We start from the raw sequence: 57,671 nt of genomic DNA on the forward strand, positions 1-57,671 counted from the left end.
TAATCTGGAGCTTATTTCACGGACAATTGTGTTAGCTACTTCCCTAATATCCTGATGAAAGGTTAGAGTGTTTAAAAAGTCTAATAGTTCTGGCAACTGCATTCTACTTAACTGATCTATATTTTTTCCACCAACGATAATCTGAAGTCTTTGAGTTTTTAGTCTAGCGCCGTGACATTCAGGACATATCTTTTCTATCATACAATCTTTTATAAAGGTTGGTTCAAAGGTTTCTGTTGTAGAGGTTTTCCTTATGTAATACCTGTACCAGCTTTCTAACTCATGTACGAACCCCTTGAAAGGCCTTGCTTTACCAATTAACCAATTCTTTTTCTGAGAAAATGGGGGTTGCAACATTTCTACAGTTTCTCCCTTTGTTCCATAAAACAGGAGTTCATGAATATGTTTTGGAAGATCCCTGAAGGGAGTATCAAGACTAAAGTCATATTTCTGAGATAGACTGTACATTATCACAGTCTTGTAGCTATCCTTTCCAGAAGGATTAAACACTGAATTTTTTAGTGCCCCCTTCATAATGCTTTTTTCTGGTGCCACAATTAAAAATCTCGGCTCTACAACATAGGACATCCCTACTCCTAAGCAAGTATGACAAGAACTTGCAGGCGAATTAAAAGAGAAATGAAAGGGTTGCATTTCACAAAGAAAGTAATGATGCTCCTTGCATCCAAAATTAGCATAAAAGGAAGGTTCTACGCCTCCTATAACTTCTACCTTTATCATAATATCTTCATCTAAGGAAACCATAGCTGCTTCAATAGATTTTGTAAGCTGAATATAGGTATCCTTCTTTAAAGTAAACTTGTCAATTATTAGTTCAATTTTATAATCCTTACTCTCATCTAGCTCTTCTTTTTCTGCTAAAGAGAAATGCTTTCCATCAACCAGTAAATTTTTATATCCTTTTTCTCTTAATATATGAAAGATGTATTCATAGTCTTCGCCAAACATCTTATATACTGGTGCACGTAGTTCTACGACTGCACCTTCAGGTAGTGTGGTAATTCTTTCAGCAATTTGAGCTGCAGACAATTGTTTAAGTGGTTCTCCACACTCTGGGCACCTTCCTATTCCTGCAGTTGAAAATAAAAGTCTCATATAATCATTGATGTCTGTAACAGTGCCTACAGTTGATCTAGGGTTGTTGTTCCCTTTCTTCTGTTCAATAGCTATAACAGGAGATAATCCTCTAACATAATCTACATTAGCTTTTTTTAGCTGACTAATCCTACTCTTAGCAAATGTTGATATGGAGTCAAGAAACCTTCTCTGCCCTTCTCCATAAATAACATCAAAGGCCAAGGAGGATTTTCCTGAACCAGATACACCAGTGATAACAGTAAGTTTATCCCTAGGAATCTCAACAGATATATTCTTCAGGTTATTTTGCTTAGCTCCTGAAATCTCAATATTTGTTCTAATAGACATATATTTCGCTCCCCTCTTCTTTAAATAATGAATAACCTCGCTTTGCTTAACAACATTAAACGGAAATTTGGACTTCTATCAATGAAATTTATCTAGGCTAATCACCTGGTAATCATAGAAGAACACTGACTTGAAGCTTTCAAAATGTTGTTAACACCTAAACATAGTAATTAAAATCTACTTATGGAATATATAAAAAACCTAGTTCTTCTACTGCCATCTTACCTTTAGGGGTTATTCGAATTGTTTGCGATACCTTTTCAATAACACCTTTATCAGCTAGATATTCAAATATAGAAATAACAAAATGTCCTTCCATATGAAAGTGCTTAGAAATAAGAGTACTAGTTTTTATTTGTTCATCTGCCATAAATTCAATTACAGGTTTTTTAATAATATCAAGACGATTTTCTAAATAACTATCAAGAGTCTCTATAGCCCTTGAAACTTCTTCTTCACTAAAGTGATGGGACATGGGCTCCTGGTAAAAAGGAGTAATCACCTCTGGATTTAACTTAAAAGCCTTTTGAATAGATTCACGAGAGATGGGTTCTTCATTTATGCAAAGCTCTATCCTTGCAATAACTTCTGCTGCCTTTAATAGATAATACTGTGCATATAAAAGGTCTTTCCTTGCATACAGCCACTTTTGGCACTTATCATATATACCTACAAGTTCACAGGCATTATAAAATACTGTTAAGGCAATGTCATCGCTGCCTATCTTTTTCATATCCTCAAAACATTCATATAAACTATCATCTGTGGTATAAACAATTTTGCCCTTGGCTAGGTATGACTGAGAAAAGGAACCTCCAATACTTTTTCCCATCCATCTTACAAAACCACTTCTTAATACAAGATCAACATTAATGGTTATGCCATCTTCCACAATACAATAAGAGGTATTATTAAGAGTTTGGTCTCGAAGAACCACCGTCATATCTATATCGCTTTTTTCCCATACAACATCATAGGCTACACTGCCACATACAATAACTGCTATAACATTAGGGTCCTTTTTAACTTTACTAACAAAGCTATTCACCGCTGCATTATAGCGCTCCTTTAACTCTTTCTGTAATAATTCTTCCATATTCTCAAATCCTTTCTTCTAGTTAATAAAGGAATAATTGTTCTCATTCTTTTGCTTATGGTATAATTATACTTGTATATTTTTATCAATACAGGACAAAAATTGCTGGAGTGTAGAAATATGGATAACTATTTATTAGAAATAATTAAAAACACAACTGAATATATAGAGCTAAACATTTTAGAACCTTTAAACCTTGATAACATATCAGAAAATGTAAACATATCAAAATTTCATTTACTTAGAATTTGGAAAGGTGCTACTTCTACAGGATTGATGGAGTATGTCCGAAGAAGAAGAATCGCATTATCTTTAAGTGATTTATTGCATTATCAAAATAGTATCGAATTCATCTCTTCAAAGTACTCTTTTGGCTGCGAAAGAACCTATAACAGAGTTTTCAAGGAAGAATTTAATATTACTCCTGCAAAATGGCGTAAAAACCCTTTCCCTTTGAATATTTTAGATAAATTTAACGCTGATTTTATGAACTGCTGTGGAGAGGGCCTTGTTTTTTTTCAGTCAATTGTAGTATCTCCTGGCTTTTCAATTGCAGGGCTTGAATATGAGGTAAGTGTTGAAGAAAACTTAAAGAATGAAATAGCTAATAAATACGGTTTAGATTTTTTCTATAATCATAGACTAAGGGTGTTCAACCCCTTAGAAAAAGATGTGTATATTGGTTTTACCACAATACAAAATAACATACTTACCCACACTCTCTACCAGCCTTCTATTCAAATAAGCGAAAATAGCATTATACCTGAAGATATGAGGGTCAAGAATGTAGTTCCACACAAATATGGTGTTTTTACTTACATGGGACTTCACCGTCCTGAAGAAATAAACTCAAACAAATTATCCCACATCTTTGCTTATGTGTTTAATACTTGGATGCCAACAATTCAGTTTGATTTAAGAGAGAAATTTAGATTTGAGTATATAAACTATGCAAAATGTAATAAACAATACTGTGAATGTGACTTGTATTTCCCAATATCTATTTTATCTTAGTAATAAACCCACCCATTTCTTTATTTACTCTATTTAATATAAAATACCCTACCGGGTAGACTTTTTTCAAGTGTCTATCCGATAGGGTGCATTTTAGATTTACCCATGGTTCTTTTAATACAAAAATCTATAATACTATTTACAATTATAATTAGTAAGGACATAATCCATTTGTTTGCATCCTAAGGAAGTTGCCACTGAAGAGCATTTAGCTCTAAGCAGATAAAATATATTTTTACCCTTAAAGTCACTCAAAGTTTCAAAATTTGCTTGTCCCTTACTTATAATAAGGTCTGCTTCATTAAATTCATTAATAAATTCACTTGAGCAATCTTTTAATATAGTTCCTTGAGCTGAATGTCCATTATCAATTACTTTTACCAAGTCTACAACACCAGTACTTATTGCATCTTTCATAGTTGCATCATTAACTATGGGGCCACCTTTCACTACATACGTAACCTTCTCCATTGGAAGCTTTTTTAATAAAAATTTATCAAATATAATCTCTCCTGAGTTATCAGCAATATACATAATCTTTTTTGACTTTTCTATAGCTTTTCTAAAAGCAGTTGTTCCTCTTCCAAAAATATCATGGTTAATGCTATCCTCAACAGATTTAAGTATATCTGATGGTTTAAGCTTTAACCCAACGGAGAAATCTATGATATTCCCAGCAATGGCTAGCCTACAAGCCATGTCAAAAGGATCCTCCGCATTCTCTAACCACTTTTCTTCATTAATTCTATCATAAATTTCTTTAGCAATTTCATTGTACTGTTCTTTCAGCCTTTCATAGGGATCATAAATACCAGTAATGTTTTTCGCATGTTGATGCATCCTAAAAGCTATTTCTGGCGCAGTTTCATTAAAGTCCATTTCGCCTAATTCTTTCAATGACCTTTTTATTATTTCTTCCTGAATTGCTAGATTGCTTGTAGCTTCTTCAGCTATTTCAACAGCTTGTCTAGCAAGGCAGTGAATACATTCTCTTGATACTTTCATATAACTCACTCCTTAAAAGTAATATGACAGTACTTAACTCACTTCTATATTAATAGATATAATTAATATTAATAATTCATAGCCAGTACCGCTCTTACCTGGTTTCTACCATTTTCTTTTGAAATGTATAGAGCCTCATCTGCTTTTTCAATTAGCTGCGATATATTCTCAAAGTTTTTATTATAACTTACAACACCAATGCTACTTGTAATTTTAACACAACACCCATTGCTTATCCTCACTTGCATACCTTCAACTTTTACTCTCAGTTTCTCTGCTAAGTCAAGAGCTTTTTCTAAATCGGTTTCTTTAAGTAAAATCAAGAACTCCTCACCTCCATATCTTCCAATTATGGAGTTTTCATTAAGTTCTTCTTTAATAGTTGAAACCAATTTCTTCAGAACCTTATCTCCAGCCAAGTGACCGTAAGTATCATTTATTTTCTTGAAATAATCTATATCTAGCATTATCAATGATAAAATCCTATTAGTACTGCCATGTTCCTCTATTGCAGCATCACACAATTTCATAAAGTGAGTTCGGCTATATGCACCAGTTAATCCGTCAATTGTGGCCATTTCCTCAATCTGATTAAATAATCTAGCATTTTGAATAGCTATACCTACTTGCCCAGTAAAATCATAAATCATTTGGTTTTCAATTCCATTTAAAGCCTCAGTTGTATTGCTATAAAGAACAATAACTCCTACATTTTCTTCATTATAGGTAATAGGAAACCCCATTAAGAATTGAAAACTTCTGTCCAATCCGTAAGCCTGCATTTTTGCATCCTTTAATATAACCAAATTGTCTTCATCTAAAATCCTTTTAAAATAAGCATCTTTATTTATATTAATAAGGGGTCTATTTATCAACTCTTCAGCTTTATATCCAAGCACAGCTTTTACTACATAACCCTGTTCTTCTTTCAGCACTATCATGCCGTTTTGAAATTTGGTTATTTTACATATACTTTTAAGTAAGAAGGTCAACATTATTCCTATATCCTTGGTAGATGTAATAGTTTTAGTTATACTATGTAAGCTTTCAAGAAGTACTCTTTGTTTTTCTGCTATAACCTTCTCTTGTCTAATTATATTAAACCTATCTCCTAGGGACAGTGATAAAAGCACTATATTCATCACAGCTCCTATTCTAGGAGAATATAAAGTAATGAAATTTAATGGTAGTATTTTATAAGCTGCCAAGATATTTAAAATTGAGCCTAAAAATAAGGCAATCCAGGAGATGACATAAAGATTAACAGCTCTATCCCTTGCCTTTACATATGCTATACTCATAAAACACATAATTGTACTTATAGTTATGAGAATAACAGATATTTTAGTAGCAACTGCTACTGGAATAAATAAAAAAACTATTATTGCTGCTATTTCTAAAAATAGCATACCTCTCATTAATTTATCAAACACTTTAGAACCATTCCCAACTCTTAAAAAGCTTCTTGTAAACAGAAGTGAAAATATACCAGATAAAGCTATAAAAATTGGGTTTGATTTTATATTCCATGACACAAAATTAGGCCAAAGATATTGAAAAGCTAATCCATCCCAAATTAGTTGCATAATTGAAAATGACAAAATAAAACAACAATAATAAATATATGAGTTATCTTTCAAAGAAAAGTATAGTATTAAGTTGTATGAGAACATTATAAACATTATTCCATAGTAAAAACCAAGTACCAAATTACTGTGCTCTTCTTTTTCCATAAACCTCTGGCCTGTGTACAACTTAATTGGTAATTGCAAATAACTTTTTGCTTCTACTCTAAATATTATTGTTTCACTTACTTTTGGAGGCATGTTCAAAGAGAATACAAAATTTCTATTTTTCATTTCTCTTTTAGAAAATATATAGTCACTTCCAGTTTCCACTTCATCAATTAGGTGGATTCCATCAAATCTATAAAACTTCACATTATTTAGTTGTGGCTTACTTATTTCCAAAATCATATTTACTGCTTGATCTTTTTCATTCTTAATTTCCACCTTACCCCAATATGCAGAATCTGAAATTTCCCCACTCAATTTACTATCTTTATAAGACTTAAATTTGTTAAGGGTTTCAGGATAAAATATTGAGTCAATAGTTAGCTCCTTCTTGTAATCTTGTAAAATTACAAGATTATTTGTTAAATCATATTCTTCTATGCCATTTTTAATAATAACAGAAGTTGATGTATTTTCAGAAGCTAAAGCTACTCTACTAATTGCTCCTCCAATTAAAAGTACAAATGCAAAATATGTAAATAAAATATATAATTTCTTTCTTTTCAATTTATGTTCCATAATGATTACACCTTCTATTAAAATCTGTCCTTTACCTGGTGCTAACTATAACAATTTTTTTAAGAAGATATCCTTTCAAAAGTTTTAATTAAAAAGCTACTAATGGTGCACTTTCTACTAAACAAAATCAAATCCTTAGCTTCCAAATATAATCTTGTTTTCATAGGTATATCACTACATTATTGTAACTCCTTAGCTATTCGACATATTGCAAGTTATTTCCTTCTACAGAAGCACAAAGTTAACAACCTTCTATAAAAAGATAGTCAAGTTCAAAGGTAGTTAAATGTTATTACTTTTTGATGCCTTTCTATTTTATATAAAAAACAGTATAATATTTTATGTATCATACAATATAAAAAAACATGGGGATGGTTTTATTATGAGAGACCTTGATTTTACTAGCAATGAAAGAATTGAATTTATCTATGACATAATTATCGGATTTTTTGCATTAGTGGCAACCTTTGTTGTTGTTCTACAGTTTAGTAAAAATATCACTGGCATACAGTTAAAATACTTAAACATAGCTGATAATATAATCTATTTTATTTTTGTCCTTGATTTTGTAGTGAGATTGTTTCTTTCAAGAAATAAACGTTCTTTGTTTAAAAATCATTATATAGATTTAATTGCTTTACTTCCTCTTCACTTTTTTACTAACTCTCCTTATGGAAGCTTATTGAAACTTATAAGAGTCTTAACCTATTTATTGCGCCTAATACATAACATTAAAGATGTTTTATATACTAATGGATTTATATATTCTTTAGGTTCTGCTAGTATAATAACCATACTAGGTTCCTTCGCTATTTATTTTTTAGAAAGGGATTCTAGTGCTACAATAAAGTCCTATGGTGATGCCTTTTGGTGGAGTATTGTAACTATTACCACAGTAGGGTATGGAGATATAAGTCCAACTACTTCAGGCGGGAGGGTTATAGCAGCTATCCTTATGCTATCAGGTATAGGATTTTTAAGTATGTTAACTAGTACAATTTCCACTTACTTTATAACAAAAACAGATGAAAAAAAGAGAGAAACACTTACTAGTAAAGAAATTGTTTCTCTAGATATTTCATCTCTTACAAAGGATCAAAGAAAGCAACTCATGGAATTTTATGAGTTTATAAAAAGTCGAGAAAATTAAATATAATACATCTTGCCATAAGTAACATAGTTTAGACTTTAATAATGTATTCCTAGTAATAACTCAACTTTTATGTTTTAAAGGAACACCTATATGGAATTTCTTTAACAACTTAATCCTAACTATTATGAATTTATTTTCACTTACAAACTTGTATTGAAATCAACTTTAAATATTCATTACTGTCCGCATTAGTAAGAGTACTAAGCAAATCAACTTCATATGCATTTCCACATATACTATAGCCTTGTTCCTTTATGCCATTTAACAATCTTTCATAAGAAAGGTACATGGTATCATAAGAACCTTTATGATAAGTTGATGCATAGATTCCATAGGACTTTTCGTACTTATTAGTTAACTCTCCCTCAAAATCTTCAGGTATTCTTATTCCAAAATAAGTCACTTTTTTATAAAGACCTAGTTCTAAAGCCTCCTTTGTAATTATATTGCAAATAGGATTTTCAAAATCTATCTGGAGCTCTTTTGACCTACTACAAATAGCAATAAAGCTTTGCATAAATGCCTTTTCATTCTCCTCCATACAAGGTTCTATCATATAGTACTCCTTGCTTTCTGTTGAAAATACCACCTTTTCAAAGTCACTAATGCCCAAGACCTGTTCTAGTAATCTTGATCTTCCCTCAATCTTTCTTCTAATTTTATCTAATTTTTGAATCTCTAAATCAACTTTTTCCTTTTGCTTCCTGAGCATCTCAATGCATCCTTCTGCATTTCTCACACTTAAATACTCCTTAAGAATATTAATAGGTACTCCTAAATTTCTAAAAGTCAGAATAGAGTCTAATTCATCTGCCTGCTCTAAAGTATAATATCTATAATCCTTTTCACCACGTTTTATTGGGGAAATTAATCCTATTTTATCGTAATAAATTACTGTCTGCTTTGTAACCCCAAGCATTTGTGCTAATTCTCCAGTTGATAAATATATTTTACTATTCATGCTTATCAATCCCCTTGACTATATAGTTGCTATACCCCTTATTATATCAAATGTAAAACAATAACAATATATGCACATATGAATAAGGAGATATTTATGGAAAGTATTGTGAAAAATATTACTGAAAGAAAAGGAATGATTACTAACATCTGGACTCTATCCTGGCCTTCTATAGTTGAACAAGCTCTGCAGACTGCAGTACAATATGTAGGTTCTGCAATGGTTGGACAACTAGGTGCTCAGGCCTCTGCTGCAGTTGGACTTACTATTACAGTGAACTGGCTTGTAAATAGTCCAGCCTTTGCCATGGGCATAGGTGTGCTATCCTGCATCTCCTTTTCCATAGGTGCTAAAAAATTTGAAGAAACAAAAATAGCCTCAATTCAATCTATTATAATAACCTTTATATTAGGAATAATTTTATCTGTCGCTACCCTAAGCGTCAGCCCATTTTTGCCTAAATGGTTAGGAGCCGCTCCAGAAATTCAAAAGGATGCATCCATTTACTTTGCCATCATATGTATGCCTATGCTATTCCGTGTTTCAACCATAGTTTTTGGTGCTGTCCTTCGCTCTACTGGGGATACAAAAACACCTATGAGGATTAATCTGATTATGAATCTAACTAATATTGTATTAAACTTTCTATTAATTTATGGAAGCCAAACTTTATCTATTGGAAGCTTAGAAATACCTACCTATGGAGCAGGTTTAGGTGTAATTGGTTCTGCCATAGCTACAGCCATATCTTACACCATAAGCGGTTTTTTAATGTTTTTTGCTCTTTATAAAAATAAGTTAGTATCACCTAAAGGTGAAAAGATAAAACTTCACCTTCCCATAATGAAAAGATGCATTAGTGTTGGTTTTCCTGTGACTGTTGAGCGTACCATAACTTGTCTAGGTCAAGTTGTTTTTTCTTCTCTTGTAACAAGCCTGGGTACTATAGCTTTTGCTGCGCATTCCATAGCTTTAACTGCCGAAGAAGCATTTTACATTCCTGGTTACGGCATGCAAGCCTCTACTTCAACCCTTGTTGGAAATGCTCTTGGTGAAAAAGATGAAAAAAAATTTCAGCAAACCTCTATAACAATAATGTGGCTTGCAGTTACAATAATGACTATAACAGGAGCAATATTGTTTTTCTTTCCTGAGACTATGATGTCTATTTTTATAAATGACCCTGAGGTTATCAAATATGGTTCTTCTGTACTTCGTATTGTAGCGGTTTCTGAACCTATGTTTGGCGCACTAATAATATTAGAAGGAATATTTAATGGCATAGGAGACACTAAAACTCCTGTATTCATATCAATATTATCTATGTGGGGAGTAAGAATTATTTCCACCTACTTATGCGTATCTGTTTTTCACCTGGGTCTAAACGCCGTATGGCTTTGTATGATAGCAGATAACGTAGTTCGTTTTGCCTTGCTTTTCATACGCTTTAAAAGTGGTGCTTGGAAAAGAAAATTCAAAATGGACTAAATTCAATTAATATTAAATATAAAAACCTCGCCTAAACTTGAGCTAACTCTTCCCTGTGGAAGTATGTACCTTTTGCTTATCTTAAACTTACCTTTGATATGACTTATCATAAAGTGCGAAAGGTAGACTTCTTATTAAAAAACATAAAAAAGAACTGCTCACTCTAAGCAGTTTTTTTTATGTCTTATTATTCATAAATTTTCTCATTTGAACTAATTGCAATTCTTACCCCTCTTTGACCATTGCCTTCAACGAATTCATTAAATAAATAGTATATTTTACCTCCAGCTACAGAGTACTTTCCCTTTTGAAGCTTCTTATCTCTTACATCATCCCATTCTACACCAATATAATTTGCAAATTTCTCTGGAAGGGTTTCAAAGTCCACAGGTGCCATTAGGTCCCCTGACCAAATATAGAGCTCATATATTAAATGAGTGTCAACATCCATCAGAGCATTTAAAACAATTTTATCAGAATAAAATTGTACATCCCACACTCGTACATTGTTATCTGGCTTATTCATGTCTGTATAATTCTTCAATGCATATCTACAATCTAATTGATTATTTAACTCTATCTTTGGAAATATACCACTTTCTTTCAATTTTTCTAATTGATTCAAGACTATAACTGGTGCGTCTTCTTCAGTAAGCTTTCCTCCAAGCTGCTGATTTTGATTTACCATTACAATATTTTTATCAATTCGGTTATACCCACTAATCAAAGCAATTTTGTCCACCACACTTATGTTGGCTGTATTCACAGATATCCTTTTGTCTACTGGTTGTATTTTCACCTTTCCTAATAGTCTATTATCTCTTGTTTGAGATATGTTTGAAGGGAGAAATACTGCTGCAATTAAGATACTTATAAACAAGATTAATATTCCAAAGGTTCTAATTCTTATCAAATTTTTCAGCTCCCTTCAGATAAATAACAACACATGTACCTTTTCTAAGAGCACTCTGAAACTTCATTTCTGCCCCATGTAACTTTATAATCTCTGAACTAATTGCAAGTCCTAAGCCTGCGCCCCCTCTTGCTCTTGATCTAGACTTATCCACCATATAAAATGCTTCCGTAATTTTGGATAGCTCTGATTCTTCCATTCCCTTACCTGTATCCTGTGTGGTAATAAGATAATTTTCCAAATCCCATTTTCCTGTGAATGTTATCTTTCCACCATCGTCTATTGCTTTTCTGGCATTATCTAATAAATTAATACATACTGTTTTCATAAGATCAGGCTCAATGTTTAAAATTGCATCCTCAACATTTACTATAAATTCTATATTTTCCTTTTCCAGTACTGGAAGCATAACGCCTTGTATTGCATTAAAGAAGGCTTGCGCATCAACAGGTTTCATTGTAAGGTCCTGTTTTTTCAATACAATCATATCCATTAATTTCATTGAAAGAGCTTCAAGCCGCTTACCCTCCTCAAAAATATAGTTTGAAGATATTATTATCTGCTCTGTTTCCATTTTTTTTGAACGCAGCATGTCAGCATAGCCAATCATTGAAGTTAATGGTGTCTTCAATTCATGTGCGAAACTACCCACAAAATCTTCCTGACGGTGTGATGCATCCTTCAATTCTTCTACCATTTGCTCCAATTTTATTGCCATTGTATTAAAATCTTCGGACAGTTTCCCAAATTCATCCTGAGTTTTAATAGTTATCCGTTGGTCAAAATTCCCATCAGCGATTTGCTTTGTTGCTTTTGACAAATTACTAAGTGGTTTTGTAAGCCAATGAGAAACCATAAACATTATAAGTCCACTTAAACCAATAATAGCTAATATTAGATAATAAAAAATTCTATATTGTTCAGCACGGCTTTTAAACAGAAAAGTAATATCATGAAAATTCTCTAAATACATTGTTTCATTTTGAACAGCAATGGGTCCCGCGGCATGTATATAATATTGAGAATCATATTGTATAATTTCATATCCTCTATTGTTTTCTGATATTTCTTTTAGAATATTATTGTTAATCCCAATTTTGCTACTAGTAAAAATAGTTTCATATAAATTGTTGTTCAACCTGAAGGGAATTGTTCCTTTCGAAGTATTTATTGTCACTGACTGAGCAACTTGCCAAATAAACTGCTTTCGCATTTCCTCACTATCTGTGACCAATTTAGGTGAATAGACAGAAGCTCTATTATCTTTTATTGTTTCTAACTCATGATTAATAGAATATCGAATAATATCATTTTCTTCATAGGCAGCAGTTACTTCACGGCTTAATGCGGAGCGAAACTGAAAATCAATAAGCAGAAAACTTCCACCACTAAATGTAACTGCTGCAATAAGTACTGTACTAAAAAAAATTTTCATAAAAAAGTTCATTGTTATACCTCTAATCTATAACCTATTTTATAAACAGCTACAAGCTTTTCTTCCCATTCGATTTTCTTACGCAATCGCTGTACATGAAGATCAATGGTTCTACTGTTTCCAATATAATCCTCACCCCATATTTTTTCATAAATACGGTCTCTAAATAAAACTATATTTTTGTTTTGAACAAATAAAAGTAACAACTCATATTCCTTTGGAGTTAAATTTATGATTTCTCCATTTTTCCTTACAATTCTTGAAAGAGTATCGATAGATAAATTATGTACTTTTAGAAATTTATCATTTTTATTATAACGTCGCAGAACTGTTTCTACTCTAGCTAAAAGTTCAATAATCTCAAATGGTTTTGTTAAATAATCCTCTGCTCCAAGTCTTAATCCCTTCACTTTATCTTGAACAGTAGACTTAGCTGTCAAAAATATTACTGGTATCTCAAGGAATTTAATATATTCCATTAGCTCATACCCATCAATCTTAGGTAACATTATATCAAGGAGAATTAAATCAAAACTTTCCTTTTCTAATATATCAGCGGCTTCAGCACCATCATAGGCACAAGTGCAAAAGTAGCCTGCATCAGAAAGATTAATCTTAATTAGATTAGAAATTGCTTTTTCATCTTCTACAATCAAAATTTTATTCATATATATAACTCCTTTATCCTCTTAACAATACATAAAAGATGCATCCAACTTGCATCATTAATTATATTATAAATTGTAGCTTACATCTAATCCAACACTTCCTATAATATTTACATGTAATATTTTTTCTTTGCATTTAAAATATTTTAGATAAATAAAAGATACCAAGCTATTATTATCTTAGTATCCTCATATTTGCTATTTTCAACTAAATTATTTTATAAAACATTTAATTTTTAAAATAATTTAAGAGAAGTCAAAATGGCTTCCCTTAAAAATTTATATGTAATCAATACCCTTTTTAAATATAACCTACTTAAAAACTAATGATTTCTTAGTGGTATACAAATCAAATCACTATTACTATTGTTTAATCCTCTTCTTCATCCTTATTAGATAAGGAACTAGGTGTGAAAACATCCAATGAATTGGTTTATTATATACCCTTTCAATTTCTCCTATAAATTCTGTGACACCCTTTCGCCTACAAAAACCTTCTTTAAATTTATAGAGTCCATTTTCTTTGCTAATTGCATAGACACCACCAAAATCATAAATTTCACATTTTTCTTCAAGACCCCACCGTATCATTTCCATCTGCATAGCATAGTTTGGCATAAAGTTTCTCTTTTCATTTGAGCTGGCTCCATAGAGATACCACATTTTCCTACCATAATTTATAGCTATTGCTCCTGATAATACTTGTCCCTTATATTCTGCTAAATATATTCTTAACTTATTATCATCAAATGCATCCATGATTTTTATGAAATAATCAAATGACCGCCCTAAAAATCCATCACGTTTGCAAGTAATTGTAAATAGGTCATAAAAAAGCTTTAAATCCTCTTTTGAAGTAGAATAGCGCACTGAAATACCATTTTTAGCTGCTACTCGTAAATTGTATCTGGTTTTAGGACTAAATTCCTTTAATAAAGCTTCTTCTGTTTTCTCTTTTATATCTAATATCATATTAAACCGTGGTTGTATTAAATCTTCTTTTGAAAAATTATCATTGCGAACAATAAAGCCTTTCTTTATAAAACTCTCTTCAAGTTCCTTAGTTCTCTCTACTTCAGGATCAAACCGAAAAGCAAATGCCTTATACTGTTTTGCAATAATATTTACACAGTCCAAAAGCTCCATAACAAGATCAATGTCTTTTATATCACATACAGGTCCACGAGGAGCATATATTAATGAGTATTTTCCTACAGGTCTTATTAGTAGTGACATAGCTGCTACTATTTCCCCCTTACGCTCCACGTATACTTGTTCATTTTTCCAATGATTTTTTACTTTTGTCCAAGATAAATCTTGAGTGACAATTGAGTATGGCGAACCTTTTACAAAACTATCATATCTTTCAACTTCTAATAAATTCTCTTTATCTAAAACAGGCATATTATCACTTCTTTTCTTATTAGTCCATTATTTTTAAGCATCTTTTTGCAATGGATATATCGGATTCATAGTACTTATATTCATTTCCTACCTTTTGATAAGCTACTTCTCCTTTAGCTGCCAAAATAATAATATCACCTTTTTTAGCAGTTGAGATAGCTTTTTCTATTGCTTCTGTACGATCTTCTATGATTTCGTAAGGAGCTTTGTATGGCTTTATATACTGAGCAATATCCATGCATATTGCTTTTACGTCCTCATATTGTGGATCTTCAGCAGTTAAATAAATATACTGAGCATATTTACCTGAAAGGCTTCCTATATCACGTCTTCTCAGGAAGGCTTTCCCCCCTGCACAACCCACAACTGTCACAATTCTTCGTCCTGGATAATCTAACTTAATAGTTTCATAAAGTTTAGAAAAACTTAAATGGTTATGGGCAAAATCAACTATTACAGTAATTTTATTGTTTTCAAATATATTCATTCTCCCCTTTACTGTTGTATTTTTAATCCCATTATAAATTGACTCCTCATCCACTCCTAAGGTTCTTGCAGCAATAATAGTAGCTAAAGCATTTTCTATATTAAACCTACCCACCATTAACATTGAGAATGTCTTTCTATAGTTCTTTGAATTAACGTCAAACAAAGTATATTTTCCTTGTTTCCGAATATTATTTACATAATAATCATGGCTCTTATCGGTACCATATATAATTACCCTCTCACAATGCTTCTTAGCTTCATTATACACACTGTCAAACTCTCTTGTGTTAGCATTTATAATGGCTGTGTCACAATTTTTCATAAGTTCCTTTTTACATGATAAGTAATCATCAAAATCAACATGTTCTGATGGCCCTATATGATCCTCATCAATATTAAGGAATATTCCTATATTAAAATTCACTCCAAACACTCGATTTAATTTGTATGCCTGTGATGACACCTCCATTGTAAGATTTTTTATGTTGTTTTCTCGTGCCTCTGAAAAATATCGTTGTAAATCAAGGGATTCTGGTGTGGTTAAATGTGATTCCTCCAAGGTTGTACCTGTATATACCTCAATACTTGATAAAATTGCACTTTTTGATTTATAATACTCATCAAATATATTTTTCATAAAATATGCGGTTGTAGTTTTACCTTTTGTTCCTGTGATACCTACTAAATTTATTTCCTTATTAGGGTAATCATAATATAACATTCCAATTACTGCCATAGCTTTTCGCACATCACTAACCTTAATATATGGTAGATTATTATGAATCTCTTGATAAACCTCTTCAGAAATATAGGCAGTTGCTCCTAATTTAGCTGCTTCTTTTAGATATTCAACTTTAAAGTTACCTCCTTTACATATAAAAAGAGTAGTGGCTTTAATATCCTTAGAATTGTAAGACACATAATCAAAGTTAAGTTCTGAGCAATCTATCCTTCTAGAGTAATCTCTAATTAAGTTAAATTTATTTAATGCCTGAAATACATCCTTTAATGTAATTTTATGTTGTTTCTTAATTTTTTCATTATGAACTTTCATAAATGTATTATCCCCTTTCAAAACTACTTTTTATTTCTACTCCAAAACTCTAAGGAAAAGTAATTACTATTACTAACACTAGAATTATTTCTTCATTCTATGTTTAAATTCAGCTTTGGTTATTCAATTGTTAACGGCTATGCTTTATAACATCCTTTTATTGCCATAAAGGGCTACCTTGTAATTCAATATTAAAAGGGGGCTGTATCAAACTTCAATCAAAATTGCATCAAAGTTGCATACTTTTCTTCAGCAGACTTTATTTCTAACTTATGTTTTAAGGAAAGTTCATATTTAATATAATAACTTCCATGCTCTCACTAAATATAAACAAAGAATCCTATACTACTGTGTTATTTATCTAAATTAAAAACTCTTATCCATTTGCAGGATAGGAGTTTTTTCAGTGTGTACTATGGTATATATTTTTTAAATTTTGCCCTTGTGAAACCTTTAGTCATATTTATTAAAATTATAATTGTGACTTTTGTCTTAGTTCTAGCACATGGTCAATTATGATCTTTGCAAAGCTAAAATTATAATCTGGTGTATGGGGTAAATCATCTAATGAATACCAATCAGCTGCTTCTATTTCATAATTATCTATTTTTATTTCTCCGGAAGAATGCTCAGCAATGAAACCAAACATAAGTGAATTAGAAAAAGGCCATGGATGGCTACCAAAATATTTAATGTTCTTTATTTCAATTCCAACTTCTTCCCTAACTTCTCTTCTAACAGTGGTCTCAATGAATTCTCCTGGTTCAGCAAATCCAGCTATAAGACTAAATAAATTAGGTGGAAAGTGAGGCGAACGTGCTAAAAGAATTTTATCCTCCTTCAAAACTGCAACTAGTATACAAGGATTTATAAAGGGATGCATTTGATGTCCACAATGTAAGCATTCCATATAAGATTTTTTACTCTCCAATTGCACTTTTTCACCACAACAACTACAATATTTAGTTTTCTTCAACCAATTTACAAAGTGTAAACCACGTAAGGCAAGGAAAAATAAAATTTCATTAACCTCTCCATATATTTGTCCTATATCTTTTAGGTAATACTCATCAATATTATCACTAAAAGGCAAATTTGCAGCATAATATTCATTACCTTCTTCGGTACCTACATATATGATTTCCGAGTTGCCAATTCCAAGCTTTTCAACTTCAGTTAGAGATAGAAACTTAGGCTCTCCTTCATACTCTTTAAGAAGAATTTCTCTTTTGTAAAATACAAAACAGTATGAGCTTTCATTATAATCTTTAATGCTCTCATTATTCATTTAAGTTACCCCTATCCATTTTAAATTCAGAAGTTACACAACCAGTATATTAGTACCAACCTCTAAGCTTCATAGTTGTTGCTACTCGTTTTATTGAGTGCATATAAGCAGCATTTCTCATAGAAACCATATATTCTTCTTTTATCTTCCATATATCATTGAAGGCACTTATCATTGCTTTTTCTTCTTTATCCTCAACTTCTTCTTCACTCCAATAATATCCATAGAGATTTTGAACCCATTCAAAGTAGGAAACGGTTACACCACCAGCATTGGCTAAAATATCTGGTATTACTAATATATCTTTACCATTTAGTATTTTATCAGCATCTGGAGTAATAGGTCCATTGGCAGCTTCAGCTATTATTTTTGCCTTTATTGTATCTACATTATCTAAAGTGATTTGGTTTTCTCTTGCTGCTGGCACTAAAACATCCACATCTAAAGACCAAAACTCATCTGCAGTTATCTCCTTGGAATTTGGAAAACCAAGTAGTGTATGATTCTTTTCATAATATACAGCTAATTCCTTAGTAGCTAATCCATTTTCATTATAAATTCCATAGGTTCTCTTTTCTACTCTGTCATATTCTAATATTGATACTACTTTTGCTCCCATTTTTTCAATAATTGTAGCAGTATGACTTCCAACATTTCCAAATGCCTGAATAGCAACCGTAGCACTATTTATATTAATATTTAACTTGTTTAATGCTTCTCTTATTGTAACCGCTACTCCGAATCCAGTAGCTGCTGTTCTTCCCTTTGAACCTCCAAACTCTACGGGCTTTCCTGTTAATGTTCCAAGGGCACTATGACCTACAAGTTTATTATATTCATCGACCATCCAAGCCATTATTTGTCCATTTGTATTTACATCTGGAGCTGGAACATCTACCTTCTCACCAATTAGCTTATATATTCCATCAATATATCCTCTGCTCAATCTTTCAAGTTCTCCTTTAGAAAGTGTTGAAGGATCAACAATAATGCCTCCCTTTCCACCTCCATAAGGTATTCCTGTTACACCACACTTAAAAGTCATCCAAAGTGATAAAGCTTTTACTTCATCTCTTGTAACGTCCTTGTCAAATCTAATTCCACCCTTTGTTGGACCAACTGCATCATTATGCTGTGAACGGAACCCTTTAAATACTTTAATAGTTCCATCATCCATTTTTACTGGAATTGACACTTCAATTACCCTTAAAGGTTCACTTAAGATTTCATAAACTGCTGGTTCAGTACCTAGTTTGTTACAAGCCTCCTTAAGCATTTTTTGAGCATTTTCAAATGGATTTAAATTTTCTTTCATAATACTGTTACCCCCTATAATTTGTTAAAAATTTTTTTGGTATAATTCTTGCTATGTGATACCCAAGTCATAATTAGCATAGAATTATTAAAATAGGTTGAAGTTGATTATGTCATATTTTACCACTGGTGATACTTTTATTATATAATATATTATGCAAGATATCAATCATGTAACACCCACAATGAATGATAATTTTCAATTTGTTAACTTTTATGATTATTCACATAATACCATTTCGGTTTTTGTTAAACCAACCTAATACTTAATTCATAAATAAAAATGTGCCGCCTAATACATATTTAGGTAGCACATTTTCCATTCTCATATCTTTTTTTAAAGTAAACGTATTTACATATTATAGCACACCATTACGGACTTCTCTTCAAAACCTTCGCTTAGATATAACTTTGCTGCATTAGTATTCTCAGCATTTACTGATAGCGAAGAATTTTCATAGCCATTATCTCTTCCAAATTGCACCGCTGCTCTGATTAAATTTCTTCCAAGGTTTCTTCCTCTATACCCTGGAATTATGGCAACACCACCAATAAATGCAAACATATTTCCATCAGATTCCTCTGCACTTACACATAAAGTTCCTATTGCTTTATCACCATCCCATAATATCATCATTCCATCTTTAATTAGTTCCTCATCCCTTAACATTTCTATAACCTTATCTTGGGTACAATGTACATGTCCAGCCAAATTAGCAAAACATTCATTTATAATATCACACCATACTTCTTCATCTACACCTTCCCTAACTGGCCTTAATTGAATATCCTTAGGGAAGTTCGGCTTTACCGATTCCTTGCCGCATCTTTCCATATAATAAGAATATCTTGTAATGTGGAAGCCTAGTTCTATAAATATTTCTCCAGTATTAGATTTTTCTTTTGGTAAAAATAAATACACAGTTTCTATACCCTTAACATGATTTCTAACAGCATCTAATAGTAGTTTATATGCTTCAATATCATTAGCTATTGAATGAAATATTCTAAATCTAGCTTTACTAGAAACTCGGAATTGTGGTGTCATAATTAAAGATACTGCACCAACTATTTTTTCATCATGATTTAATAATATATAAGTTGGATTATCTTCATTTATAACAAATTTATCATCTGGCAAATAGCTTTCATCATGTTCTCTGCCATATTTCCCACAGTATTCTAAGAACTCACTAAGTTCTTCATTACTTAGTTCTTGCACCTTCATATAACTTACTCCCCCTCACAATGGATAAGAGGATCCATTGAATTCATATTCCCCTTTAAATTCTATAACCTGAATTTAATCATTCAGTTTTTTAATTGTTTCTTCCACTGAAATACATTTTGCATATCTACCATTCCACATAAATTCATTGTGATATCTATAGCTTTGTTCAGCTGACATAAACTTATTATTTACTGTTGTATTCGCATATGCTGGAACTAAAATATGCAGTCCATGTTCAAATCCACATTTTATAGTAGCATCAATACAATAGTCTGTTTGTAACCCAACAATAATTACCTCTTTTTCATCGCTATTTGATAGATACTCTAATAATCCAGTTCCTTTAAATGCACTATTAACATTTTTATCAAATATTTTTTCTCCATCCATTGGCTTAAACTCTTCATATATTTCGAAACCATCAGTTCCTTTTGTTAATTCGCTACCATGTCCATCATCATGACGTACATATATTACTTCAATATTATTCTCTCTAGCCTTATTTATTAGTTTTTTAACATTAAATACAAAAGTATCAAATTCATATAATTTCTCATTTGTTATTAACTTTTGAGTATCAACTACTAGTAAAACCATTGTAACCTCCCTTTATAACTCACTATATTAAGCTTTATTAATAAACATTTTATTCATTTAATTATATCTTACTTCAATTGTTTGATAAATCATATAGTAAAAATTACTCACCCTCATTAAAGTTTATGATGGAAGAATTATATATTCTACATATTATCGCAAATATTCAACTACTGAACTTCAGTAGAAAAGTTATTATTTATTTATTTATTTATTTATGGTTCATCACCTCATAAATAGGAATATTTCTTATACCCTTCTTCTCTAGTAATGTCCTATTACTGGTTTATCCTTTTTCTTATGTTTACGGTCAGGCTCATATTCTTGCCAATATACTCTTTTTTCGTTCAGTCTACTTCTTGCTTCCTTTTCCTCTGCTGGGTATCCAATTAATACAACACCAAGAGGGGTAACATGTTCAGGCATATTTAATAATGATTTTACTGCACTAATATTGCTTTCCACAGGATAAACCCCTATCCATACTGAACCAAGGCCAATGCTTGTAGCTGCGATTAAAATATTTTCTATGGCTGCACTGCAATCTTGTACCCACATTTCCTTTCCTGGTCCCTTAAAAGCTAATTTCATATTTCCACACACCACAATAGCAACTGGTGCATTGTATCTTGCAAAAACCAATTTATCTTTTAACTGAGAAAGTTTGTCCCCTTCATCAATAACCACAAACTCCCAAGGTTGACAATTAGCTGCTGTTGGTGCTGCAGTGGCTGCCTTTAATAAGGTCATAATAATATTTCTTTCCACTTTCTTATCTAAGTAATTTCTTATACTTCTTCTTTGGTAAATGGCTTCAATTACCTCCATGTTAAGTCCTCCTTTATTAACTCAATACACCAGTTGGATATATACAAAATTATTTCAAAATTTAAACTTTACCTTTTTATAACATTTAAAATATGGATAGGCCTATGTAGACAACATATACCTGTTAAATTAGCTTAAAACTTATATCTCAAATGATTTAACTTTGTAAGTTTTTTATATTTTACTTATTTTTAATGTAACATTCCCATAAAAGTAATAATACATTAAATTTTAACTATTTACAATTATATGAATATAATGTAAAATATAGGTATTGTTAAATATAAAGGAGGAAGTAAGTTATGACACCAGCTAATTGCTAACATTAATTTTATTTTAAATTAATAGATATCTTTAAAGAGTATGGTCTTTGCCTATTTTAGGTTAGGATTATTTGTTTCGCTCTTTAAATGAAATTAGCAATTTAGAAGATAACTTACTTTACTGAAATATATTTAATTATTTAAGCAGAGTTCTTATATAAATTTACTCTTTAGCCAAGATATTTTAAATAATATCTTTATTAAGGCTAGTTGTATTTATATACCTTTGATTTTATAAATTAAAGCTATTTTTAGACCGTAAGAATATTCTTTCTTAGGGTCTTTTTATTTTTCATAGATTGTTTATTAAGCCTTTTTAGGCTTCTTGGATACCCCTTAGAATGTAGTAAGTTATCTAATAATTGCCTTAAGTATTTGGATTATTATTTTATGAGATGAGGGATTATAGATGATTGAATTTACAATGTATCGTATTATGAAAAGATTTGGAGATAATTTAGTATTAAATAATATAACTTTTACTGTATATGATAAAGAAAGAGTTGCCCTTGTAGGTAGGAATGGTTGCGGAAAAAGCACTATTTTAAAACTACTAGCTGGCATAGAACCAATGGATAGAGATGATAGATTAGATTCACGTGATGGCAGGCTAAAAGGCTGGATTAAAATTCCTAAGGGAGTTACTGTTGGATATCTTAATCAACTTCCAGAGTATGCTGGAAACTTAAAGGTTATTCATATTTTAAAATCTGCCTTTGAAGAAGTTTATACCATTGAAAAAAATCTTAGAGAGCTAGAAAATACTATGTCTACTCTAGAAGGAGAAGAGCTCGAGAGAGTATTAAAACGGTATAGTGACCTCCAAGAGGTGTATATCACTAAAGGCGGCTATGATATAGATGAGAAATTAAGTAAGATATGCAAGGGGTTAAAATTTGATGATGCTTTCTTAAACAAGGACTTTAATATTTTAAGTGGTGGAGAAAAAACCACAGTAAGTCTTGGAAAAATACTTTTAGAAAACCCTGATATTTTACTTCTTGATGAACCTACAAATCATTTGGATATGGATTCTATAGAATGGCTTGAAGGATATCTTAGAAATTACAATGGCATTGTTATGGTGGTTTCCCACGATAGGTACTTCTTAGATAATGTGGTGACCAAGGTTATTGAAATTGAAAATAAACAAAATACACAGTATGATGGAAATTATTCTGACTATGTTAGACAAAAAGAAGATAATATGCTGGAGCAATTTAAGGATTACAAAGATCAGCAAAGCAAAATAAGAGCTATGGAAAGTGCCGTTAAAAGACTTAGGTCTTGGGAACATTATACTAGGGCTGCAAGTATTCAAAAAAAGTTAGATAAACTTGATAAGATTGATAAACCAGTATTTAAAAAACAAAACATTAAATTTGATTTTAAGGATACAGAAAGGTCAGGCTCTAATGTGATAAAAGGTTCTGAAATCTGTAAGAGCTTTAATGATAAAGTTATATTAAGTAAAGCTCAGTTAAACATTTACTACGGTGAAAGAGTAGCTCTCATAGGTCCTAATGGTAGTGGCAAAACTACATTTTTAAAAATGCTTTTAGGTAACATGAATATGGATAGTGGAATTTTAGAAATAGGAGCTAATGTAAAACATGCTTATTTACCACAGGAAATTACTTTTAGTAATGAAGATTGTACAGTTATTGAATGCTTTAGAGAAGATAGAAATATTCTGGAGGGAAAAGCTAGGGAATATCTTTCTAAGTTTATGTTCTTTGGAAAAACTGTTTATCAAAAGGTAAAACACTTATCTGGTGGTGAGAAGGTTAGGCTTAAGCTAAGCATGCTTCTATATGATGAGATAAATCTACTCATACTTGATGAACCAACTAACCATCTTGATATTGAGTCAATTGAAACCTTAGAAACTGCACTAGAGGATTTTAATGGCACTATATTTTTTATATCCCATGATAGGTATTTTATAAATAAAGTCTGTGATAGAATAATTGCCCTGGAGGACAATAAACTGGTAAATTACTCTGGTAACTATGATTTTTATAAAAACAGCAAACTCCAATTATTACTATCCAAGTCAGTTGACAGTGACATAACTAAGAAAGTTACATCAAAAAAGCCAACTATGAAGCCAGATAATAATTCTAAAAAATCAAACTTCCATATGGAAAAACTGGATCATAGCATTAAATTCTTAGAGGAAGAGCTTCGTGAAATTCATAATCTTATGGATAACTGCGCCTATAATTATGAAGAGCTTGCCAAGCTTTATGCTAAAAAAGAAGAATTAAGTGAACAGTTGGAAGATTTACTTTCTGAATGGATAAACTTTAATAGTGAAGCTAATTAAAAATTGAAACAGAGTTACTCAAAATAATAATTTGAGTAACTCTGTTTTTCCTTTACGCTCAATCTAATTTACATAAGTGTAAATTGTTTCTTATTATATTTTATTAAGATTCAGGTCTAAGAATAACTTTTAGTGATTCCTCATAAACAAGTAATTGATCTTTAAATCTTCTTTTTTCTACACCAATAAATTAGAGCCTTACAAAACTTCTTACTAAATCATAGTACGAAGATAAAAATATATAGTTAAGCACACAATTGCTAAAACAATCATTATCACTTTATTTTTCTTTCCTATTATCATATCTATAAATAGCACCAAAGCAAATAAAAGCCATATGTTTTCAATAAAAAATAGTGCTAACAGCGTAATAATAGAAATTTTAAATATAGGAATCAGCAAAGCTAAAATTAGGGATACTACAAAAACTGTTACTAGAAAAGTGAGCCTTGCTTTAAGTGAAAACTGTTTAATGTATGAAAAAGCTAAAAAGCAAACTATGATACATAAGAATATCCATTGGATAATCATTTTAACTCCTCCCTTAAGTTAATGAAAAAATGAGAAAACTCATGAGTGAATCTGTGAATGTTCTCATTTTTATAAAACATTTTATTTTTTCCAGTGTGTTGGCACCAAAAGAGCCTCTGGTAATTTTGTAGTTAAATCACCTTTTGCACTATTAATTTGTCCTTGAGTTAAAAATATACAATTAGTTAGGTTTGCTCCTCGTAAATCTGCGTCTCTTAGATCTGCACCTATAAGGTCAGCACCTGTTAAATCTGTTGCTCTTAGGTTTGCAGCAATTAAAAAGGCTCCACTTAAATCTTGACCTCTTAAGTCCTTTTTTCTAAGATCTGCTCCCATAAGATTTAATCCTCCACCAAAAGCCTTTTTACGCCCAAGAGTACTATTATTGCTTCCTCCAGCTTTTTTTCTCACCATTTGGCTGGTTTCCTTTAGCAGTGAATTAACTGCCATTCGATGTTGAACCATATCTAAAGCTAAAAGCTTTTCTGCACTAAGATTAGTTAATTCTTCTGTTTTACTTATAATATCCCTAAGTTTCTCTTGAATCACATGATTTTCCTGAAATTTAAGTCCATCCATTAGATACCAAAGCATTTCATGAAGCTGTCTTTGTATTAGGAATACCTGAAACATCTCATCTGCAGACTTTGGACTTTTTCTCCAATGTTCTCCCTTATAGGTTACTTGAGCAACTTTTTGACCTGCTCCAAAGCAATCATAGGCTGTGCAACCCTTTAATCCCTTCTGTGTTAGCTCTTTATGAACCTTACATTGAAAGTTCTGTTGTAGATTTATACATGGTTTTCCAGCATCTTTATTTTCAGGAAAGCCTTCAGAAGATGAAAAATATAAAGCTACGCAACAAAGTCCAAAGCACTTTTCACAATCTACTCTTAAACTATCACGATTAAAATCAAAAGAAACTCTTTGCATATTACTATTTATATTATTATCTAAAGATTTCATAGTTTTTACACCTCATTTTTTAACAGTTCATTAGCACCTGAAAATAAATAATAAGTCAAAGATGTTAAGGATATTTTGAGTTATACTTATTTATATCTTGAAGATGCCTTAGCTTTTTAATCTAATATTATCATTTGAATTAGACTAGTTCAACTTCATACTTGTTATTTAATCATTTATATTCTTTTGTTAAGATTAACTTTCCTATGTTTAAACTGTTACCTTACATGCACTTGTTTAAGTAAAAAAATTTAAATTTGCTGTATAATAAATAAGATGGACCATTTAAAATAGTCCACCTACATTATAAATATAACTCAACTAATCAATAAGATTTTCATCTTTCATTCTCTTTAGTGATTCATTCATCGACTTTTCTAATTCCTCCTCAGCTGAGTAGTACACTGCTATTTGCATTAAAGCCACCATCGCTTGTCTTATCTCTCCAGCTAAAGCAGCCTTACTTGGTTCACCGTGCTTTAATCTTTTTACACCACTAGCTTCAAAGTGATTAACTTCACTTGCAACCTCACCACACTCTTCTAATAGTCTTGTAACCATCTGAAAAGGCTCTACTCCTTCAGGAAAACGCTTGAAGCTTCCCTCCACCATTTTATAAAATCTCTTCATTTCCTCTCCCCCGAATCTTTATTAGTATTTTACTAAATATAAAGTAAATCCCCATTTATATTCTTTTCTTTACCAACAATTATAAATTACCTTTTTCAATAGCACACCGACTAACAAGCTTCTTTTGTTTTCACTTCAAAGGTCTCATCCTAGAATGTTGCATAATCAGTAATACTTAATCTACATAAGTTTCTTTAAACCAGCCTTTATGCTTACAATTAGGGCACTTAAGGTATTTTCCATTTTTACCGCCATTTAGTGAAAACATATCCCTCCAAAAGCTAATTGAAAACTTACTTTCACATTTTGGACAAACATAAGAATTAACCTTACTATGATAATAAATTAAACCAAATAATAGTACTATTGTTATTACTATCATAATAACTGGAGTAATCCCACCAATTGATATTGCTGCTGGAAATCCAGTAAAAAGTAAGAGTAAATAACATGCTAAAAATATATAGGTCATTACATCAGTTTTTTTGTGGAGATTTTTCTTTGATACTAATGTATCCATTTCTTTTATGCTCCTAACTTTTACTTTTCCTGTTTCCCTAAATTCTTCTGAAATCACACTTAGTTGTTTTCTTGTTTTTTCTAATGACAAAATTTCCTTATCAATCTTAGTTAGTTGATTTGTAATTATTTCATCTAAAAGACTATAACTATTTTCTGAATTCATAACCTCTTTTATTTCTCCTAAGGAAAAGCCTAGTGCTTTATAAAGGCAAATACATCGAAACTTTCTTAGGTCTTCTTCAGAATATATTCTTCTTCCACCTTCGCTTAGCTCAGAAGGACTTAGTATTCCTTCCTTATCATAATACTGCACAGTTCTAACACTAACATTGCATAATTTTGCAATGTCCCCTGTTGAAAATGTTTCCTTCATATCTATCACCTCAACTTAAATTTACCATATTACGCCGCGTAACAAGCAACACCTTACCTAAGGTGATTTTTTAATTTTCATAATATAAGATCACTAACTACCTTTTTCTTTTAATAAATTCATCTATAAGTTTAATATCTTTCATGTCTTTTTCTCTGCCTAGTTCAGCTTTTTGTTTTTTAATACTTTCCAAAGTCCCAACTGGTAGTCCCTCAATAAATTCTATTTTTTCCACAAACCAATTCTCTAGGATTTCTATATTGTCATTTACTTCAACAATTCTAGAATTATCTTCTACTACTTTGCACTTACAGCCCTTTTTTAAAAAAGCTTCCACTAATTCTGTAGTACACCCTAAGTCAATGTCTCTTGTAGTATCTTTAACTCCATGAATTACTAATGCAGCACCAGAGGTTATCCAATACTGATTTAATGGCAAATTCATTTCTTTGAGAATTTTAATTATATCTTCTTTGTATAACATTCTTTTTCTCCTCCGAACTTTTATTTGAACATTTGAATACACCAAGTTTTATAATCGTGATTCTTATACAATCGCATAGCACAAATGTTAATTTCTCATTTCCCTAAATAACTATTTTCAATTTTTCATACAAAAATAAAACCTACAATATTTTTTATTCTTGTATATTCTACACTATTACTTCATTTCCTTTAAAAGACTTAATAACTTCATCTATACATAACAAGATTCCGTGTGCAAAAATAAAAACTGCTGACAATCAATCTATCAGCAGTTTCTATACATTATTTTAACTATATCTATAGGATTATTTTTTAATAATGAACAAGTTCATTTTGTTAACAACTTTGGAAGCAGATTTTCAGTGATACCAAAGCAACTTATCTAGACTGAGCAATTGCCACTTTAGAAGATGGTAGACTTGAAGCTTCCAAAATGTTGTTAAACAGCATCTTCTCCAGCAAATTGGCTGTTGTAAAGATCAGCATAGAAGCCACCTTGATTTAATAACTCTTTATGATTTCCCATTTCAATGATTGTTCCCTTATTCATAACTAAAATAAGTTCTGCATCACGAATAGTAGAAAGTCTGTGAGCAATTACAAAACTAGTTCTGCCCTGCATTAAGTTAGCCATAGCTTTTTGAATTAATACTTCTGTTCTTGTATCAACGCTACTTGTAGCTTCATCAAGTATTAATATTGCTGGGTCTGCAAGGATTGCACGAGCTATAGTTAAAAGCTGTTTTTGTCCTTGAGAAATATTAGTTCCTTCTTCATTAAGCACTGTGTCATAGCCCTGTGGAAGAGTTCTTATGAAATGATCTGCATGGGCTGCTTTGGCTGCCATTACAACTTCATCCATAGTAGCGCCTTCTTTTCCATAAGCTATATTCTCTTTAATTGTTCCATTGTATAGCCAAGTATCTTGAAGCACCATACCAAACATTTTACGAAGTTCACTACGCTTAATATTAGTTATGTCAACTCCATCAATACTTATCTTACCAGAATTAATTTCATAGAATCTCATTAACAGATTTACAAGTGTGGTTTTACCTGCACCAGTTGGTCCAACTATGGCAATAGTGTCTCCTTGATTAACCTGTAAATTCATATCCTCAATTAGTGGTTCATCTTCTTTGTATCTAAAGGCCACCTGTTCAAAGGATACTTCCCCTCTTGGATTTTCAAGAACCACAGCATCACTGCTGTCTGGAATTTCCTCTTCCTCATCAAGGATTTGGAATACACGTTCAGCACAAGCTACTGTTGATTGAATAACGTTAGCTATATTTGCAGTTTGAACAATTGGCATTGTGAAAGATCTTGAGTATTGAATAAATGCAAGGATATCACCGATTCCAAGAATACTCTTAGTAATCCACATTCCCCCTACAATACTTATTCCCACATAACCTAAGTTACTGATAAAGTTCATTAACGGGAACATAATACCAGAAACAAACTGTGCTTTCCAACCTGTATCCATAAGTCTGTTGTTTATTGCTTCAAATTCTTCTATAGAATCTTTTTCATGTCCAAAAGCTTTAACAATTTTGTGTCCAGTGTACATTTCCTCTACGTGTCCACTTAAAAGTCCAATTTCCTTTTGCTGAACCGCAAAGTATTTTTGTGATTTCTTCGCAATAAGAGCAGTAGCTATTACATATAGTGGTAAAGTTGCTATTACAATTAGTGTAAGTATTGGACTTATTGTAAGCATCATAATGATATATCCAACTATAGTTATAACCGCTGTAATTATCTGTGTTAAGCTTTGCTGAAGTGTTGTTGCTATGGTATCAACATCATTAGTAACACGACTTAGTATATCTCCATGAGCATGCATATCAAAATACTTGAGTGGTAGTCTTGAAAGCTTCTCATCTACTTGTCTTCTTAAGTCACGAACGGTTTTTTGAGAAACTCCTGACATTACAAGTCCCATAACTAAACTAAAGATTGCACTGATTATATACATACCTATTAGGATTAAAGCAATGTGACCAATATATACAAAATCATACTCTCCATTAGTTTCTCTTATAGCACTAATTACTGAGTTTACTTGTTCATCAGTAAATTTAATGTTATCCTCTGGATTTGCTGGAGCATCCTCCATAGTGCCTTGCATTTTCTTTCCTAAATCCATTATTTTTCTTGCTACATCTGCTTTTTCATCTGCATTGGTTAATGTATCAAGCTTTGGAAGGCCAAGGAATTCTTGAAGTGATTTTATACCTTCAGCATCCATTTTTGTTTCTGAACTATCATTTTCAGTATCACTTCCCATATCTGGCATGTTACTAAATATAGTAAGCATTTGGTTTAATACCTTAGTTTTTTCCTCTGGATCAGTGATAGTATCAATCATCGGAAGGTTTAATAAATCTTGAACATTCTTAAGCTGCTCAGGAGTCATACTTTCTTCACTAGCTCCACTATCTTCATTCATCTTTGGCATCTTACTAAATATATCTACTAGTTTACTTACTGTAGCTGTTTTTTCAGCCTCATCAGTAATACTCTTTATATCTGGTAGCGCTAATAAATCCTGAATAGTTTGCATATCCTCTGGCTTAATTTTGCTCTCTGTATCTGCATTACCGCTAGACATTGCAGGCATATTTTTAAATATATCCACAAGCTGAATTAAATTATCACGTTTTTCCTTTGGATCTTGAATATCCTTAACAATTGGAAGTTTTAATAATTTTTCCATAGAAGTCTTTGCACTTTTATCCATAGCTCCTGTTGAAGTTGAATTTGAACTAGTGCTAAAGTCTTTTATTTCTGGAATCTTAGCTAATGCCTTATCCATGGTTGCAGCATCAACCTGCATAGAGGAACTTTGTCCCCCAGGCATAGTTTTTGCCATATTCATAAACTTTTTAATTATATTAACCTTTTGTTTTGAATCACTAACACTATTAAGCATAGGTAGCTTTAACAACTCTTTTGTGCTTGCTAAAGAACTCTTATCTATTTTTCCATCAGCTGGCATTGCCTCTAAAACATCAATAAATTGAAGAGTTATTTTAACTTTTTCTTGTCTACTTCCTTGAGCTTCAATCATCGGAAGCTTCATTAGGTTCTGCATAGCTTCAAGAGTTTTAGGGTCCACTTGCTGTGGCTGAGTTTGAGGTGCTTGAGCTCCACCTTGTTGCATTTGCTGCATCTGTTGCTGAATCTGAGCCACTAACCCCTTTTGAACTGTTCCCATTTGAGCAGTTATTTTATCTACTGCTGTTACTTGTCCGCTAGCTACTCCTTGGTGTAGTTGTATAGCAATTCCCTTATAAATTTCATCTACTGCTTTAACTTGTGCCTCTGCCATGCTTGTTGTTATAGAATCCACAGCCTTAGTTTGACCTTCAGCCATATTGTCCTTAATTTGGTCTACAACCTTCTTTTGAACCTCACCCATCTTATCCTTCATTTGGTCCACTGCTTCATTTTGACCCTTTGAAAGTTCACTGAGCATTTTACGTGCCATATATGCATTTTGAAGTTTGTTCATGGCTTTACTAGTAACTTTAGGTGCTACTATTGTAAAAGAAGTACTAGCAATAGCAAATATTAAAACTACAATTAAATTTATTTTATGGGGTCTTAAATATCTAATTAATCTTCTGAAAGTGCCTTTAAAATCCTTTGGCTTTTCCACAGGTCTTCCCATAGGCCCATGACCGCCTCTGCCACCTCTTGGTCCACGACTTACTTTTTTATCTTCACTCATGGCTATTTCATCTCCTCCTCTGAAAGTTGTGAGGACACAATTTCACGGTAAACATCACAATTATTTAGTAATTCTTTGTGAGTACCCATTCCCGCAATTCTTCCTTCATCTAAAACTATAATTCTATCAGCATCCATAACTGTACCAACCCTTTGAGCAACAATTATTACTGTTGATTCTAGAGTTTCTTTTTTAAGTGCAGCTCTTAGCTTTGCATCTGTCTTAAAGTCTAAAGCTGAAAAACTATCATCAAATATATATATTTCCGGTCTTCTAACTAGGGCACGTGCTATAGATAAACGTTGCTTTTGACCACCAGATACATTTGTACCACCTTGTGCAATTTCATGGTCATAACCTCCATCCATAGTAGCTATAAAATCAGCTGCTTGTGCCACCTCTGCTGCATGTCTAATTTCTTCTTCAGTAGCTTTATCATTACCAAACTTTATATTTTCAGAAATAGTTCCTGAGAATAACACAGCCTTTTGCGGTACGAAGCCTATTTTATTACGAAGATTATCCTGAGAAATCTCTCTTATATCTACTCCATCTACAAGAATGCTTCCACTATCTATATCATAAAATCTTGGAATTAAGTTCACTAAGGTTGACTTACCAGAACCTGTACTACCAATAACAGCAGTTACTTCCCCTGGCTTTGCTGCAAAGGATATATTATTAAGTGCTGGTTGTTCAGCTCCATGATAGCTAAAGGTTACATCCTTAAATTCCACATAACCCTTTCCATTAAAGTCTTCCTTTGTGTTTTCTGCATCTGTTATATCTGGTACAGTTTCTAAAACTTCATTAATTCTTACTGCTGCTGCTTGAGCACGAGGAACCATTATAAACATCATTGCAAGCATAAGCATTGACATCATTATTTGCATTGCATATTGAGTAAAGGCTGCAAGAGCACCTAGGTCCATGCTACCTTCACTTATTCTAATTCCACCAAACCAAAGAATTGCTAAAGAAGTGAAATTCATGACAAGCATTATCGAAGGCATCATGAAAGCCATAATCCTATTAACTTTAATATAGTTTTGTGTTAAATCCACATTGGCCTCATCAAAACGCACTCTTTCACGTTCAATTGTATTAAAAGCTCTTATAACTCTTATTCCTGTAAGCTTTTCCCGTAAAACCAAGTTAATTCTATCAATTTTTACTTGTACTTGCTTAAATAATGGCATCATTTTTGATGCTAGTATAGCTACAACTATTGCAAGAACAGGTATTGAAACAGCTAGTACCCAAGTAAGGGGCTTATCCTTTTTAAGGGCCATAAAAACACCGCCAGCTGCCATAATTGGCGCACTAATCATCATACGCATTATCATTACAGTAACTGTTTGAATTTGAGTAACATCATTTGTAGTTCTTGTGATAAGAGTTGCGGTTCCAAGTTTATCAAACTCATTTAAGGAAAAGCTTTCAACTCTTCTAAATATCTTACTTCTTAAAATTGTTCCAAGTCCAGTTGCAACCTTTGCTGATAATAAACTGGCGAGAATAGACGCAATAACTCCGCCTCCAGCAACTAAAAGCATGATGCCTCCAATTTGCAAAATCTTATTTGTATCTCCCTGCATAACTCCTTCATTAATTATGTCAGACATTAAAGTTGGAAGATACAAATCTCCAATTGATTGTAAAGCCACAAAAAATAATACTGCAATAACCATAGCAGTATATGGCTTTAAGTTTTTATATAACTTAATCACTGATAATCATCTCCTGACAATTAAATAACTTCTTTTTATTTACTACTTATTAATTATTTTTTTCTTCAACTTATATATTTAATTGCTTACCAATTTTAAAAATATATAGGTACTTATGGGTTAATCCCTACTAATGTTATACAAATCCAAAATGTAAACATCTTAATATTTACCTTAAATTCATATAAATCAACTCAATAATTGTTTAGTCACCTAATTTATCTAAGCTAGCCTTTGTTAAATTATCCCTCATTTGAAGAAAAAATCTACGAAGCAACACCTTCTCCTCCTCCGTAAAATTACTAAAACACTCTTCATTAAGAATTTCAAAAATGCTCTTAAGTTTCTTACACATTTCTCTGCCCTTTTCTGTGATAAAAACTCTAGAGATTCTTTGGTCTTGCTCATCCTGTTTTCTTGTAACTAGGTCTGACTTTTCCATTCTTGTTATCATAACAGTTACAGTTGCAGGCTTAATTCTAAGCTTATCTGCAAGTTCCTTCTGGCTTTGACCATCCTTATAATATAATGTAAATAACAGTGGTGGCTGTCCTGGATAAATCCCTTGTTTTTCTAACAAGTTATGAGAACGGGTAAAATGCAACTTTATTATTTGCCCAAATACATGGTATAAATTATCTGGATTAAAGCAACCCTTATCCTCCATTTATTATATTCCTCCTCTATGTATCGCATGCTAAAATTAATTAGCCGTCTAACATAATTTATAATATCATTTAGTCGACTAACAGTCAATATTAATATTATGTCCTTGTTGTTAATTGTTTTTTACTTTTTTGATTATATTTAAAGTATTTCTTATTATATATTTGTTAACTCCACTTTTTTCATAACTTTACACCCTATAAAACTGTCGTGTTTAAGATTAATACTAATACTATCTTTACTAGATATTTTTACTTTTACGCAAAAGTTAGTTATGAAAATTATTAATTCATAATAAAATTATCAAAAAAATTAAAAAAAGCCATGCATTTACACACACAGCTCTCCATAGCCACTTACTTAATACTCTCATTAGCTTTAATTTATAAATAACTTCAGCAGTTGGTTTTAACCCTGGGGTTTTTTTATAATAACAGTCTCTACCGCTACTTAATTATTTTTAAGTGGAGATTTCCTTCTTTCTTTATTTCTATAGTCACTTTAAAATATTTTAGTTAAGTTTTATAAATACTTAGCCGCCTGCTTATCAACTATTACTATTAGATTAGGATGAAGTTGAAGCACTGAAGCCGGAGTTTCGGGGGTTATTTTTCCGTATAGTGTATCATAAACTATTTGTGCCTTTTCCTCTCCAGAAGCTAATAGAAGTATTTTCTTTGAGTTCATTATTGTCTTTATCCCCATGCTTATGGCTTTCTTAGGAACACCTTTAACATCTTTAAAGAATCTAGCGTTAGCATAAATAGTATCTGTATCTAGGTTTACAAGATGGGTTATAGCTTCAAATTTAATGTCAGGTTCATTAAATCCAATATGGCCATTTCTACCTATACCAAGAAGCTGAATATCAATGCCCCCTTTTCCAATGATTTTTTTCTCATAGGCTTGGCATTCCTTTTGTATATCTTTAGTTAGGCCATTTGGTATATGGACTCTATTGTTATCAATATCTATATGATTGAATAATTTGTCTCTCATGAAATAACTATAACTATTAGGGTTATTACTATCTAAGCCATAATATTCATCTAAATTAAATGTAGTAACACTTGAAAAGCTAATAACACCTTGCTTATGTAGCTTTATAAGTTCCTCATAGGTTCCTATAGGCGTGGAACCAGTAGCTAATCCTAAAACACTTTCTGGCTTTAAAATTAGTTGACTTGCCAAAATGCTTGAAGCCTTTTTGCTTAACTCCTTATAGTCTCTAGCAATAATAACTTTCATATGATCCCTCCCCTATGATGCTCATAAGTCTTGACTTTTAAGCACTACTTTCCTTCATTAATCTTTGCCACTGTTATACAGTTTGTTACTAAATTAGCTTTCTTACATCTTCCTCATAGTAATTCTTTTTATAATTATCCATTGTTTTCTTCCATTAGTTCATCCCAATTTTTTAAGGTTTCAATTAGGGTTTCAATAGTTGGACTTTGTGCATTTCTTACATAATACCCTGAAGTAGCATTTGCAATAAATAAAGAACTTTCTAAATCTAAATGGAGAAGTAGCCCAAAACACAACCCAGCATTGAAGTTATCTCCTCCTCCAGTAGAGAGCTTTGGTTGTTTAACATAAAGGCTTGGTATTTGAACTACACTATTCCTATCCCAAGCTATAGAACTTCTTAAGGTATGGATAACTAAAGTATCTATATTTAAGTGATCAAATATCTTTCGTCCAGTAATTAATAAATCTTCTGAGGTTGTTTCATTAAATAAGGACTTAAACATTAAAATAGCCTCATTTTCATTTAAGCCTAAAACCACTTTGTAATAGTTGTTGAAATCACCGATTAGCTCCGTAGCTTTGCAAACTTCTCCTCTTTCTCTCTTAGAAAAGTCTGCAAAATCAAAGAATACTATTTGCTCTTTGCTAATCTTACTTTTCCAAAGAACTTCTCTTAAAAGCCCTTCAAGTATGTTATTGAAATTAATCATACAACTCCAGTTAACTAGTCCTATTAATTCACTTTCTTCAAAGAAATTCTTTAACTTCTCTAGCCCTAAGGTGTCCTTTATGCTATCCCAATCTACCCTATCAAGTCCCTCCACTTGGGCAAGTAATATCTTACCATCCTCAAACTCCATAGCTGTAGTATATGCTGGTTCCCCTATGCTATAAAGATTGCAATTAGAAGATAAACTCTTGAATACAGGGTTAATCTCTGGAATTCCAAGAGGGCAAATACAGTTAACCGTTACCCCCAAATTCCCAAGGGCATTGCTTGTAATAGGGGCATTGCCTCAAAGCTTAAGAAACCTTTCACTTAACTCTATCCCGCAGCTCATTCCACTTTTAGAAGTAATATGCTCTCCAAACTGTGAGATACTTGAAAAAAATTCTTTTTCGTTATTTGTTGATTTATTACGCACAACCCTAACTACTTTATCTATTGCGGAGTCAATACCTATAGTGGCCTTCTTAAGATTTTTATCTCCTTTGTATTTTTCTAAAACTTCTATAACTCCATTTCTACCCTTCATAGCAACCCCCCCTGTTTATCATGGTTTTTCTTTAACTTTTTTATGTTACTTTCGCTTAAAACTTTATTAAACTTCCCTATGCCGAACCTCTTAGTGAATCAGCTATACTTCTTTACAATAGCCTTCATTTTACTAAACTTTCCTTCCATATCCATAACCATTTTAAATTGAGTTCTTGCTCTATCTAAATTATGATCTTCCCTATGAATTTTAAAATAAGTATCACCATTTAAGTAATCGCCTAAAAATCTAATCCCACATTCTAGGGTCATGATTTTAGCCGCAAAGGGTAAATACTCTATTTCAATATCCCTTAGCGAGTGTTTAGTGCCTTCTAAAAATCCGCGAGTAAAATGCTCAAACAGTGATAAATCCATTGATACTTTAGATAAATCTCTCTCATCTTCCTCTGCAGGATTAGCTCCAGAACGAATAGAATCCCCGAAGTCATAAAGAGATAAGCCTGGCATTATGGTATCTAAATCTATTACACAAATTCCCTCACCGGTTTCATTGTCTATCATAACATTATTAAATTTTGTATCATTATGGGTAACCCTAAGTGGTAGCTTCCCTTCATTTAAAAGGTCTACCAAAATAGTGGTTTCCTTTCCTCTTTCCAATACAAACTCAATTTCCTTTTTAATATCCTTAGCTCTATTCATTTTATCCTCAGCTAAGGCCTTCAAAAATTCTTCATATCTAGCTTTAGTATTATGAAAATTTGGAATGGTTTCATGTAGCTTTTCTGCTGGAAAGTCAGAAAGTAATTGCTCAAAGTTTCCTAAAGCCTTTCCTGCATTGTAAAAATGTTGTAGGGTTTCCACTACCTGATAAGTCTTGGCTCCTTCAATAAATACATAACTTCTCCAGTAATCTCCTGATGAACTATGGTAAAAAGGTTTGTGATCAACAGTATATATCAAATTTAATGTTTCTCGATGTGGATTTCCTCCCAAAGCGTTGATTTTATTCTTTAAAAACCTGGTTACATTCTCTATATTTTCCATAAGCTTTTTAGGTTCTTTAAAAATATTTGTATTTATCCTTTGCAAAATATATCTAACAGCTTCCCCTTCATAATTATTAAAGGTTACTGCAAAAGTATCATTTATATGTCCAGAACCATAAGGCTCTACCTTAATCAAGTCACCTTCATAATTGAAGTGATTTACTATTTCTTCAAAGTTATAATTATTACTCATCTTGCTTCCCCCATAAATTTGCTGGATATATGCCCTTTTGAACTAAGTTAAAGATTGCAGTTTTTATAATCTGTCTATCTTCTTTATAAGTAACACCATACCATCGCTCCTCAGATTTAAGAACTTTTACTTTAGCCTTATTTTCATGGATCAAACTATCAATTACAGTAGGTAAAAAATATTCTGCTTTTAAGATTTCATCCTGTTTTTCCTCTAAAAAAATTATGAATTTCTTTTCTAATTCACCAAATATACTAGGTGTAAGTCCCCAAGCATTCATTGAAACTATGCTACTTTCTGGAATACTAGCCCATTTATCCTCACCTTCACGATATTTTACTCCCTCCTGAAACTTTTTTATTTCAGTTCTTTCTCTAATTTCTCTTAAACACCCTAAGTCATCAACTTCGCATAGTCCTCTAGCAACATAACCATTGTCTGAAAGAGTATTTCCTAACTTAAAACCTACCATAGCATATTGGTAGGGCTCCTTATTCTCCTTTAACCTTACAAGATAATCGTGGATGATTTTATAAGTAGTAGCTCCATAAAAATCATCTGCGTTAATTACTAAAAAGGGCGTGTCTACATAGTTCTTACAGCACATAATTGCATGAGCTGTGCCCCAAGGCTTACTTCTTCCCTGAGGTACGCTATACCCCCTTGGCAAAATATCTAAATTTTGAAATACATAAACCGTTTCGATTAAGCCTTCAATTCTTTTTCCTATACTATTCTTAAAGCTCTCTAACACTTCTTCTTTTATTATAAATATGACCTTTCCAAAGCCTGCTTTTATAGCATCATAAATTGAGTAGTCAATTATAATTTCCTCATTAGGCCCAACAGGAGTAATTTGCTTTAACCCTCCAAATCTACTCCCCATTCCTGCAGCCATAACCACTAATGTAGGTTTTATCATAACATTATTCCCCCTTTACTCCTTAACTGTCACCATAACCACTTGGATTAGCACATTGCCAGCACCTAGCATTTTAAAGTTTCTTCACTACTATTTACAAGATTATCTACCACCACTACTTCATAACCAGCTTCTAAAAGCTCTACACAAGTATGGCTTCCCACATAACCAGCTCCCCCAGTTACTAATATCTTCATTTTAAGCCCCCAATCTCATTAAAACTTAACTACTAGTAATAATAAATTCTATAGCTTTAAACTCATTTTATTTGTCTATATTAAAATTATAACTTTCAAAGGATTTTTAATATTTATCAAAATGGACTTTTAATTTGTCTAAAAAGACATTTATATTAAGTGTAATATCTTGCTAATTAATTTATTTTTGTGTTTTATATTTTATGTTTTTAGTTTATAAGTTGGTTGTCCTCACCAAATGCTATAACTTCATGGGCAACTATACCTATCTCAATAGCTTTAAGACCAGCTTCACCACCAACTTTGGGTTGCTTTTCTGTTTTTAATCCATGGATAAAGTCATCAATAATATGTTTATCCCCACCACCATGTCCCTCTGACATCTGGAGGTTTTCATAGGTTATTTTTTCTTCCCTATCATACATACTATTTCTTAACTGAATCGTAATTAAATCCTTTGCATCATCAAGCTTTAGCTTACCTTTTGTACCAATAAATATATATTCTCTATTATCCTCTGGAGTGTAATGACATTCCATGTAACTTACTTTAACTCCATTATCATAGTGTAATAGCATAAGGTGATTATCTAATACATCTACTTCTTTTCTATAAACACACTGATTTCTCCACTGATTGTAAAGTACTTCGGTATCTTTTCCATCTGGCCTTTTCCAGCTTATATTTCTATCTAATATAGCCTCACTACAATTACTTCTATCTTCACACTTTTGACACGCTAAATCATTTGGTTTATCTCCACCAAACAAGTCCTGACTGCCAAGAGCCGCAATTCTTTTAACCTTAGAATTTACTATCCAATTTATCATATCAAGGTCATGGCTCCCCTTTTGTAGAAGTAAGCCTCCTGTATTTTTCATACTTCCATGCCAATCATGAAAATACCAATCACTTCCCGCTCCCACAGAATGTATTACCCAACCGGTTTTCACCTCCCCAATTATGCCTGAATCAATCAACTCCTTCATTTTTCTGTAAGCCTTATTGTATCGTAAAACAAAACCCACAAGGAGTATCTTACCGCTTTTATCCCTTGCCTCAATTACTCTTTTACCACCCTCAATAGTTATGGCTATGGGTTTTTCTAAAAATACATTTTTTCCTGCCTGAAAGGCTGCGACTGCTTGTTCTTCATGAACATAATCAGGACTTAATATAATGACCCCTTCTATATCTTCTCTAGCAAGTAAATCCTGATAATTTGTATATTTATGCCATTGCTTATCAAATTTACTACATAATTGGTTCATACTATATTCGCTAACATCTGATAAGGCAACAACTTGAAGTTCCTCTCTTTCTAGAATTTCATTCATAAGAAACATAGCTCTCATTCCTGCCCCAATAATTCCAATCTTAAACTTTTTCATTAACACTCCTCCTTGATTTCACTAATGTAGAACTTACTAACAGCTTATCTATTTCCTTTAATCTCAGTAATAAATACTTAAAGTTTTAATTTATCAATTTTTACATGCCTTTAATTAATTTTTATTTCAACAAACAAATATTCCATATTTTACTAGACAAACCCCTTAGATTACCATTAATATAGTAATGGGGGGGATATATAAATGAATAATTATGCAGAAGAATATTATAAAACGCCCATTAATCTTGTAATTAATATAGATGAAATTGTTACTATTCATTACTTCGAATTTGCCTCTGACTATATTTTCAGAGGGGAAAAACATGATTTTTGGGAGTTTTTGTATGTAGACAAAGGTGAAGTAGAAGTAATGGCCGACACTAAAGGATACAAACTTACCCAAGGGGATATTATTTTTCATAAACCCAATGAATTCCATAGTGAATGGGCCAATGGAAAAGTAGCACCTAACCTCATGATTATGAGCTTTGAGTGCAAAAATCCAGCTATGAACTACTTCGCTAATAAAATTATGCAGATAGAAGCTTCTGAAAAAAACTTAATTGCTGAGATTGTAAAAGAAGCTCAACAGGCTTACAGCAATGCCCTAGGTGGTCACAATAAACTACTTAAGCATGAAAATCCTCTTTTTGGCTCAGAACAGCTTATTAAACTTCATCTTGAACTGCTGTTAATTAAATTAATTAGAAAAGGTAGTTTTGATCACTCTTCTAAAAGGCTCAATGAAAGCACTTTAGCAAAAATGGAAAAAAGTTTAGTGGATAATATTATTGAATATATGCGTGAGAATATATCTTCTGATTTAACCTTTGAAGCTATCTGTAGCCATTTTTCCTTAGGTAAAACTTATCTAAAGACTTTATTTAAAAATAAAACAAATCTTGGTGCTATGGCATACTTTAAAAATCTTAAGATTGATGAAGCAAAAACTCTTATAAGAGAGCAACAGCATAACTTTACTCAAATTGCTTATATGCTGGGTTATAAATCAGTCCACACCTTTTCTCGTTCCTTTAAAGAAGCTACCACCATGTCACCCTCTGAATATGCTTCTTCTGTAAAAGCAAAGGCCAACCTATAATTGGGTCGGCCTTTTAAATTACACCTGAATAATTTTTTCTTCTCTTATAGCCTTGTGAGCTAAAAGACCCGCTTCAATAGCATAATAACCTGCTTCGCCTCCTGCATTTGGTTGCTTGCCAGTTTTTAGAGCAAAAATAAAATCATCAAGAATATATTTATCTCCACCTCCATGGCCTTCTGAAGACTGGAGATTTTTATAGACAATTTCTTCTTTCCTATCATACATTCCATTTCTTATCTGAACTGTTATTGTGTCATTGGCATCATCTAACTTTATTTTCCCTTTTGTTCCAATAAAAATATATTCTCTATTATCATCAGGAGTATAGTGACATTCTAAATAACTTACCTTAACTCCATTTTCATACTCCAATAAAACTTGATGATTGTCTAATACATCTACTTCTTGCCTATAAACACATTGATTTCTCCACCTGTTATATAATATGTCAGCATTGTTTCCATTTGCAGTTTTCCATGTTATCCTATGCTCTTTTATGGCTTCAGTGCAGTTATTTCTTTCATCACATTTTTCACAAACTAGATCATTTGGTTTATCCCCTTTAAAAAAGTCCCTGCTTCCCATAGCAGCAATTCTTTTAACCTTTGAGTCCACAACCCAATTAATAATGTCAAAATCATGGCTACCCTTTTGAAGAAGTAGCCCTCCGGTATTTTCCATTAGTCCATGCCAATCATGGAAATACCAGTCACTTCCTGCGCCTACAGAGTGAAGTATCCAACCTGCCTTAACTTCTCCAATAACACCACTATCTATAATTTCTTTCATTTTCTTATATAGTTTGTTGTATCTTAAAACAAAACCAATCAAAAGTGTCTTTCCTGATTCATCTCTTTTTTTAAGAACTTTTTTAGCCCCTTCTATAGAAATTGCTATTGGCTTTTCAAGAAACACATGCTTTCCTGCCTCAAAAGCTGCAATTGCTTGTTCTTCATGGCAATAATCAGGACTAGCTATTATAACTCCTTCTATATCTTCCTGGGCTAATAAATCTTTATAGTTACCATACTCAGTCCAATTTACCTTATAATTCTCTGTAACCATATCTAGACTTTCTCTATTTATATCACATACAGCTACTACCTCAAGTTCTTCTCTCTTTAGAACTTCATTCATAAGAAACATAGTTCTCATTCCAGTTCCTATAACACCAACTTTAAATTTTTTCATTTTTATCCTCCCATCCTCATATGGATTTTCATTTTAAAATCCCCTACATTTATTTTACTTTATCTAATTTTTCATGTATTTAACAATTTGGGCTGAATATTTATTTAGATGGACAAAAAAATAAAAAGCCTGTGCTGCATAGCAACATGGCTTTTAAGTAATAAACTCATAGTTTTTTTCATTTTTCGTGATTATATGGATTTTGTGGTTACTAAACCCTTCAATATCCTACTGAGAATCCGAAGATTATTTTACCTTTTTAGAGCTTAATAATTTATCGTTCCTCTCTAAAATATGCTCCACCTAAAGCTTTAGGTCCACTATTTTTTCTACTCTTTTTAAGTGATGCAAACACTAATACCACTATTGTTACTAAATAAGGTAACATATCAATTAAGTATTGAGATATTTGTATACTAGTTCCTTGAAGTCTGAACCCGATTATTTCAAGACCTCCAAATAAAAATGCCCCTAGTAATGCTTTGTATGGGTTCCAAGTAGAGAAAATAACAAGAGCTATTGCTATCCAGCCTCTCCCAGCTGTTACTCCTTCTTGCCAGGTAGGCACATTAACTAAAGAAAGATATGCTCCACCAAGACCGCAAAGAGCTCCACCTACTATAACATGAACATACTTATATAAAGTTATATTTATACTTGCAGCATCTGCAGCAGCTGGATTTTCACCAACTGCCTTAAGATTTAACCCCTTAGAAGTGTTATACAAATATATTCCTAAAATCACTGTAAGAATGTATCCCATATAAACAAAGATATCTTGTTTAAAAAATATAGTACCTATAAATGGTATATCAGACAGTATTGGAATCTCTATTTTACTAAAAAAACGTTGTAGGTTTTCTGGCGCAACTTGCCCTACAAAACCCTTACCTACAAAGTTTGAAAATCCCGTTCCAAAGATAGTTAAGGTAAGTCCTGTAACTTCCTGATTAGTTCTTAAAGTAATAGTTAAAAAAGCATAAATAAATGCCCCCATTGCTCCTGCTGCCATAGCTGCAAGCAGTGCTAGCAAAGGGTTTCCAGTTTTTAATCCTGTGGTAAAGCCAATAATTGCACCCATTAGCATCATACCTTCAACACCAAGATTTAGATTCCCTGATTTTTCAGTAATTATCTCACCTAAGGTAGCAAAAAGAATTGGAGTTCCTGCAACAATGGCTGCTGCTAGAAAAAGTTCTAAACTAGACATTACATCTCCTCCTTTGTAACTTTAAGTGAATTAACCCTTGACTTCTCTTTTGAGAATACTACCTTATATTTTATAAAGAATTCGCATCCAAGTACAAAAAATAAAATCACGGACTGAATTATCAATGCAACAGCTTCAGGAATATTGAAGGCTGTTTGAATATAAGTGCCTCCCTCCACAAGGGCTGCAAATAGAATTGAAACTATAAGCGTAGCAAAAGCATTTAGCTGTGAAAGCCAGGCAATTATTATTGCAGTAAAGCCAACACCACCAGAAACCTGCATAGAAAGCGTATTGTACACAGCTGAAACCTGTATCATTCCAACTAGTCCACAAAGTCCACCACTTATAATCATTGCAGTAAGTATAGTTTTGTTAATATTAATTCCAGCATAAAGGGCTGTTTTTTCACTTTCCCCTAACACAGATATTTCGTAGCCCTTTTTTGTATGATTAATAAATATGTATATGATTATTACTAGTAATATTGCAAATATCCAACCTATATGGATTCCAAACACCTCAGGAAGCACCGCTGACTCCTTAAAATTCGGAATTTTAGGAAACCCTTTTGCACTAGGGTCTTTCCATGGTCCATATTGAAGAAAGGTTACTAACTTTAAAGCTATGTAATTCATCATTAAAGTAATAATGGTTTCATTTGTACCTAATTTTGTTTTTAGCATTGCAGGAATAATAGCCCAAAGAGCTCCACCTAAAATACCAGCTAAAATCATCATGGGTATTACTGCAAAGGCTGGAATACTTGTTAGTTTCAAAGCTACAAATGAAGAAGCAAGAGCTCCCATTAAAATTTGACCTTCTCCTCCTATATTCCAGAACCTCATTTTAAAAGCTACCGTAATTCCAAGGGAAGTGATTACCAAAGGAACCGCTTTAACAATTGTAGACTTAGTCTTATATAAAGATCCAAAAGCTCCTTTTAACATGGAACCATAAACCTCAAAGGGATTTAAGGATAGAAATAATAGAAATAAAGAGCAAACTATAAGTGCTAAAATAATTGCTGAGCTACGAATAATTATACTTTCTCTTCTTGTTATTTCACTTTTCTTTTTAAATCTTATCATGCTATTCCCTCCTCAGTCTGTGGTTTTGTTCCCCCTGCCATAAGCAAACCTATATCTTCCTTTACGCAAGTTTTAGGATCTACTATACCAGTGACAGTACCATCACAAATCACCATAATTCTGTCACAAAGCTGCATTAGTACATCTATATCTTCACCTATAAATAGTACTGATACCCCCTTAGCTCTCTGTTCATTAATTAAATCATAAATTGCATAACAAGTATTTATATCAAGACCTCTAACGGGATAAGCCATTATAAGTAAATGAGGGTTACAGTCTAGTTCTCTACCTAATAATATCTTTTGAATATTACCACCAGATAGATTTTTGATAGGATAATATATATTTGGTGTTTTTATATCTAGCTTGTGTTTTATTTCTTCAGCCTTGATTCTCACAGGCCCTCTGTTAATAAAAATACCTTTGTCCTTATAATATGCTTTTAACATAAGGTTTTCCACCATATCCATAGAAGCAACAAGGCCCATGCCAAGTCTATCTTCTGGAATAAAACTCATGGATATCCCTTTTGACATTATTTCTCTCGGACTTTTACCAGCTATATTTTCACCTTGAAATATTATTTCTCCATTATTTATCTTGCAGATTCCTGAAATTGCTTCGCATATTTCCTTTTGTCCACTACCTGCTATACCTGCAATACCTAGAACTTCTCCCTTATACATATCAAAACTTACCTTGTTTAAAGCATAATTTCCCTCATTATTACAAACCTTTAACTCTTTAACCTGAAGAATACTTTTTCCTATTTCACAGTGAGATTTTTTTATAGATAAATCCACACTTCTTCCAACCATAAGTTCCGCCAGTTCTCTTGGGTTTGTTGTATCTTTTTCTAAGGTTTTTATGGTTTCACCTTTTCTAAGTACAGTAATCCTATCTGCAATTTCCATAACCTCATCCATTTTGTGAGTTATAAAAACAATTGCACAGCCATTTTCCTTCATTTTCCTCATTATTTTGAAGAGCTTCTCTACATCTTGAGGTGTAAATACAGTGGTCGGCTCATCAAGAATTAGAATCTTTGCTCCTCTATATAAAACCTTTATTATCTCTAAGATTTGTCTTTCAGCCACAGACATATCATAGACCATTTTATCTAGATTTATATTTAGTTCATATTTTTCACAGATACTATTAATTTTTTCATCCGCAGCCTTTTTGCTTCTAAAAAAGGAAATTTTTTGTCCTAAAACAATATTATCTCTTGCACTCATAGCCTCAACTAGCTTAAAGTGCTGATAAATCATTCCGATACCAGCTTTTATAGAGTCTTTTGGAGAAGAAAAACTTACTTTCTTACCATGAACAAATATAGAACCCTTGTCAGGAGTATAAACCCCTGACAACATGTTCATAAGAGTACTTTTTCCTGCTCCATTTTCTCCTAGAAGAGCATGAACTTCACCTTCATACACTTGAAAACTAATATTTTTATTTGCTACTACACTTCCAAAAGACTTTGTTATATCTTCCATGGAAATAAAATGTACTCTTTTATTCATTAAAATCACCTATTCCAATTATTTTGCGCTAGGACTACCTTCAACACCTTGAACAAACCAATCCATGCTTAATTGTTCTTCATCCGTAAGAATTTTTCCAGCAGCTAGTCTTTCTTTTCCTGCTTGATCCTTTAATGGACCTACAAATACATTAAGTTTACCTGAAAGTATATCTGCCTTAGCAGCTTCAACCTTTTCCTTTGCTCCTTCTGGTGCATTAGCAGTTAGTGGAGCTAAAGCAACAACTCCATCTTTCATATTTCCCCAGTAGTTTTCTGCTTTCCAAGTTCCCTCTTTTATCTTCTTAACTTGATCTACGTAGTAAGGACCCCAGTTCCATACAGCAGAAGTCATATTTGCCTTTGGAGCTTTATCCGCCATATCTGAATGGTAACCAACAGCAAAGGCTCCCTTTTCTTCCGCTGCTTGTTGTACAGCTGGTGAATCCATGTGCTGAGTTAGAACATCTGCACCTTCATCTAATAATGCTAAAGCCGCTTGTTTTTCAATAGCAGGATCATACCAAGTGTGAGCCCACTTAACCACTACTTTTACATCTGGATTAACTGCTTGAGCTCCTAAAGTAAATGCATTAATACCTCTTATACACTCAGGTATTTCAAAAGCGGATACAAATCCAATTTTATTTGTTTTAGTCTTTAATCCTGCAACCATACCAGCAAGATATCTTGGCTCTTCTATTCTTCCAAAGTAATTTACAAAGTTTGTTGTATTTGACTTATAGCCTGAAGCATGAAAGAATTTAACATTTGGATATTCTTTAGCTGCTTCTTCTGTACCATCCATAAATCCAAAGCTTGTAGAGAAAATTACATTAGCTCCCTCATCTACCATACCATCTATTACTTTTCTTACCTCTGCCTTATCTTCCTTAACATTTTCCTTTGCAATTGTCTTTACATTCAACTGTTCTTCAAGATACTTTCTACCTTGATCATGTTGATAAGTGTATCCTCCATCTCCTGGAGGTCCAACATAAATAAAACCTACTTTTATCTCATCCTTGTTATTACTGCTTGTTTTTGCAGCCCCACTATTGCCACAGCCTGCAAATATTGCAGTAGCCATGAATAAAGACGTTACTAAAGAAATTACTTTTTTCATTTTTACACTCTCCTTATTTAACTAGTAATTAAATTTATAATGTTAACCACAAAGTCCTTAAATCCTTAGGCCTTGCATTACTATTTTATCTGTAGTTGAAGTTATAATATTAAACTTGAAAATTATGTACCTTTACTTAAACACTATATTTCCTTCACACATAGATTCAACTATGGCTAGTGATTCAACCTTTACTCCAGTTTCCTCTACCTTGCTTCTTCCATCTTGGAAGGCCTTTTCAATAACAATCCCTACACCTGTTGGATGTGCACCGGCTTGTTTTACTATATTAATAAGACCTTTAGAAGCATTTCCATTGGCCAAAAAATCATCTATAATTAGGACCTTGTCCTCTTTTTTCAGAAACTGTTTTGAAACCCTTATTTTGTAATTTTTATTCTTTGTAAAAGAATAAACATCTGATTCAAAGACCTCAGAATCCAGATTACTTGCCTCATGTTTTTTTGCAAAAACCACTGGAACCTTAAAATACTGTGCTGCTATGCAAGCAATACCTATGCCTGAAGCTTCAACTGTGAGGATTTTTGTTACTTCATCACTGCTAAATCTCCTTTTGAATTCTTTTCCAATTTCATTAAATAGCTCTACGTCAATTTGATGGTTTAGAAAACTGTCTACTTTTAGTACTTTAGTTCCAATTATAAAACCGTCTTTCACAATTCTTTCTTTTAAAAGTTTCATAACCATATCCTTTCTCCATTAAAAATGGTCAAAATAAAAACTCTCCAAATTGGTTTCCAATCTAGAGAGTTGAATACAAGTTAAGGCAATGAGAAAATATTAATATATAATATTCTCAAAATCCATGTTAAAAATGGAATTAGCGAAATTCTTACAATGCCTATGTATAACCCTCGTAGTCAGGCTGTTTGCGGCTGCCCGGTAGAAACGCTTGGACCATATTTCCAAACATATACGAAGTATAAATTTATTATTAAATTATATATTTACGAACATTCAACAAAATATTTTTCCTATTATTCGTAAACACCCTTTATTTATATATTATCTTATATTAAAACAGGATTAATTGCAATACTTTTCATAAATAAAAGCCATATTGATTAACTCAATATAGCAAATATTTAGCTTCTTATAAAAAAATATCCATTAAATTTCATCTTAACTAAAAACCACCTACCAATGCTCCGCAAAGAATATTATTTCACTTCTTTGTTTACTCACCGCAACTAAGCTTAACTTCCCATGATTCCAATCAAAGGGTTTATAGGGTTCACTAATAATTAGATAAATTGTAAAGTCTATGGGCAATTTATTATACCCAAAACTATCAAAGGATGCCATTTCTACTCCATTAATCTCAGCTTCTCTATGATTCGACTTTCCTATCCATTTTGCTCCTTGTGAGAATTCCTTAATATAATTTTCAATAGAGTTTGAATCTGTGGAAAACTTTAACTTATACCCCTCGCCTCCTTGCAAAAAACCAGGTTGATAATTAAAAATAGCATTCTTTGCATCAGTTGGTATTTTACTTGGGAAATGCTTTATCAGTTCGCTGTTTTCATAATCATTTAATTTCAAAACTCTATGATATCTACTTAAATCAGTTACTGTAGAAAGTGGTGCTGTAATAGCCATAAATATAAATGCAAAACACATTACAATTGGCATAATAACTGTTAATACACTTGTTAGAATAATCGCTGCTTTCCTTTTTAGCTTATCTTTTATAGTAAAAAAAGTAATTGCTCCAAAGGAAATAAAGGGTATAGCAAAGATTAACCCCGAAAAATAATAAGGCTCAATTGACCTTACAGTTACAAAAAAATATACACAAGTAAATAATACAAAGGTAATTAGTGTCATTACCGCTGGATATGGCGCCTTTTTAAAAGACGAAAATACTCTACTAAAATTCATAACAATTCTCCTAAATAATTAACATTTATTGTTTGTTATACAATTAATTATACACGCCTCTAGCATCATTTCAATGTTTTTTATTGATATGCAATAAATATTTTTCTTTTTACAACAAAAACCCTAGCTATGAAAAATAAGTTTTATAGCTAGAGTTCTTAGACTAAATATAAGAGATTACATATGAAATTAAATGTTTACTTCGCTGTGAGTGATTATATTCTAATAAAATTGTTCGGCTACTCTTTAATATTACCTTATAAAAATAACAACTATTTGCGTTAATAAGCATATTATCATTCCTACAATTCCCACAATAAGATATTTCTTTCTTATTGCTATATTTTTTTTAAATAGATATTCTTCATTAGTCAAACTCTTATGTTTCTTTGAGATTCTTACTAAATTAAGAAGTGCAAAGCATGTAATTATTATGCCTATTATCTGACAAAAAACAAATGCTCTCATAAAAATATGATCCATAATTTATCCTCCTAAAGAAAAACTTAATGTATCCTTAAATATTTTATTTTCACTAAACAGTCTTGCTACATATCGAGAGAATTTATATTTAACCACAATCTGAGTTGCATCTATTATCTTGTCCACTCAAACCTTACTTTTTACTATAAAACTAGTTCAAAGGATTTTTCTTTTTCATTTTTACTTACTTCTAAAAATCCCAAGGACACAAATAAATTTTCAGAACGGTTATTATATATATAAATTGATGGAACTTGAAGCCTTTTCAGTCCAATCTCTTTGGCTCTTTTAATAAGAGTACTTATAACCTTTTTACCTATTCCCTTTCCCCAGTAGGCTTCTTCACCAATTGCAATAGGCATATTTTCTTCAGACAAAGTTACATCGCCAATTGGCTTCCAAGTGTCATTTTCTAATACTTCAATAAAATATAGTTCTCCAACGTTGCTTAGATATGTATACATTCTCTTTATTATTTCCATGTCATAAACCTTATCGGTAACTCCTTCAGAATAGTACAGCACCTTTGGATTTCCATACCATGATAATGCAACTTTCCATTGATTCTTATTCGGAGTTCTTAATCTTAATTCCATATGTATCTCAATAATATCTGGTTGAGTAATTTCTTTAATCCCCATAAATTATCCCCTTTACTAAAAACTCTTTGACCTTACTCAATATTATACCTATAAACAAGTCCATCTTCTCCATGAGGATGCTGAAACTTTGAAAAATTTAACTTTTCGAATACCTTTCTAGACCTTATGTTGACCTTATATACTTCTGCAATTACAGCAGAAGCCTTTAAGTTATTTTTTGAGTATTCTATAAAACCTTTAGTTATTTCTTTTGCATACCCTTTGTCCCAATGAATCCTACTCAGCCTAAAACCAACTTCGTATTCCCCAACCTTATCTGTACTAACTATAAATGCCATGCCAATTTTAACTTTTCCTGTTTTGCTTTCTACACAAAAGGCTCCAGTGCCTGGATTAAAAGAGTACTTTTCTATCCATTTTCTAATTTCTTCTTGACATCTTTCATAGGACATTGAATCCCATCCATTAAATTTAATACATTCAAGATCATTATTGATATCATATATTAAATCAATGTCTTTATCAGTGAATTCTCTAATAACAAGTCTTTCTGTTTCTAAAATCATTTGAATCTCCCCCAAATCTCTACGAAACATTCTGGAATTATGCACTTTTCACTAGGCAATTTTATAAAATAAACTATATGAACTTGAAATCATTTTTACTCATTAAATATGATGGATGGTTCAGCCCTGTTGGTTGGTAAAACTCATCATGAGTATACTTAAATCCAAGTTTTTTAAGTAGCTTTTCTGATGCCTTATTATTGGGATTGTGCCCTGCAAAAAGTGAACTTACTTTAATGGTTTTAAAAGCATAATTCATAACTGCATAGCAAGCTTCTTCCGCTAGTCCAAGTCCCCAGTACTTTTCTTTTAAATGTATGCCCATTTCTAAAATGTTCATACTAAAATCGTAGGGTCTTAAACCACAACATCCAACAAATTCCTTTGTTTCTAGTAAATAAATTGGCCAATACTGAATTTCACTGTTTTCAAAGGTTTCTATTTCCTTCTTTAATCTTTGCTTTACTTCTTCCTCAGTCATATTTCCCTTAACAGTTATAAATTTTGTAACCTTAGGATTTCCCCAAAGTTCAGTAGCCTTTCCTATGTCATCTTCTCTCCATAATGAAAAGCCTAATCTTTCTGTTGTCTTAAAATACCCGTTCATTATAAATTTTCTCCTACCAAATATTTTATAAATTTAATTATAAAAATTATTTTATTTAGATAATATATTTGAATTTAAGAATAATTTTATTTATACTTAAAAGTATTTGTTATTTCTCTTTTAAAGTAATCATGATGCTGTATTACGAAATCACATATTGAAATATAGGCTTTCCGTTTTCATCCTTTTCATTGATATATTGAAATCCAATACTTTCATATAACTTACGAGCCACCTGATTTTCTTCAATTATACTTAGGTATACTACGTTTACTTCATATTTCTTTGAAACTATATCGATAAGTTTTACCATTGCAGCTTTACCAAAGCCTCTACCCTGATATTTTTCATCTATCATTATTCTATCAATCCAAGTATCCCTATTGGGTCCAAAAGATCCATACATGGCAAAGCCAACAACTTCCTCACCATTATACACGGCCACTGGCTGCCATTGACTATAAATACTTGCTTCTTCTAAACAATGATCCACAGTTTCAATAAACTTCTCCTGTCCATGCTTTAACTTTATATTTCTAACTTCGCTTTCATTAGTACTATCAATAGCTTTAAAATGTATATTTTTCATAGTATTTTCCCCCAATGTTCCCAATAGCTTCATAAGCTATACTTATATAGTTTTATAGTTTTTAGTTGTTTCTTCCTTGTCATGGAATGAACTTTCTACTTCCTACCATAAGATATCAGAATACATGGACTTTGAATAATATAAGCTTTATCCTTATTATTTATAACATAATCTCTTATTTTAACCTCACCCCTAACATAAGTTTCAGCTTCCGCTTCACTTAAGCCTCTACTTATAAGACTAGCTTTATATTCTACGACCTCATCTTCAGATAACTGTTTGTTCCATCCCCAAGCTGAAGTAACTGCAGTAAAATGCTTTTCATGTTCTTCTTTATCCCCAAAAGGGTTTATAAATTTAACCCTATCATTCATTCTAACTCCAACATTGTTTAATCCTAATTCTTGCATTAGTACAGGAATTTTAACTCCAATTCTATAGTCTCTTCCTCCGTTTTCTAATTCCTTCTTGTACATTTTACGATGTAAAGGTATCATGCCAAGTTCAGTATAATCTAATCCGCTAAAATACTGACCTGTCTTTTCAATTTCTAAATCGCCTTCCATACAAATCACAAGACCATCCTTTACAACTGATTGAACCATTTTTTCAAGAACACCTTTTGCATTAGGGATATGCCTTAAAACTGCTTGAGATATAGCTATATCATAACTTTCCCTTGCTACATATTCGTTTAAATCTGCCTTTATAAAATTAGTAACAAAGGTTGACTCTGCAAAAATCTTTCTTGCATCCTCTAACAGTGTCTCACTAATATCAACTCCAGTGTATGTGCTTCCCTCTGGTAACAGTGGCATTAGTAATAATCCAATATATCCAAAGCCACACCCAAAATCTATCACATTTACTGGTTTATTAATTTTCCAAACCTTTTCAACGAGAAATTCTATATAATCCTCATTACACCACCCAGTGCGGATAGCTTTTAAAAATTCTAATCTTCCATTCCAATATGCTTCTTTCATAACTTTTCCTCCATGTTTTACATTAATCGTAGTCAATATACCCTTTTCTTCTTGCTACTAAAGTTGAAATCCAATTTATTAGATGAAAGAGAATAGGCAGTAATAATATATTTGGAGTAACCAAGTTCGCTCTAGTTGCTATTGCTCCAACAATTATCATCCACAAGGAATTTAAAATAGAAAAATATAATTGTAGCTTAAAATACTTTTCATTATTTAAAACTATCATTCCACTTCTTTTATTGTAGATGGTTACTTTATTTCTAAATAGAAATGCATATACTAGATACACTACTCCAAAAATACTTATAAAAATATTATACTTACCCAAACTAATCCCTCCACACTATTTGTTGAGAATTTAATAGTATCAGTATATTTAAAGCTACTAAAGACTTATTACAAATCCTGTTTTCACATTTCTTTCAAATCCCACAGTTTCATAAAATCTTAATGTTTCCTCTCTCTTTGAGCCAGTTAAAAGCATTACCTTATAGCAGTTATTTTTCTTAGCAATATCAAGAGCTAAATTTAAAGCCTTAGTTGCATAGCCCCTTTTTCTATAGTTCAAATCTGTAACAACATTTTCTATCAATCCATAAGGCCTTAGATTTCTAGTAAGATTTTTTATAATTGCTATGTTACATGAAGAAACTATCTTCCCCTCTACTTCAGCCACAATATAATAAAGATTTGGATCTTTATAAATAGAGTCCCATATTTCTTTTAATTCACTATTATTACTAACCTCAGGATCATTTGGTTGCAGCTGCCTATAAAGTTTTAATATTTCTTTTAATTCTTCATATCTAGCTAAACGCATAACCTCACTCATGAAAAACCCCCATTAATATAGTTTAACTTTGAACTCAATTTCACACTATTTGTTTCCTTACTTTCAGTCTATGTTTTAAAATCTCGTTAAAAATATATAAATTTTAAGGTATATTATAAGGACTTACCTTAAATCACCTTGCAAGAAAGTTATCCTATAAATATTGCTTGGTTTAGTTCAACAAATTTCAACTTTACCATAAATCCCTATCCATATCGCTTCTTGTAAGTACCTCTTTATTTTCATAAGGATAACTACACAATACGCTATCTAAAAATTTAATTCCACAAAAGTATTTGCATATTGAGGTCCCTTTTATCGCACATTTATGTTCATTGGTTTTTTCAGCAACGTTCCAGGGACATTGAGTCTGTGCCCAATCAACACCCTCACTTGCCAAATCTATATCTAAATTTCCACCACTTAATGCTTTTACTCTATCATCCATATTCTCTTCCCCTTCTTTAATTCCCCATTACACGCATAAGAAACGTGCAATATACTACAAATTTTTAAAGCTTACTATGCTTCATAAGTACCGCTTGTATTTATATATTTATAACAAGAAATATTGTTATAAATAAAAGAATATAACAATATATAGTATTTATGCGGGTTTTAAGGCCTTTATGAATTCTTATGCACTTCTATAGTAACTCCTTTAATAAACCTCACTCTACACTTTTATAGTTATTAATCATATGTTTTACGTCAACATCACTATATAAAAACTCAGATGATTCTATTCCGTATATCCACTTTTTAAAGAACACACTTAAGTCAATGTTTGAAACTTCTTCAATTGCCTCCCTGAAGTCTTCAAAATCAACTTCTTTATCCCTAAACTTATTTAAGAAATTTCTTATAGCCTTGTAAAAAACTTCATCCCCTAAAATTTCATTAAGTAAATATAGTACCCATGGTCCTTTGGTGTAGCTATTATGACCTATTTCATATTTCCCATAGTTACATATAGGTGTACTAAAGTTAATTTTGTCTGCATTAACACTTTCAATAAATAAATTTCTATAGAGGTCCATTTTTGCAGTAAATTCTTTATACCGGTAAAATTTCTTAATTGCTAGTGCTTCAAAATATGAAGCAAAGGCCTCATCGAAAAATCTAGTTCTTTGTATATCATGTTTTGCTTTAACATTCCAAGCATGTCCAACTTCGTGATATAAATGAGTTAACTTTTTAGCATCCCCACTAAATCCATGCTCCTCCATTAAAATATAGTTATCTCCTGCTTGTGAACCATAAGATTCTTTTACCTCAATTACAGTAAAATGTTTACCCTCTTGAAAATCTCCAAACAAGTCTTCAAACAACTCAAACGTTCTTCTTATTTCCATTATTACAATATTTTCAGCATTTGCTTTATGTTCTGGAAATACAAATATTTTTAGGTTACTATCTTTGTCTTCTACAATTGAATAATCCGCAGCAGTAATATCAAATCTCCAGGTAGAGGAAACACTTGCATAGTTAAAGATGCTATAATCATTTGTTTCTGTAACATTTCTCAACACTCCCCCACATGCCACCTTATAGACCTTAGGAACCTTTACTAAGATGTTATAAGTAAATTTATTTTCATAACTCTTTAAAATACTTATAAAGCTTGGCTCTGCAATAATAGGATAAGCATGGCAATCAGGCCGAAGAATAGAAAACTCTTTATGAATTTTATCTTTTACGTATGCCATTACTTTTGAATATCCATTAAGACTTCCTTCATATTCAATTGATATATTTATTTGTTCATTAGGTTGCAAAGCTTCACTTAAACTTATAGTTATGTAATTTACTAGGTAATTTTCTTCGTCTTCTAATGAAACCTTTTCTTGTAAAAAAGCTAAACTTTCGTTTTCTGTATTCCTAATATTCTTTACATTTAAATCATGATATAACATTATACTTAATTTCTTAAAAGCTTCTTTTGTATCATTAAGTATAGTGATAGTTCCTTGTGAATTAAAGAAACCCTTTTCTGGTTCAACTTCAAAATGCAAATCATAGTTTGTAATTGTACATAATTCATAATCCCCTTGCAAAATTAACACCGTCCCAAATTAAATGCTAGTTTGCTATTTATCTTCATAAAGTTTATATCTATATTCATGGATTCTTATTGACTCTTTCATTGCTACTCCCCAAAATAATCGAGCCAATCAACAGCTTCCCTGTTATTCTCTCTCAAAATACTATTGCAGTGTCCGACATGATATTGTATATGTCTTATCTGCATGAAGATCACATCTAAATTTGTAATCTTATCATATAAAATGCAATTATCTCCCAGCCAAATATCATCCTTGTCCCCAAAGAAAACTTCAGCAGTTTCTTTCACAAAATTTTTATATTCCTTTATATCACTTCTAGTCAGCTGATTTTCAGGGTCGTTATCTAACTCTGGATAAACCTTCTTATCTGCAAATGCTTCTATAAAATTCTCATTTTTTGTTCTCAGCCAAAAGTTTATTCCTGTAAAGGCATGTAATAATTGTTGCCAAAAAACAAATCCACCCTTTTTCTCATTCCACAAGTCATCTGGACATTTTTCTATCATTTGTTCTAACATAGAAAATGATAAGTTAAACTGTTTTTTAGCTATATTAACCATAGTTTTACCCTGCATTTTTATACTCCTTACTTAAAACTTATTTTTATATTAATATCAAAACACTTTTCAAGAAAATCATATTACAAAAGATTTTAACCTTTAAAATTTCCAAAAATAAATTATTCTTGGCCCCTTAGACACTCTATCACCAGTCCTAGGTATTTTTATTACCTTCACTGGCTCTACATTTAAAGTCCAGTCCCCGATTATCTTCTCATCAATCATGTGGTGTTCTGGATAGTTTGCATTATCTTTTGGGCAATCCCACATATAAGGGAAACTTAAGATTGCCATTTTAGAAGTTCTCATAACTTCTTTAAATGCCTCCCTCTGCTTTCCACCTAAATGCTCCCATACCTGTAATGCAATGAATAAATCATATTCCTTATCCTCTATTGGCCATGGTGTTACCGTTGCATCATGCTCATACTGTTTTGCTACATACTTTTCTGGCCTTCCCCATACATCGTAATCTGGCTTAACCATAATGTCACAGTTTTTCACTATAGTTTGAACCGATGGTCCTAGTTCCAAAACCTTTTGTATATGGTTATTTTCCTTAATAATACCTATAACTTCGCTAAAATACGCCCATCTCCCTTCATAATAACTACCATGAGAACCCTTCAACAATTCCTGAAAATCAGAATAATTCATCAATTCCATACAATATACCCCCATACAAAATATTTCTCTTATTTGCTACTCTAAAAAAATTTATAGTAGATTACTCTATATAAAATTATCTTTACCAATAAAATCTAGCATTTTCCCTCATGTATAAGTCATTTTTCTTTTACCACTATTTATATTTTATCACATATACTGTAAACCAAGAATTGAAATCTAAATAAAAAATAGAATTTACTATAAAAAGAGAAAAGCTAGAGTCTTAGTCTTAATTAGACTAAACTCTAGCTCTTCTCTCCATTGTTCAAGGGAAAATCTGCGATTTAAAGTAAGTTAAATTATTTCTTTTATATCTTCTCCATTATTTAACAAAGAA

At 31.9% G+C, this 57,671-nt stretch carries 54 protein-coding genes, 1 pseudogene and 1 riboswitch (2 of these 56 running past the window's edge); of the genes and pseudogenes, 5 read left to right on the forward strand and 50 right to left on the reverse strand.

Going from position 1 to position 57,671, the window contains the following annotated elements:
- On the reverse strand, positions 1-1,446 hold the 5' portion of the coding sequence (gene uvrA / locus C661_RS0110565) for an excinuclease ABC subunit UvrA (protein WP_017415282.1). Its footprint begins 1,422 nt before the window's first position; 1,446 of the gene's 2,868 nt are visible here — the first part of the coding sequence; it begins with the start codon at positions 1,444-1,446; the stop codon falls past the left edge of the window.
- 181 nt (positions 1,447-1,627) lie between these two features.
- Entirely contained in the window at positions 1,628-2,542 is a 915-nt protein-coding gene (locus tag C661_RS0110570) for a nucleotidyltransferase domain-containing protein (protein WP_017415283.1), read from the reverse strand.
- Positions 2,543-2,662: 120 nt separating this feature from the next.
- Between C661_RS0110570 and C661_RS0110575 the strand changes: the two genes are divergently transcribed.
- Complete coding sequence (locus tag C661_RS0110575; RefSeq protein WP_017415284.1) at positions 2,663-3,556, forward strand: helix-turn-helix domain-containing protein; 894 nt, start codon at positions 2,663-2,665, stop codon at positions 3,554-3,556.
- 135 nt (positions 3,557-3,691) lie between these two features.
- On the opposite strand, the gene C661_RS0110580 is transcribed toward C661_RS0110575, so the two are convergent.
- Both C661_RS0110580 and C661_RS0110585 read right to left on the reverse strand, forming a co-directional pair.
- Entirely contained in the window at positions 3,692-4,561 is an 870-nt protein-coding gene (locus C661_RS0110580) for a damage-control phosphatase ARMT1 family protein (RefSeq protein WP_017415285.1), read from the reverse strand.
- 68 nt (positions 4,562-4,629) lie between these two features.
- Positions 4,630-6,873 (reverse strand): diguanylate cyclase, encoded by a 2,244-nt coding sequence (locus C661_RS0110585; protein ID WP_017415286.1) that lies wholly within the window; start codon positions 6,871-6,873, stop codon positions 4,630-4,632.
- A gap of 382 nt (positions 6,874-7,255) precedes the next feature.
- On the opposite strand from C661_RS0110585, the gene C661_RS0110590 reads away from it, so the two are divergent.
- On the forward strand, positions 7,256-8,023 hold the full coding sequence (locus C661_RS0110590; protein WP_026051013.1) for a potassium channel family protein: 768 nt from the start codon (positions 7,256-7,258) through the stop codon (positions 8,021-8,023).
- A 139-nt stretch (positions 8,024-8,162) separates the two neighbouring features.
- On the opposite strand, the gene C661_RS0110595 is transcribed toward C661_RS0110590, so the two are convergent.
- Entirely contained in the window at positions 8,163-8,987 is an 825-nt protein-coding gene (locus C661_RS0110595) for a MerR family transcriptional regulator (protein ID WP_017415288.1), read from the reverse strand.
- A gap of 96 nt (positions 8,988-9,083) precedes the next feature.
- On the opposite strand from C661_RS0110595, the gene C661_RS0110600 reads away from it, so the two are divergent.
- Entirely contained in the window at positions 9,084-10,475 is a 1,392-nt protein-coding gene (locus tag C661_RS0110600) for an MATE family efflux transporter (RefSeq protein WP_017415289.1), read from the forward strand.
- A 187-nt stretch (positions 10,476-10,662) separates the two neighbouring features.
- On the opposite strand, the gene C661_RS0110605 is transcribed toward C661_RS0110600, so the two are convergent.
- The 10 genes from C661_RS0110605 to C661_RS0110650 all read right to left on the reverse strand — a co-directional run bounded on the left by C661_RS0110605 (position 10,663) and on the right by C661_RS0110650 (position 21,696).
- The gene (locus C661_RS0110605; RefSeq protein ID WP_017415290.1) at positions 10,663-11,388 is read right to left on the reverse strand and encodes a hypothetical protein; all 726 of its coding nucleotides are present in this window, start codon (positions 11,386-11,388) and stop codon (positions 10,663-10,665) included.
- Positions 11,375-12,835 carry a sensor histidine kinase gene (locus tag C661_RS0110610; RefSeq protein ID WP_017415291.1) on the reverse strand — a complete coding sequence of 487 codons (1,461 nt, stop codon included), beginning with the start codon at positions 12,833-12,835 and terminating at the stop codon, positions 11,375-11,377. Before C661_RS0110610 ends, C661_RS0110605 begins: the two co-directional genes overlap by 14 nt.
- A 2-nt stretch (positions 12,836-12,837) precedes the next feature.
- The gene (locus C661_RS0110615; protein ID WP_017415292.1) at positions 12,838-13,491 is read right to left on the reverse strand and encodes a response regulator transcription factor; all 654 of its coding nucleotides are present in this window, start codon (positions 13,489-13,491) and stop codon (positions 12,838-12,840) included.
- 363 nt (positions 13,492-13,854) lie between these two features.
- Positions 13,855-14,895, reverse strand: coding sequence for a lipid II:glycine glycyltransferase FemX (locus tag C661_RS0110620; protein WP_017415293.1), 1,041 nt, complete (start codon positions 14,893-14,895; stop codon positions 13,855-13,857).
- Between the two features lie 19 nt (positions 14,896-14,914).
- Complete coding sequence (locus C661_RS0110625; RefSeq protein WP_017415294.1) at positions 14,915-16,438, reverse strand: Mur ligase family protein; 1,524 nt, start codon at positions 16,436-16,438, stop codon at positions 14,915-14,917.
- Between the two features lie 472 nt (positions 16,439-16,910).
- Complete coding sequence (gene nudC / locus C661_RS0110630; RefSeq protein ID WP_017415295.1) at positions 16,911-17,726, reverse strand: NAD(+) diphosphatase; 816 nt, start codon at positions 17,724-17,726, stop codon at positions 16,911-16,913.
- Positions 17,727-17,775: 49 nt separating this feature from the next.
- Complete coding sequence (locus C661_RS0110635) at positions 17,776-19,044, reverse strand: Glu/Leu/Phe/Val family dehydrogenase (protein ID WP_026051016.1); 1,269 nt, start codon at positions 19,042-19,044, stop codon at positions 17,776-17,778.
- A 348-nt stretch (positions 19,045-19,392) separates the two neighbouring features.
- The gene (locus C661_RS22755; protein WP_017415297.1) at positions 19,393-20,268 is read right to left on the reverse strand and encodes a GNAT family N-acetyltransferase; all 876 of its coding nucleotides are present in this window, start codon (positions 20,266-20,268) and stop codon (positions 19,393-19,395) included.
- A gap of 75 nt (positions 20,269-20,343) precedes the next feature.
- Positions 20,344-20,868 (reverse strand): cysteine hydrolase family protein, encoded by a 525-nt coding sequence (locus tag C661_RS0110645; RefSeq protein WP_017415298.1) that lies wholly within the window; start codon positions 20,866-20,868, stop codon positions 20,344-20,346.
- Positions 20,869-21,132: 264 nt separating this feature from the next.
- Positions 21,133-21,696 carry a nitroreductase family protein gene (locus C661_RS0110650; protein ID WP_017415299.1) on the reverse strand — a complete coding sequence of 188 codons (564 nt, stop codon included), beginning with the start codon at positions 21,694-21,696 and terminating at the stop codon, positions 21,133-21,135.
- Between the two features lie 732 nt (positions 21,697-22,428).
- On the opposite strand from C661_RS0110650, the gene C661_RS0110655 reads away from it, so the two are divergent.
- Positions 22,429-24,348, forward strand: coding sequence for an ABC-F family ATP-binding cassette domain-containing protein (locus C661_RS0110655; protein WP_017415300.1), 1,920 nt, complete (start codon positions 22,429-22,431; stop codon positions 24,346-24,348).
- A gap of 213 nt (positions 24,349-24,561) precedes the next feature.
- Here C661_RS0110655 and C661_RS0110660 read toward each other — a convergent pair whose 3' ends face one another.
- The 15 genes and pseudogenes from C661_RS0110660 to C661_RS0110730 form a co-directional block, all read right to left on the reverse strand.
- Complete coding sequence (locus C661_RS0110660) at positions 24,562-24,879, reverse strand: hypothetical protein (protein ID WP_017415301.1); 318 nt, start codon at positions 24,877-24,879, stop codon at positions 24,562-24,564.
- A gap of 81 nt (positions 24,880-24,960) precedes the next feature.
- The gene (locus tag C661_RS0110665; RefSeq protein WP_017415302.1) at positions 24,961-25,845 is read right to left on the reverse strand and encodes a pentapeptide repeat-containing protein; all 885 of its coding nucleotides are present in this window, start codon (positions 25,843-25,845) and stop codon (positions 24,961-24,963) included.
- A 321-nt stretch (positions 25,846-26,166) separates the two neighbouring features.
- On the reverse strand, positions 26,167-26,475 hold the full coding sequence (locus tag C661_RS21725) for a nucleoside triphosphate pyrophosphohydrolase family protein (RefSeq protein WP_017415303.1): 309 nt from the start codon (positions 26,473-26,475) through the stop codon (positions 26,167-26,169).
- A gap of 175 nt (positions 26,476-26,650) precedes the next feature.
- On the reverse strand, positions 26,651-27,370 hold the full coding sequence (locus C661_RS22760) for a MerR family transcriptional regulator (protein ID WP_017415304.1): 720 nt from the start codon (positions 27,368-27,370) through the stop codon (positions 26,651-26,653).
- 97 nt (positions 27,371-27,467) lie between these two features.
- Complete coding sequence (locus tag C661_RS0110680; protein WP_017415305.1) at positions 27,468-27,854, reverse strand: hypothetical protein; 387 nt, start codon at positions 27,852-27,854, stop codon at positions 27,468-27,470.
- 441 nt (positions 27,855-28,295) lie between these two features.
- Positions 28,296-30,110 (reverse strand): ABC transporter ATP-binding protein, encoded by a 1,815-nt coding sequence (locus C661_RS21735; protein ID WP_500681103.1) that lies wholly within the window; start codon positions 30,108-30,110, stop codon positions 28,296-28,298.
- A 1,487-nt stretch (positions 30,111-31,597) separates the two neighbouring features.
- On the reverse strand, positions 31,598-33,325 hold the full coding sequence (locus tag C661_RS0110690; protein WP_017415307.1) for an ABC transporter ATP-binding protein: 1,728 nt from the start codon (positions 33,323-33,325) through the stop codon (positions 31,598-31,600).
- Between the two features lie 205 nt (positions 33,326-33,530).
- Positions 33,531-33,992 carry a MarR family winged helix-turn-helix transcriptional regulator gene (locus C661_RS0110695; RefSeq protein WP_017415308.1) on the reverse strand — a complete coding sequence of 154 codons (462 nt, stop codon included), beginning with the start codon at positions 33,990-33,992 and terminating at the stop codon, positions 33,531-33,533.
- A gap of 521 nt (positions 33,993-34,513) precedes the next feature.
- Entirely contained in the window at positions 34,514-35,239 is a 726-nt protein-coding gene (gene nagB / locus C661_RS0110700; RefSeq protein WP_017415309.1) for a glucosamine-6-phosphate deaminase, read from the reverse strand.
- Between the two features lie 134 nt (positions 35,240-35,373).
- Positions 35,374-36,246 (reverse strand): hypothetical protein, encoded by an 873-nt coding sequence (locus C661_RS0110705; RefSeq protein ID WP_439328876.1) that lies wholly within the window; start codon positions 36,244-36,246, stop codon positions 35,374-35,376.
- 12 nt (positions 36,247-36,258) lie between these two features.
- Complete coding sequence (locus tag C661_RS0110710) at positions 36,259-36,498, reverse strand: hypothetical protein (protein WP_017415311.1); 240 nt, start codon at positions 36,496-36,498, stop codon at positions 36,259-36,261.
- A gap of 98 nt (positions 36,499-36,596) precedes the next feature.
- Positions 36,597-37,703 carry a phosphotransferase enzyme family protein gene (locus C661_RS0110715; protein WP_017415312.1) on the reverse strand — a complete coding sequence of 369 codons (1,107 nt, stop codon included), beginning with the start codon at positions 37,701-37,703 and terminating at the stop codon, positions 36,597-36,599.
- Positions 37,696-38,625: a sugar phosphate nucleotidyltransferase gene (locus tag C661_RS0110720; protein ID WP_017415313.1), complete on the reverse strand. Its 930-nt coding sequence runs from the start codon at positions 38,623-38,625 to the stop codon at positions 37,696-37,698. The genes C661_RS0110715 and C661_RS0110720 overlap by 8 nt, the downstream gene beginning before the upstream one ends.
- Positions 38,626-38,696: 71 nt before the next feature.
- Positions 38,697-38,822: pseudogene (locus C661_RS23130) on the reverse strand (NAD-dependent epimerase/dehydratase family protein); the annotation flags it as partial.
- A gap of 209 nt (positions 38,823-39,031) precedes the next feature.
- On the reverse strand, positions 39,032-40,213 hold the full coding sequence (locus C661_RS0110730) for a Gfo/Idh/MocA family protein (RefSeq protein WP_017415315.1): 1,182 nt from the start codon (positions 40,211-40,213) through the stop codon (positions 39,032-39,034).
- Between the two features lie 204 nt (positions 40,214-40,417).
- Here C661_RS0110730 and C661_RS0110735 point away from each other — a divergent pair, with 204 nt between their 5' ends.
- Entirely contained in the window at positions 40,418-41,317 is a 900-nt protein-coding gene (locus C661_RS0110735) for an AraC family transcriptional regulator (protein WP_017415316.1), read from the forward strand.
- 18 nt (positions 41,318-41,335) lie between these two features.
- On the opposite strand, the gene C661_RS0110740 is transcribed toward C661_RS0110735, so the two are convergent.
- The 20 genes from C661_RS0110740 to gltS form a co-directional block, all read right to left on the reverse strand.
- Entirely contained in the window at positions 41,336-42,511 is a 1,176-nt protein-coding gene (locus tag C661_RS0110740) for a Gfo/Idh/MocA family protein (protein WP_017415317.1), read from the reverse strand.
- 274 nt (positions 42,512-42,785) lie between these two features.
- Positions 42,786-43,721, reverse strand: coding sequence for an ABC transporter permease (locus C661_RS0110745; RefSeq protein WP_017415318.1), 936 nt, complete (start codon positions 43,719-43,721; stop codon positions 42,786-42,788).
- On the reverse strand, positions 43,721-44,812 hold the full coding sequence (locus C661_RS0110750; RefSeq protein WP_017415319.1) for an ABC transporter permease: 1,092 nt from the start codon (positions 44,810-44,812) through the stop codon (positions 43,721-43,723). Before C661_RS0110750 ends, C661_RS0110745 begins: the two co-directional genes overlap by 1 nt.
- On the reverse strand, positions 44,809-46,341 hold the full coding sequence (locus C661_RS0110755; RefSeq protein WP_017415320.1) for an ABC transporter ATP-binding protein: 1,533 nt from the start codon (positions 46,339-46,341) through the stop codon (positions 44,809-44,811). Before C661_RS0110755 ends, C661_RS0110750 begins: the two co-directional genes overlap by 4 nt.
- Positions 46,342-46,359: 18 nt before the next feature.
- On the reverse strand, positions 46,360-47,466 hold the full coding sequence (locus C661_RS0110760; protein ID WP_017415321.1) for a BMP family ABC transporter substrate-binding protein: 1,107 nt from the start codon (positions 47,464-47,466) through the stop codon (positions 46,360-46,362).
- A gap of 132 nt (positions 47,467-47,598) precedes the next feature.
- On the reverse strand, positions 47,599-48,168 hold the full coding sequence (locus C661_RS0110765; RefSeq protein WP_026051018.1) for a xanthine phosphoribosyltransferase: 570 nt from the start codon (positions 48,166-48,168) through the stop codon (positions 47,599-47,601).
- Between the two features lie 156 nt (positions 48,169-48,324).
- Positions 48,325-48,426, reverse strand: a riboswitch (purine riboswitch).
- A 198-nt stretch (positions 48,427-48,624) separates the two neighbouring features.
- Positions 48,625-49,371, reverse strand: a complete 747-nt coding sequence (locus C661_RS0110770; protein ID WP_017415323.1) for a hypothetical protein — start codon at positions 49,369-49,371, stop codon at positions 48,625-48,627.
- 252 nt (positions 49,372-49,623) lie between these two features.
- On the reverse strand, positions 49,624-49,854 hold the full coding sequence (locus tag C661_RS0110775) for a hypothetical protein (RefSeq protein ID WP_017415324.1): 231 nt from the start codon (positions 49,852-49,854) through the stop codon (positions 49,624-49,626).
- Positions 49,855-49,997: 143 nt separating this feature from the next.
- Positions 49,998-50,495: a GNAT family N-acetyltransferase gene (locus tag C661_RS21740; protein ID WP_017415325.1), complete on the reverse strand. Its 498-nt coding sequence runs from the start codon at positions 50,493-50,495 to the stop codon at positions 49,998-50,000.
- A 32-nt stretch (positions 50,496-50,527) separates the two neighbouring features.
- Complete coding sequence (locus tag C661_RS0110785; RefSeq protein WP_017415326.1) at positions 50,528-51,022, reverse strand: GNAT family N-acetyltransferase; 495 nt, start codon at positions 51,020-51,022, stop codon at positions 50,528-50,530.
- Positions 51,023-51,095: 73 nt separating this feature from the next.
- A complete protein-coding gene (locus C661_RS0110790) occupies positions 51,096-51,629 on the reverse strand; it encodes a GNAT family N-acetyltransferase (RefSeq protein ID WP_017415327.1) in 534 nt (177 codons plus the stop codon).
- A gap of 142 nt (positions 51,630-51,771) precedes the next feature.
- Positions 51,772-52,218: a GNAT family N-acetyltransferase gene (locus tag C661_RS0110795; RefSeq protein WP_017415328.1), complete on the reverse strand. Its 447-nt coding sequence runs from the start codon at positions 52,216-52,218 to the stop codon at positions 51,772-51,774.
- A 95-nt stretch (positions 52,219-52,313) separates the two neighbouring features.
- Complete coding sequence (locus C661_RS0110800; RefSeq protein ID WP_017415329.1) at positions 52,314-53,204, reverse strand: class I SAM-dependent methyltransferase; 891 nt, start codon at positions 53,202-53,204, stop codon at positions 52,314-52,316.
- Between the two features lie 22 nt (positions 53,205-53,226).
- On the reverse strand, positions 53,227-53,535 hold the full coding sequence (locus tag C661_RS0110805; protein ID WP_017415330.1) for a hypothetical protein: 309 nt from the start codon (positions 53,533-53,535) through the stop codon (positions 53,227-53,229).
- 57 nt (positions 53,536-53,592) lie between these two features.
- On the reverse strand, positions 53,593-54,039 hold the full coding sequence (locus tag C661_RS0110810) for a GNAT family N-acetyltransferase (protein WP_017415331.1): 447 nt from the start codon (positions 54,037-54,039) through the stop codon (positions 53,593-53,595).
- A 193-nt stretch (positions 54,040-54,232) separates the two neighbouring features.
- Positions 54,233-54,487, reverse strand: coding sequence for a hypothetical protein (locus C661_RS0110815; RefSeq protein WP_017415332.1), 255 nt, complete (start codon positions 54,485-54,487; stop codon positions 54,233-54,235).
- A 223-nt stretch (positions 54,488-54,710) separates the two neighbouring features.
- Positions 54,711-56,105: a M1 family metallopeptidase gene (locus C661_RS21745; protein ID WP_083861660.1), complete on the reverse strand. Its 1,395-nt coding sequence runs from the start codon at positions 56,103-56,105 to the stop codon at positions 54,711-54,713.
- Between the two features lie 83 nt (positions 56,106-56,188).
- Complete coding sequence (locus C661_RS0110825) at positions 56,189-56,680, reverse strand: DinB family protein (protein ID WP_017415334.1); 492 nt, start codon at positions 56,678-56,680, stop codon at positions 56,189-56,191.
- An 84-nt stretch (positions 56,681-56,764) separates the two neighbouring features.
- Positions 56,765-57,331, reverse strand: a complete 567-nt coding sequence (locus C661_RS0110830) for a hypothetical protein (protein ID WP_017415335.1) — start codon at positions 57,329-57,331, stop codon at positions 56,765-56,767.
- A 325-nt stretch (positions 57,332-57,656) separates the two neighbouring features.
- Positions 57,657-57,671: the final stretch of a sodium/glutamate symporter gene (gltS, locus tag C661_RS0110835; RefSeq protein WP_017415336.1), read on the reverse strand. 1,194 nt of this gene lie beyond the right edge of the window; 15 of the gene's 1,209 nt are visible here — the last part of the coding sequence; the start codon falls outside the window, past its right edge; the stop codon is at positions 57,657-57,659.

Origin of the sequence: Clostridium tunisiense TJ, assembly GCF_000300195.1 — a bacterium.
GTDB classification, from domain to species: Bacteria; Bacillota; Clostridia; order Clostridiales; family Clostridiaceae; genus Clostridium_J; species Clostridium_J tunisiense.

Bases quoted from the DNA above. Each gene is read 5' to 3' on its own strand.
- C661_RS0110570 (WP_017415283.1), bottom strand. From the start codon at position 2,542: ATGGAAGAATTATTACAGAAAGAGTTAAAGGAGCGCTATAATGCAGCG.
- C661_RS0110575 (WP_017415284.1), top strand. From the start codon at position 2,663: ATGGATAACTATTTATTAGAAATAATTAAAAACACAACTGAATATATA.
- C661_RS0110580 (WP_017415285.1), bottom strand. From the start codon at position 4,561: ATGAAAGTATCAAGAGAATGTATTCACTGCCTTGCTAGACAAGCTGTT.
- C661_RS0110585 (WP_017415286.1), bottom strand. From the start codon at position 6,873: ATGGAACATAAATTGAAAAGAAAGAAATTATATATTTTATTTACATAT.
- C661_RS0110590 (WP_026051013.1), top strand. From the start codon at position 7,256: ATGAGAGACCTTGATTTTACTAGCAATGAAAGAATTGAATTTATCTAT.
- C661_RS0110595 (WP_017415288.1), bottom strand. From the start codon at position 8,987: ATGAATAGTAAAATATATTTATCAACTGGAGAATTAGCACAAATGCTT.
- C661_RS0110600 (WP_017415289.1), top strand. From the start codon at position 9,084: ATGGAAAGTATTGTGAAAAATATTACTGAAAGAAAAGGAATGATTACT.
- C661_RS0110610 (WP_017415291.1), bottom strand. From the start codon at position 12,835: ATGAACTTTTTTATGAAAATTTTTTTTAGTACAGTACTTATTGCAGCA.
- C661_RS0110615 (WP_017415292.1), bottom strand. From the start codon at position 13,491: ATGAATAAAATTTTGATTGTAGAAGATGAAAAAGCAATTTCTAATCTA.
- C661_RS0110620 (WP_017415293.1), bottom strand. From the start codon at position 14,895: ATGCCTGTTTTAGATAAAGAGAATTTATTAGAAGTTGAAAGATATGAT.
- C661_RS0110625 (WP_017415294.1), bottom strand. From the start codon at position 16,438: ATGAAAGTTCATAATGAAAAAATTAAGAAACAACATAAAATTACATTA.
- nudC (WP_017415295.1), bottom strand. From the start codon at position 17,726: ATGAATAATGAGAGCATTAAAGATTATAATGAAAGCTCATACTGTTTT.
- C661_RS22755 (WP_017415297.1), bottom strand. From the start codon at position 20,268: ATGAAGGTGCAAGAACTAAGTAATGAAGAACTTAGTGAGTTCTTAGAA.
- C661_RS0110645 (WP_017415298.1), bottom strand. From the start codon at position 20,868: ATGGTTTTACTAGTAGTTGATACTCAAAAGTTAATAACAAATGAGAAA.
- C661_RS0110650 (WP_017415299.1), bottom strand. From the start codon at position 21,696: ATGGAGGTAATTGAAGCCATTTACCAAAGAAGAAGTATAAGAAATTAC.
- C661_RS0110655 (WP_017415300.1), top strand. From the start codon at position 22,429: ATGATTGAATTTACAATGTATCGTATTATGAAAAGATTTGGAGATAAT.
- C661_RS0110660 (WP_017415301.1), bottom strand. From the start codon at position 24,879: ATGATTATCCAATGGATATTCTTATGTATCATAGTTTGCTTTTTAGCT.
- C661_RS0110665 (WP_017415302.1), bottom strand. From the start codon at position 25,845: ATGAAATCTTTAGATAATAATATAAATAGTAATATGCAAAGAGTTTCT.
- C661_RS21725 (WP_017415303.1), bottom strand. From the start codon at position 26,475: ATGAAGAGATTTTATAAAATGGTGGAGGGAAGCTTCAAGCGTTTTCCT.
- C661_RS22760 (WP_017415304.1), bottom strand. From the start codon at position 27,370: ATGAAGGAAACATTTTCAACAGGGGACATTGCAAAATTATGCAATGTT.
- C661_RS0110680 (WP_017415305.1), bottom strand. From the start codon at position 27,854: ATGTTATACAAAGAAGATATAATTAAAATTCTCAAAGAAATGAATTTG.
- C661_RS21735 (WP_500681103.1), bottom strand. From the start codon at position 30,110: ATGGATGCTGAAGGTATAAAATCACTTCAAGAATTCCTTGGCCTTCCA.
- C661_RS0110695 (WP_017415308.1), bottom strand. From the start codon at position 33,992: ATGGAGGATAAGGGTTGCTTTAATCCAGATAATTTATACCATGTATTT.
- nagB (WP_017415309.1), bottom strand. From the start codon at position 35,239: ATGAAAGTTATTATTGCTAGAGACTATAAGGAGTTAAGCAAAAAGGCT.
- C661_RS0110710 (WP_017415311.1), bottom strand. From the start codon at position 36,498: ATGAAGGGTAGAAATGGAGTTATAGAAGTTTTAGAAAAATACAAAGGA.
- C661_RS0110715 (WP_017415312.1), bottom strand. From the start codon at position 37,703: ATGAGTAATAATTATAACTTTGAAGAAATAGTAAATCACTTCAATTAT.
- C661_RS0110720 (WP_017415313.1), bottom strand. From the start codon at position 38,625: ATGATAAAACCTACATTAGTGGTTATGGCTGCAGGAATGGGGAGTAGA.
- C661_RS0110730 (WP_017415315.1), bottom strand. From the start codon at position 40,213: ATGAAAAAGTTTAAGATTGGAATTATTGGGGCAGGAATGAGAGCTATG.
- C661_RS0110735 (WP_017415316.1), top strand. From the start codon at position 40,418: ATGAATAATTATGCAGAAGAATATTATAAAACGCCCATTAATCTTGTA.
- C661_RS0110740 (WP_017415317.1), bottom strand. From the start codon at position 42,511: ATGAAAAAATTTAAAGTTGGTGTTATAGGAACTGGAATGAGAACTATG.
- C661_RS0110745 (WP_017415318.1), bottom strand. From the start codon at position 43,721: ATGTCTAGTTTAGAACTTTTTCTAGCAGCAGCCATTGTTGCAGGAACT.
- C661_RS0110750 (WP_017415319.1), bottom strand. From the start codon at position 44,812: ATGATAAGATTTAAAAAGAAAAGTGAAATAACAAGAAGAGAAAGTATA.
- C661_RS0110755 (WP_017415320.1), bottom strand. From the start codon at position 46,341: ATGAATAAAAGAGTACATTTTATTTCCATGGAAGATATAACAAAGTCT.
- C661_RS0110760 (WP_017415321.1), bottom strand. From the start codon at position 47,466: ATGAAAAAAGTAATTTCTTTAGTAACGTCTTTATTCATGGCTACTGCA.
- C661_RS0110765 (WP_026051018.1), bottom strand. From the start codon at position 48,168: ATGAAACTTTTAAAAGAAAGAATTGTGAAAGACGGTTTTATAATTGGA.
- C661_RS0110770 (WP_017415323.1), bottom strand. From the start codon at position 49,371: ATGAATTTTAGTAGAGTATTTTCGTCTTTTAAAAAGGCGCCATATCCA.
- C661_RS0110775 (WP_017415324.1), bottom strand. From the start codon at position 49,854: ATGGATCATATTTTTATGAGAGCATTTGTTTTTTGTCAGATAATAGGC.
- C661_RS21740 (WP_017415325.1), bottom strand. From the start codon at position 50,495: ATGGGGATTAAAGAAATTACTCAACCAGATATTATTGAGATACATATG.
- C661_RS0110785 (WP_017415326.1), bottom strand. From the start codon at position 51,022: ATGATTTTAGAAACAGAAAGACTTGTTATTAGAGAATTCACTGATAAA.
- C661_RS0110790 (WP_017415327.1), bottom strand. From the start codon at position 51,629: ATGAACGGGTATTTTAAGACAACAGAAAGATTAGGCTTTTCATTATGG.
- C661_RS0110795 (WP_017415328.1), bottom strand. From the start codon at position 52,218: ATGAAAAATATACATTTTAAAGCTATTGATAGTACTAATGAAAGCGAA.
- C661_RS0110800 (WP_017415329.1), bottom strand. From the start codon at position 53,204: ATGAAAGAAGCATATTGGAATGGAAGATTAGAATTTTTAAAAGCTATC.
- C661_RS0110810 (WP_017415331.1), bottom strand. From the start codon at position 54,039: ATGAGTGAGGTTATGCGTTTAGCTAGATATGAAGAATTAAAAGAAATA.
- C661_RS0110815 (WP_017415332.1), bottom strand. From the start codon at position 54,487: ATGGATGATAGAGTAAAAGCATTAAGTGGTGGAAATTTAGATATAGAT.
- C661_RS0110825 (WP_017415334.1), bottom strand. From the start codon at position 56,680: ATGCAGGGTAAAACTATGGTTAATATAGCTAAAAAACAGTTTAACTTA.
- C661_RS0110830 (WP_017415335.1), bottom strand. From the start codon at position 57,331: ATGGAATTGATGAATTATTCTGATTTTCAGGAATTGTTGAAGGGTTCT.